This window comes from Bacillus sp. FJAT-29814 (assembly GCF_001510715.1).
Classification (GTDB): domain Bacteria; phylum Bacillota; class Bacilli; order Bacillales; family Cytobacillaceae; genus Neobacillus.
In genome coordinates, this window is record NZ_LMTJ01000003.1 from 444,543 (window position 1) to 502,213 (window position 57,671).

Here is a 57,671-nt window from a genome sequence, read left to right on the forward strand (position 1 = left end):
CTAAAATGTCTTTGATGAGGCTTCTCAAAGACAGAATGCGTTAGGAAAGGGTCGAAATTGTCTTTGATTTGTAATTATCTGGATAATCATAGACAAAATCCCACTGGAAAGGGGTTAAAATGTCTTTGATGAGGCTTCTCAAAGACAGAATGCATTAGGAAAGGGTCGAAATTGTCTTTGATTTGTAATTATCTGGATAATCAAAAACGATATCCCCGTGTAAAAGAGGCCAAAATGTGGTTGATCAAGCTTAACGAAGATAATTTCCGCCATCTTATGACCTAATCCAAAGGAAAAGCACCTCCCAAACAAGAGCTCCCCTCAAATTTTTTACCAATCACCCAATTCCATGAGTTTTTCCTTCGTTTCTGCATCAAAGATAGCAGCTCTCGGTATTCCTTCTTCGGAAACTGACAGAAAAACATACACCTGCCGATTTGGGTGCCGCCCACCACCACTGCTCTCGACTCTAAAATGCGCATACTTATCAGCCCGTATAAAAACAGCATTCATATCCTTATAAGGGATAAGTTCACGGATATTCATCTTGGCATTTTTAAATTCTGCATATTCCCATTCTTCAAGGGACTTATAAAACTCATCGGCATCCTTAAATTTCTTCGTGGAGTTGTCAGGATAACTGCCCCATGGTTCTTTTTTTGGAAACATAGACTCAACCACTTTAACTAATTCTTTTTTTGAAAGCTTGGTGCCACTCAGTTTGACGTTGTAATCCATTTTCTCATGCGAAAAGACGAAACCGTAACCATTTGCTGTTTTACCAATCAAACCATTCTTGCCATCTCTAAGCACAACCGGCTTATACCCTTTTGGAACCCTACCCTCAGGCGAAGCCACAATTTCAAGAACGCGTGAAAACTCTATATTTTTATATTCCACCGCAATCTCATCGCCAGTCACCTTTCCATCAACATGTGTTATTTTAAACGGAAAATAACTAGGTACGAGAATATCTCTACCAAACTTATCCCGATATTCCTTCGTCACGATCAATTCATTCATAAGGGGATTGGCCATATCTGAAAGTACCTTTATTTCTGATACTTTGTAATTTTTCCAGGAAATTTCCCAAAGAAACCCCATTCGCTCAGCACGGCCATTCTCGAAAAAATGCCCCATTAAAAGAACTGAATTTTCTCGCGTAGACGGTAGTGTTGCCAATCCTCCAATCGGTGTTTTCTCCCTGATTTCCGGAAGTTTGACATGAGGTTCTTTCAGTGAATTTAGCCTTTGGTCGTTGTTATGAAGCAATGCCTTTTCAAAGGCACGAGAAACTTCATGTTCAAAATTTCTTTCCTTAGCAGTCCCTGCCAAAGTCGGAACGGCCAAAAAACAAACCAGCAGCAATAACAATAATTTACCCTTCATTTTATCACCTCGATTTAAGGTCACCGCTAAAACATTCCTCTATTCACATTTGTTGACAAATTAGCTTTCTTGTAAAAATTATTGTAAAAGGCAAACTTAGGAGGCAGAGGCCATGAACATCAGTTTCCAAACACGAATCGACCAAGCAAAAAAAGCGATCGCAGAGGCAAAATATTAATGAATATGTTGAAACATAAAAGAGCAACTCCGTTACAAGAGGTGCTCCGAAACAATGACTAACGTTATATATCCAGGCTTAAATGGAATTCTTTATAATTTTTCAGCCTGCCCCCATTATCAGTAGAGGGAAAAGGGAACCGGTCGGGAGCAATTGAACGGAGTGCATGTGCCAGTAGTCTAACGTTATGTCCGATTGAGTCGTAAGGGTATGAATTGGTTTTGGCAAACCAAAATTGCAGGAGTTCGTGCAAAGGCTCGATCATCTCTTCATTGCCCTTCACTTCATTAAGCATAATCAATTTGTGTGTTATTTTACCTTCTTTCGTCCAGAAACTCAGGTGTTTGGTTTTCCCTTCTTTTATCCGTTCCTCTTTTGGCAGGGAGGCGAAGTCATGGTTAATTTCTTCACGTTTGCCGTATTTCAAAAGCAATGGCAATAATCTCGTTGATAAGTCCCTTTTATAGCTTTTTAGAACATCCTCGACATCATATTCATTCCGGCGGCATGATATTAAATAATCCACAGATTCACTTTCTTCCCCAGTTAAAAAGTCTTCATAGACCTTGATCCAATAAGCTATTTGTTGATCCCTGCTTAATGGATGAAGTTGTTCTAACAACTTGTCGTATCTGGCGATTTCTGGGAAAGCAGCATACAAAGTCTCCAAAGGAACGGTTTCTTTCATCAGCTTAATATAAAAATCATAGTCGCGATCATGCATCGCAGCCAAATATATAAAATCATCGGTTCTGTCCATTAATTTATAATGCTCGTCAAGCCGGTTGCAGACATTGATGGCAGCATTTATAACGGGATCCCATCCTTCATATAGCACTATTTTCTGTGCTTCTTCATAAATAAATTCTTCAACCTCTTTTGAAAACCGAAAATGCAAGGAAACGTCCTCAAAATGGTATTTATTATTCCGAAGTCCGTAGGGATGCTCCTCAATATCGTAATAACGGCCCCTTTCACTAGTTGTATTATAGGATTCCAATGTGCTGATAAATAAGACAATATCACCATGGCCAGTCATATAGATGCAAAATGAATACACTTCCCGGTTGTTTTCGGTTTTGGTAAATTGTTCAATGATGCGGCAGCAATCCTGATAAAGCATTTCCTCAAATGTTTTGAAATCCGGTGAATTCACAAAAGTTCCTCCTTAATTAGCGTCTATTATGTTCAATAATTCGATAGGGATTAAGAAATTTCCTTGTTACTATTTGAAGCACATTGGAGAACAAAATTTGTTGATAATATTTTTTAAATTTGAAAAAAATAGTCTTAAGAAAGGAGGGATTGAATTGAAAAAGTGGTTCATTCGATTGGTTATATTACTTGCAATGATGGTGGTTGCGACAACTCCGGGTTCACTTCATGTATTTGCAGAATCCGATGCCGTAAAGCTTGCGCCAGCGAATGCGATTGAAGTGGAGTTGAACGATAATTACTTTAATCCGAAAGTCATCACGATTCCCAACGGAAAAAGTACAACATTGGTATTGAAAAACAGAGGAAAGAAAGAGCATACCTTCACAGTGGATCAACTCGGAGTGGATGCGGAAGTCCAACCGGGATCAGAAAAAACCATTACGGTGACCCCGAAAAATCCTGGCACATATGAACTAGTTTGCCGGTACCATTTGCAGCAGGGAATGGTTGGAAAAGTAGTCGTCCAATAACATGCGGGGATAAGGTACTAAGTACAATTTTTTTAAAAGTGAATAGGATAGTTTTATAAAAGGTGAAGGGAGTTGAGGGAAATGTTCAATAATCCTTATGGATATCAGTATCAATATCCTCATCATGTGAATAGTTCAAGAAATAACTATTACAGTCAACCAAATAACTGGGCTTTTCATAATGCTAATGGATTTTATCCTGATCGGCCTTTGGCAACGTTAAGGGACTATGGACCTAACCCACTTGTGATTAATATTAATGAGGCTACAAAGCAAAATAATACGTACCGCACTGCATTATGGACTGGGAAACATCTTCAAGTTACCTTAATGAGTATAAATGTCGGCGAGGACATCGGTTTAGAAATCCATCCTCATGTTGACCAGTTTTTACGAATTGAGCAGGGGCAAGGAATTGTTCAAATGGGCAAAAGAAAAGACGCTTTAAGTTTCCAAAGGCAGGTTGCCGATGACTTTGCGATCGTCATTCCCGCTGGGACATGGCACAATGTAACCAATACGGGAAATGTTCCATTAAAACTATACTCGATTTACGCTCCGCCCAATCACCCTTTTGGAACTGTTCATCCAACAAAAGCGGCTGCGATGGCTGCGGAAGTAGGTTAAGGAATTAGCTGCTATCAAAGGCAGCTTTTTCTTTTTTCGAAAGATTCAGGTATAATAAAAAACAAAAATAGGACATTATGATTCTAGGAGAATTAAAAATGCAAACTACCCTTCAACTCATCAAAGCATCCGAAGATATGCTAGAGCAAGTGAATGAAATTTATTTAAACTGCCGGGATCACCTCCTCGAAAATGGGATTCTGCAGTGGGATGACCACTACCCAAACAAAGAATATTTCCAGGAATGTATCGAAGATCAGGTTTTATTGGTACTCTTGGAAAAAGAGGAAATGATTGGCCATGTTGTCCTTAATGACTGGCATTCCGAGGAGTGGGCACCCATCCCCTGGACAGGAAGCCGGCCGCTTGTCATCCATTCATTAATGATTAATCCGCAAGTGCAAGATAAAGGACTTGGCACAAATTTTGTTAAGCTTTGCGAGTGCTTTGCGGTTGAACAAGGGTATAAAAGTATCCGATTAGATGCCTTTTCGGGAAATGTGAAAGCGATACATTTATACGAAAAGCTTGGCTATCAGAAGCGCGGCAGTGTCTTTTTTGACTCAAAACCGGAAGGGCACCAGGAATATATTTGTTTTGAAAAAGTACTCTAAAGGAGTTTCAATCATGCATTTATCAGATTTAACCTATAAACAGTACAAAACTATAGTAGAGGACACCGCCTTTTGGGATCGAAAAATAGCGGACATTATCAGTAAAGAAAACCTGCCTGAAGGAAAGGTATCCCGATTTTCTTATGGTTCCAATATCGTTTACAGCTATAATCAGAAACTGGTAATCAAGCTATTTCCCAGTTATTTCAACGACCAATTTGACCGGGAAGTGGAGGTGCTCCGGGCAATCGCCGGCAAAATCACATCGGTGGAGACGCCGAAAATCATTTCAGTTGGAAGTCTTGAAGGCTGGAATTATCTCATCATGACGGAATTAAAAGGCACGCTGCTGATCGATTTGTGGGATGACCTCACATCGGAAGAGAAAAATGCTTGCAGCATGGCACTAGGTAAGGTAATTAGCGAGTTTCATAGAGTTCCTACATGCAATTTTTCAAAAATAAAAGTGAATTGGCAGGAGTTTATCCGTGGTCAGTTTCTGAGTATGAAAGAAAACCAAGCGGATTTGCCACCGGATTTGCTTCAATCCCTGGAAACCTATGTGGACGAATCCTACATCGATTACACCCCGGACTTGAAGCTTCTGACGGGGGAGTATACACCGTTTAATTTGCTATTCAATAAGGTAGATGGAAAGTGGACCTTAACAGGGGTCATCGATTTTGCTGATTGCTTTTTGGGTGATGGGGATTATGATTTGCTGGGGCCAATCCTGTTTATGTTCAATGGGGACAGCGACCTGACTTCATCTTTTTTGAATAGCTACAGTTATGAAGAGTTGAACGAATCACTGCGGAAAAAGCTGATGATTTACACGATTTTGCATCGGTATAGTGACATTAATTATTATATTTCAAAAAACGGACAGGCTGAACGAAGCGAAAACTTTGAGGAACTATCCACCTATTTGTTTCGGTTTTGATTGGGGACTATTACCAGGACCGATTATCGTGCGAGTCTTTTAAATCAGATAATTTCCAAAAATTAAATATTTACTAGTTCCAAAAAATCATGCACATTTTTTTGATTCCGGCATATATTAGCTTCTGTGTGGATTATACAGATGGAAGGATGACAGAGGATGAGCAAAGACCAAGTAACGATTGTAAGAAAAGACACGAATGGGGAAGGTGCCATCAAAATTATTGAATGGAATGTAACCGACCCGGCAGAAAGCACCTTTGCAGTAGTTACGCCAGTTAAAATGAAATAAACCGACTAAACCAAAACCACCTTTATGTACACAACTACATAAAAAAGGTGGTTTTTATTTTTATGGCGAGAATAAAAGCGTTTATTAGACGGGGTGGCACGAATTTTCAACAGGCGTGCGCTCTATGAAGGGTTCATAAGACACATTGCTCGGTGATTTCAGTCCTGTCACGCTCTATGAAGCTTTCGTAAGACACGTTGCCCGGTGATTTCGGTCCTGTTGCGTTCTATGGCACCTTCATAAGACACGTTCCTGGATTTTCATCCCCACCGAGCTCCATAAATCAAGCAAAGTCATATTTTTGTAAAAAACAGGATTTTCCACAAGGGATGTCGAAATTTATCCTAGAAAAATATGGAAGAGGTAGTGGGAGAGATGGGTAAAAGCATAAATAAAAAAATTGTAGTACCGGTTATTATTTTTCTAGTGCTGTCTGCAGCATTTTTTGTATACAAGTCTGTTGGGAAAAAGACCCCAGAAGAGTCCGTAGCCGCGTTTGTCGATGAACTGATCGAAGTTGGAGAAAAAAATTCAACAGAAGAGATTCAAAACTATTTGGACAGTGTCGGTAAAAAGTCCCCGGAGGAGATTTATCGGGCGGCCGAGTTGGCAAAAGAGGCATGCCTGAAAACATCGGAGAAAATCAATACTGTGAAAGTTCCCAATAATGGTTCAAAAGCATTGTATCAATTCTTGGTTGAGTCAAAGAGCAAGTACGCTCGTTCTTTTGTGCAGTTTGCCGACGCTTTTGACGCTGCTATGGCATTCTTTAGCGGGAGTTCGAATTTGCCTATACATGAAACATTTATTGTAAAATACAATACAGCAGATAAACTTCTGGATGAAGCGATAGACGATTTCTATTTTGCAACCGTTATGGCCGAGGCGGAAACGAAAAACAAAAAACTGGCAGCTGCTGTTGATCAACAAAAAGAAAATAAGATAACAGAGACAGAAAAATTGCCAAACACTCAGGAAGAATCAGCTGAACAGCCAAGCCAGGCAAGGAACAGCAATGGGCTGGCATATGAAAATCAAAAGTATGGATTTTCATTGGAATTACCACAGGAATGGGAAAATCATTATGTCGTGGATGAAAGGGATGAAGGTTCCGATTACATCATCTCGTTTACCTATAAATACGACAACAGGATTTTCGAGGATTCCATTGTGACGATCATTGTTATGAATAAAACGAAGGAAGAAGTCGATTTGGAGAATCAAGAATCGCCTTTTCCAATGGAATACATCGCCACATTTAACGGAAAAAGCTTTGTGTACGAGTACAATGTCGGCGATCCATCTACCGATTTGGCAAATGAGCCGGAAGCACTTGAAGAATTAATGAGGTTAAAAGAAACAGTGCCTAAGACGATAAATACTTTTTCCTTAAAATAGGCTTTGGATACATAAAATACAAAATCATCAATGGAAGAACCAAGTGACATTAAAAGTGGGTATTCGTGCGGCTTTTTTATGTAAAAATTAGAAAGAAAGAGAAGTATTAATAGAGGATTTTTAGTTGTAATTCTTATATGACATAGGAAAAGCGAGTGAATTGACACTCGCTTTTTTCTTTATTTCATGGCTTATTAAATTGTAAAGTTGGAGAATGCATCAATTGTAAATGACAGATTGGTATTTTTGCATGTTTTGTCGGCAAGGCAATTATTTATTGCAAAATGCAAAGGATAATTTACATTTTGTAATAAATGATTTACAATTTTAGTAAATAGTGCGAGAAGGGAAATTACATGCTAGAAAATAAAGTTAGAGAATTGCGTGCGCGTTTTAGGTGGACGCAGCAAGATTTGGCTGATGCAATTGGAGTAACCAGGCAAACCATTGGTTTAATTGAAAAAGGGGACTATTCCCCCTCGGTTACGATGGCCTTGAAAATCGCAAAGGCATTTAATGCTACCGTAGAGGAAGTATTTTATTTAAAAGGGGAGGACTGATTTTTTTTGCTGAGAGCCATGTTACGTTCACCACTTTTTCCAATTATTTTGCTAATTTTTATTACATCCACTTTGATAGTATCGCTTACGATTACACAGACTTTATTGGTTAAATTATTTTCTTGGGTACCTTTTATTTTGGCGTTAGTTTGGACTATTCTAATTAAATTGCATAACAATAAATATCCCAAAGACAAAATCAAATTAGCGGGTTTAATTCCATATGAGTTTCGTGAAATGGATGAAGGGCAACAATGGGTAACATATAAGGCTTGCCGGAATGTCTATATTTATTACAGTCTCGCCATCCCGGTCGCTGCATTCATTTGCTTTATTTTTTCAAAAAATATATTCGTTCCGTTATTGAGCATAGGAGCGTTAGGTGTGGGACAATACATTGTTTATTGGATGACAACTTTTCGTCTCTTAAATCGGACCTAACAGAAATGATAGGTAATATTCATTTCAAAGTAAAAAACCTCGTCGGTCCTGACGAGGTTTTATTTATATAGGTCTATTATCCTTCAATAATCGCCCCATTTTCAGTAATAAAAAAGGCTTTTGTATTTTCATTAATGTTGTGTATATTGTCTTCGATATACCAAACTTCAATTAATACAGGAAAATGGATCGTCTTTAAATATTGACCAAGCTCTTTTATTTTGTCGATTTCCATCTGTTGGTCCATCCGTTCCCAATTACCAATGATCTTAATTGAAATGGAAGTGTCTAAATGGGAAGCGGGAACCTGCTGATAAGTTGGAATACCCTTTCCAAAATACTCTCCACGCTCGACGATTTGCAGCGCTTGAAAGTTCGACTCATCTAAATTAGGAAAAAGGTCTTTGATTTTCTCTTTCAATTCACGGGATAACTCACTTTCCCAAAACGCTTTTGGATACGTATCTGAGTAGCCTGCTTTACTATCCATGTCTTCCTGAACCATAAACTCAACATCTGAATGGCCTTTCGGGTAAGCATAGGCTTGATATGTTTCACTTAAATAGTTATAGGACATTTTTTTAAATACAAATTCCATTTGATATTTATTTTCTAGAAACTGTTGCATTTCTTTTTCTTGATTGTTTTTCTCCCAAGGCGTTCCGTTAAAAAGAAAATAAATTGTCAAACCCAGAATAAACAGGAGCAAACCAACAGACCAAAGTATTACTTTTCTACGACTCATACTCCCATCTCCTAGAAACTTATCAATCCATCTCGTTAACAGAACTTAGCCTCGCAAGCGTAAAGGAAAGTCCAATGATATGGAAATAAGCCACAAACAGGTTTGTGTTCTCGTTGGATTTTAATTGAACAAAATTTAGTTCAGTAGTTTAATTTATTATAGAACATTTAAAATAGAGGGGGACTTAAAATGGATATATGGATTAATAAGGGATTTTCAATTTCCACAAATAAAGAGTATTTAGATTTACCATTCATACATAACTTCTTGAGTCAACATGCATATTGGTCAGAGGGGATCCCCAAGCAGATAGTAAAAAAGGCGATTGATCATTCTCCACTATGTTTTGGACTTTATAAAGGTGAAGTAGGAAAAGATGGGTTTGAACAAGTTGGTTTTGCAAGGGTCATTACTGATCTAGCAACGTTCGCTTACCTTTGTGATGTGTTTGTAGTGCCAGAGTATCGGAAGTTAGGGTTATCAAAATGGTTAATGGATATTATCACAAATTATTCCGAAATACAGGGTGTTCGTAGATTTATGTTAGCCACTAATGATGCCCATTCATTATATAGTCAATATGGGTTTGAACAGAATGTTAATCCAGAACTATTTATGCAAAAGATCCTTAAAAATCCATACCAACAGTAAAATTTAACAGAGCCAAAGGTAAAACCCCGAGCAGATATCTACTGGCGTTATTACTGGAGTTTTAATAGGTTTTATTTAGTATAATTTTACACCTTAAGTTGATTTGAATCAATATTATTTTCCGAATGATGAAAAGACCGCCAACAATTATATCGGCGGTCAAATGTTACCTTAGTCACTACTCTCATCGGAGCTCTCGTCATTGTGTGAATCATTCCAGCCATCACGCCGGCAGTCAAAACACTGCGCGAAGGAGTCATCCGGGCATTGCCCTGGGATGACCTGAGTTGGGTCAAAGTTTGGATTATCGAGAACTTCATAGGGTCTCATCATTTCATGATCTTCATGCTCAAGGATATGACAATGCCATGGGTAAATGCCCGTAAATGGGCCAAAACGTGCAATAATCCGAGTGACCTCTGCGGGATTTGCCCTAACCGTATCTTTCCAACCTCTTTCATTAGGGTCGGGATCCACTGGCGTTCCCACATCGATGACATTTCCATTCTCATCGACGGTAATCGGTGCCCGATTGAGAATTTGGAATTGCACGAGGTGCAAGTGAATCGGATGGGTGTCGGCGGTCAGATTGTAAAGTTCCCAAACCTCAACAGTGCCATTGTATGGGGTTTCCGTTATCGGTAATTCGTTCCAATCCATATCATTAAGGAGTAGTTTTAAACGGTGAAATTCATCCGTTCTTTCTACCAGGAAGTTCTTTCTGACCGGGACGTTATCCGGATCCAGCCTCTCTAAGCAGCTAAGTGTCGTTGGAATTTCACTTTTGTCAGGCCGGGAAACTTTTTCGCGAACCCGAAATTGCATAATTTCCGGAAGGGCAGGGGCGTCCGGGCTGCCTGTAGGGAAGGGGGCAGGTGCGTCATTTGTCAGAATGATCTGCTGACCGGCATGGTTTGAAAAATCGACAATCACATCTGCGCGTTCTCCCGGAGCAAGCAGGAGTCCATCCCGGTTTAATACGACAACGGGCGACTCAAGAAATCCTCCGTCTGTGCCGATTTGCACAAAACCTTGCTCGGAGCTTAACCGTAACCGGTAAAAACGCGAATTGGAGCCATTCAGGAGGCGGAAACGATATTTTCGCGGTTCGACTTCCAGATAAGGCCACACTTTTCCATTCACTAGAGCAGTATCCCCGAAAAACTCCGGAACAACCGATGGATTTGGGGGCGGCGGCGGTGGGGGCTGGTCAGGAAGGGACGGATAGAATAATTCACCACGCCGTTCCCCGCTAAGATGGAACGACCGATCTTGGATAACCAGCGGAATTTCATATTTCCCCTTAGGAAAATTCAGCCTCTCTTCTGCTTCATCCCTAATCAGATAAAAGCCTGCAAGCCCGGCATACACATTTAATCGTGTGATGCCAATGGCATGGTCATGGTACCAGAGCGTAGTTGGGCGCTGGCAATTGGGATAATAATAAACTTCATGCAAAAATTTAGGTCCTTTCTTTTTGAAGTTTTTCGTAAACCATGCTTCTGGATACCCATCATTTTCGGGGCGTACCCGTCCCCCGTGCAAATGGACAACGGTTCTGACCGAAGGCTGGTCAGGCTCTGCGCCATGAACCGTACGGTCAACGGGCAGGAGGTGTTCAAAGGGCAAATGGTTTTCCCATTTGACCAGGATTGGTTGATTCCTCCGAGCCTCAAATGTCGGCCCAGGATACAACCCGTTATACCCCCAAACGGTTGTAGGCGGTAAATCACGGTGCAATTTTTGTTGAACTTGCTTCATCATCACCTCGTAGTAGGGAATTCCATTTTGGTTGCCTTTTGCTTTTATAACACTTGGTATCGGTAACGCATCAACAAATTTGTCTAAAGACAATCTATTACCACTCCTTATATAAAATTTCTCATCTCTTTATCATATGAAGGGTTTGAAATGAAGCATGGTCAGTAGTCATAGAATATAGTGGAGGTTCAATATTAGCTTAATGATCCTGCTGCAGACTCTTTCTTATGGTAATAAAGCGTAACCCGATTGTTTTTTTACCGGTGTATAACTAGATGAAAAGTATAGTCACATAGAATATAATGGATTTATATGGAAAATGGAGGAGAATGGGATTATGGTTTATATCGCGCTTCTACGGGGGATTAATGTCGGTGGAAAAAATAAAATTGACATGAAGCTGCTGAAACAAACATTTGAACAAGCCGGGATGAATGATGTGGTGACCTACATTAATACAGGCAATATTATTTTTTCAAACAGTGGCCTATCCAAAACTGAACTATCACGGATTTTGGAAGAAACGATACATAAGGATTTTGGATTGCAAATTAAAGTAGTCGTTCGGAGCATCGATGATGTTAGTGAAATCATAAACGCTATTCCCGACTCATGGAAAAATGACGAAGACATGAAGAGTGATGTGTTATTTTTATGGGATGAAATTGATGATGAATCTGTCCTTGAAAATTTGGTCATCAAACCTGATATTGAGACGGTGAAATATGTTCCGGGTGCGATCCTTTGGTCGGTTGACAGGAAAAATGTAACCAAAAGCGGCATGTCAAAGATCATTGGATCAAAGATATACAAACAAGTTACGGTCAGAAATGTCAACACCGCCCGTAAGATCTATGAGCTGATGCAAGCTCAAAACCGTATATGAAACCATCAGGGGGGAGAAATCTATGTCATTAAAAGTGGGAGAGATCATTTCATTCCAACGGACTTTTACCAGAAGGGATGTTGAATTATTTACGGAGATTTCAGGTGATGAAGGGATTCATCATTTAACCCCAGATGAACAGGGGAGACTTGTCGTACAAGGGTTGTTGACGGCGACTCTGCCAACAAAAGTAGGCGGAGATTATAACGTGCTGGCTCGTAATATGAATTTTGAGTTTCTAAGACCTGTATTTACCGGTGATACAATAGTTTGTGAAGTTAAAATTGAAAAATATGAGAGGCAGGACAATAATAGAACGGCTATTATTGCGACCTTTATCGGTAAAAACCAGCATGAGAAGGAAGTATTAAAAGGGGATTTTTCAGGTGTGATTCTCTAAATACAAAACAACTCGAGCGGTGTCTCACACGAACAGGGAGAGAAGCAATTTAATGAGCATATGAATTAGCAGAGCCATTTCACATAGAAATCGGGTCTGTTTTTTTTGTTAGAAATACGCCTGAGGGCTTAGAAAATAATTAGCCTCTAGCAGGTTAATCTAATTAAGACTAATTCGTATGATTATGTTTGTACTTCAAGGATTTAAAAAAACACAAAAAGTTGGAGGGCAAATTTTGAAAATAATTGTAAATAAGAAGAAATTGAGCTTTATTCTTCTGTTAATCATCCTTTTAACGCCTAATCTTCGCTTTTCTGCAAATGTCCAAGCTGCTCAACCGTTTAAAACGGAAGATGTCGATCAATTTGTCACTACCTATATAGAACGCAATGGCCTGCCTGGTGCATCCATTGTCATTGTAAAAGACGGAAAATTAGTTTATGAGAAAGGATATGGTCAAGATTCTGAAGGGAAGCCTATAACAGAAAAGTCGTTAATGAAAATTGGTTCCGCAACCAAATCATTTACTGCATTTGCTGTTTTGCAGCTTGCAGATGAAAGGAAAATCCAACTGGATGACCCAATCATCAACTATTTGCCAGAGGTCAAACTTGACGATTCAAGATGGCAAGAAGTTACAATACGTCAATTATTGAGCCACACATCAGGAATTCCAAATCCGACTATTGTTCCCCCAGCGAGTACCTTAAAAGCAGGTGTGGAACGAATGAACAATTGGAAGCTGCAATCAAATCCAGGAGAGAAACACTTTTATAGCAATGGGAACTACTGGATTTTAGCGCTTTTGGTAGAGAAGGTAAGCGGAATGGAATTCTCTCAATATCTTAAACAAAAGGTATTCTCTCCACTAGGAATGAATGACTCCCTCACTACTGTTAATTCTGGAGATGTTGTAAAAGGACTACCTAAAGGATATGTAGCAGCATATGGAACTGCAATTCCCTGGACAGAGCTTGAAGCGATGAATATGGGGGCCGGCAGTATCATATCAACGGCATCCGATATGGGAAAATGGCTTTCAATGCAAACGAACGAGGGAAAGACTGGAACAGGAGAGCAATTATTATCAAAAAAATTATTGGAAGAATCGTATTCGCCGCAACCTGGAAGCAAAAAATACGGACTTGGTTGGGGGTTGAGCTCACCGAATGTGAAGCCAGCACGCATCTCACATAGCGGAGTAGTATCTACGTATCAAACTCAACAAGACATCATACCCAGCAGCGGTTATGCCGTTGCAGTTATACTAAATAGCTTTACCCCTACATTTGAACACGCTTATGAGATTAGTTCGGGTATTATCCAATTGACAGAGGGGCAAGACCCCGAATTGAAAGCCCCAGTTTCGAAAATAATTGATTTATCACTTGGCGTTATCACATTGATTTATTTGCTTTTAGGAATCAGGGGAATTCTGAAGAGTAAAAAATGGTCTGATACACGTAAACAATATCCTACTTGGAGATTTATCCTTCGATTAATTCCTCAATTAATTCCAACATTATTAATCGGATGGTTGTTCTTTATTGTTCCAGCGTTACAAAATAACAGCTCGACCACAATGGATGCATTCGGTCTTTATCCAGCTGGGATGTTCTTATTAGCGATTATTTTCCTAATTGGATTGGTTCTTACAATTTTGAGAATCTATTATCGAATAACATTAAAAAAAGGGTAGAAATGAACAAAGAGGGCAAAAATTTTTACAAGGAATAGGGCATAATAGGATTAAATAAACCATTGGGGTTCGAATTATGCACATATTATTTAATGCATTATTCCTAGCAGCAGGAGTTAAATGGGGTGCTTGGAGACGCTGGAGGGAGTTTTATCCGACCATCCTGTATTTCATTTCTGTTGATTTATTAAAAAATTACCTGCTCTATAATCATCTGATGTGGACATACCAGGAAACATTTTTTGCGAAAAGCTTGTTGCAAAATCATACGTTTATTAACCTTATGATTATGGCTATTGTATACCCTTCGACCGTCTTGATTTATCTCGGCCGTTTCCCCGATGAGAGATGGAAGCAAATATTATGGCTGGCTCTTTGGATATTTGTTTATTGGATCGTAGAATTCATTAATCTTAAGTTTCTGAACTTGATTAATCATCATCATGGCTGGAATATGGGCTGGTCATTATTATTCCTTATGGTAATGTTCCCGATGCTCAGGATCCACCATAAAAATCCACTGTTGGCTTGGTTTTTGTCGGTGATCTTTATTCTATTTTTGTGGAATGTGTTTGACGTACCGATTGAAATAATGAAATAAAAGAGGGTGGCACCTAACCTACAGGACCACCCCCAATTCCTACCCCTGTATAAACGGCCGATTCTTCAAATGGCCGGTGTGATCCTTCAACTGATGGTAAAACAATTCGTATTGTACCCACCGGAGCGGGATTTTGAAGGCCAGTTCGTTTTTCTTGTTATACACCAGGACATGCTTCCGGTTGTATTCGACCTTCTTAATCTCATCCATGCCGATGGTAAACTGTTTGCCCCCGTCCTGCTTGACTAGCTGACGTCCGATGATCAGGACTTTGCGTTGCTTGTTTCTAGTAAACTCGTAAAAACAAGCGGCCCCGCCAATCGCAGTGAACAACAACGACGGCCATAGCGGCGCTTCAAATCCGGAGAGCAAGACCCTGACCCAATGGGTAATCAACAGGGCGATAAAGAACCAGGACCCTCTGCTAAGCCTTGGCGAGCTCTCGTAATACACACTGTTTTCCATCTCCTGCATCGCTTCCGAACGATAGTTAAAAAATTGCTGCTTATGCTCCTCAATCGAAGCCGAATCTAGGTCAACAAACTCTGTATACGTGCCATCCCACATCACAGCAGTATCATCGCCATCCTCCAACGCATAGCCGCCGGCCCAGCCGACATACACTCGATCTTGCTCACGGAAGCTCATCAAGTAATAGCGCACTGGCTGACCGTAGGTGTTTTCTGTCTCGACCTGATCAACGACCTGGATGTCCTCAGGATAGTGAGCCATTCCGTCCTCATCCTCAGGCAAGTGAATAATCGTCGAGAACAGCCGGGTCCCTGCCAAATGCTGCTGCTTTCCTTCCGTAATCGGGTAGAGGTGCTCCAAATTTTTATCCTTCAGTTCCCAATACACCATTTCCGCCGTTTCAATATTTTTAGCACATTCCAACAGCGTACTGTTATCATAATGCAGATTCTTGCCAATCGAAATCAGCAATGCTTCCGCTTTCAGGAACGGATCGCGAAACTCCTGAGCTTCCAGAAGCTCGCTCTGTGTTTCCTTTGAAAAATAAAAATCCATTAAACTAATAAACAACCGCATCCGATTGCGGACAATCATATAACTGTCCTTCCACGCTGTGTACACATACTTCGTTGTATAATCTTGATCAAACTTGAGGTATTCCTGCTTCTCAGCCTGATAATCCTGTAACAAGACGGGGAGCACCTGCTCCTTCTTGAACCCTTGTACATGTCCGGAAGAGTTTAACGACAACAGCAGGTCATAAATCATAAATTTATAATGTTTGGACTCCAATTTATCAATCGTGGATTCAAGGATTCCCTTGATCAATACAGGATAGGATGACAGCATACGGTAGGGAATTAGAAAATCCTCGGCATCCATTAACCCAACGATTTTTTCCTCTAAAAAGTAAAAGATTTCTTCGTCCTCTGTTTGCAGGAGAAAGTCTATCGCCCGCTCCTTGGCCTGAATGTCAAAGCCGTCAAAATGCTTGATCAGGCCTTCAATGACCTCTGGTCTGGAAAAATCACAGACAAAATCGATGAGATAGACGGAAGGATTGTCCCAATGATCGACAGGCTGAGGAAATTTGCCGGCAGCCGCTTTAATCATATCTATAAGAACCTCAATTTGAACCTCGTAGCTGTCCTGCTGCTTGATCTCAAATAGCTGACCAAGGGCCTCGTACCGTTTTTCCGGATTATCGTTTTTCACTTGCCTTAGTATCTTGCGCAGCTTTAATTCGTACAAACTCTTCACCTGTCTCCCCTAAAACTAAGAATATATTACTATCATTGTATTTCACGGTAAAATGCCCGTCAAACACAAAAAAGAATATATGCAAGCACGTAGACTAATTGGGAAAGAGCCCTAACTTTTATAGTAAGTAGGGCTCTTCGGAATCAACGGAAATCAATAATAAAACCTCTTATTTAGTTTTTCATATAAATACTGGATTCCATATAATAGGTAAGCTTTATAGTGCAGGTAGAGAAAAAACTGAGGATGATTCAGTCGGCGAAGACGAATGATTTTCATTTTCTTCAGGACATCAATGATAAAGAAGGCAAAGGCTCCATCGGCAATCGCATTTAGCAGCGCATACCTTTTAAAGTTGCCGTACGAAAATCTGAGCAGCCACATCGAAAGCGGCGCATATGGACCAATACTAAATGGTAACTCATCGCGCATGAAATTCTTTTTCTTATCGTAAAATTTCCACCAATTCCGTTTATGCCCATACAAATGGTTAATGATTTCAAAAACAACAATGAACATTCCCGCAAACGAATATCGTTTAAAATTTCGCCTTCCAATAAACACCAAGGACAACCATGGAATGATAATCATCGCAAGGTTAAACCAAAAGTGGCGTTTTGTGATCATGAATGAGTTCACCTCTACCCGATTTTTCTTTACCTTTTATAGAGTAACCAATTTATAGAAAAAACTACGAAAGGAGGGAAGGTTGCTCAAAAACAAACTATAATCACATGAAAAACGTTGGCATGTATTAATAAACGGTGAACATGTTGAATTAGTCAAACTAAAATGAAATGAGAAATGGGGAAATGTTACAAAGCGGTTTTTGAATTCAATGGGCTAGTAGATTAGCGGGATATTTGATTGCATAGAAATATGAAAAACAAAAAATAATCAAATTAAAGAAAAGCATAGTCCTATTTGGTAAAATATAATTAGTAATGTAATTTTTACTAATTTGTTTTTCGGAGGAAAATAATCGTGAAAACGACATTATCTGCACAAGAAATGCCATTACATAAAGTATTCTCAGATGATTATTTATTTACAATTCCATCGGTTCAACGTCCGTATTCTTGGACTGCGGATGAAGCAGGAGAATTATTAGACGATTTGTTAGATTTTATTGATCATTACGATATTACAGAAAATAATTTAAAAGATATAGAGGAGCCCTATTTTTTAGGGAGTGTTGTATTAGTAAAAAAGGAAACTCCAATCTTTGAAGTGTTGGACGGTCAACAAAGGTTAACAACTTTAACAATATTATTGGCAGTATTAAGAGATATTTTAGGGGGTGAATATGCTGGAGATATTCATAGTATGATTGTACAAAAGGGAAATAAAATTAGAAATATTGCCGATACTTATCGATTGCATTTAAGATATAGAGATAATGATTTCTTTAAAAAATACATTCAAGAAATTGGTTCTACCTCAGGGTTATCTTCAGATACGTTGGTTAAAACAGATAGTCAAAAGGCTATTAGAGATAATGTTCTCTATTTTATTGAAAGGTTAAATGAATTAAACGTTCAAACTATTAAAACCCTTCCAGGTGTAATTGCCACATTGTGTTATGTGGTAGTAGTTTCCACTCCTAGCTTTGATTCTGCCTTTAGAATTTTTACCGTTTTAAATGATAGAGGATTAGACTTGATGCCTAGTGATATCTATAAAGCTCGGGTTATCGGTGATATACCAGAAAACGAACAAGATATATATACCAATAAGTGGGAAGAAGTTGAGGTATCACTTGGAAGAGACCGTTTTAATAAGCTTTTTGACCATATCAGGATGATAATCCAGAAAAGAAAAGGAAGCGCAAATTATAAGGATGAGTATGACCAAATATTTAAAACAATTACAGGCAAAAATTTTATTGAACATGTTCTTATTCCTTATAGTGAAATTTTCTTGAAAATTTCTGATTATCATGCTTATTACAGTACTTCCCCAAATTTAATGAAAATGCTTAATTTATTGAATCGGATTGATAATACTGACTGGGTTCCACCTGCAATGTATTACTTGATAAACAATAAAAATAATATAGAAGGTTTTCTTCAAAGATTAGAAACATTTGCAGGAATAAGCATGGTTTTAAGAAAGAATTTTAATTGGCGGCAATCTCGATATTCACAAATACTTAGAGAGATGGAGAAAAATGTTGATCCTTTTTCGTCTACATCTTCCCTAGAAATTTCAAATCAGGATAAGTTGGAAGTATTAAATAAAATAAATGGGGATGTATACACTGATTTAAAGGATTCTGTTAGAAGATATTTACTTCTTCGTTTAGACTCTATGCTGTCAAAAGGTCAACCATATTATGACCATTCTGTCATTACGGTAGAGCATGTCTTGCCACAAACGCCAAAACCAGATAGTGAATGGTTAGAAAATTTTATGGATCCGTCATTATACGTTCATAAACTTGGTAATTTAGTATTACTTACAAGAGCAAAAAATTCCCAAGCGAAAAATTATGATTTTCGAAAAAAGAAAACAACATATTTTCAATCTAAGAATGGTGTAAGTTCATTTGCATTAACTTCACAAGTAATACAAGAAGAAGAGTGGACGCCATTAGTTTTAGAGAAAAGACAAAAGAAGTTAATTCAATTATTAAAAAGCGCATGGAATTTGGAGGTGGGTGACAACTTCCAGGCAAATATAGAAAATGATCAAAATACTGAAAATCAGTCTAAACAAGTTTTTTACATTAAAAGTGTAAGAGGTGCAAATGGAAAAGGATTTCCATCTGGAACTGGTTTTACTGTCGTTAAAGATTCATATTTCGCTGATTCAGTAAGTGAGTCATTTCAATTGTCCTATATTTCAATTAGGGATGAGTTAATTAATTCAGGGCTATTAGTTTTTGATAGTGAAGGCTTAATGCTAAAGACTGATTATACATTTAGTAGTCCATCCACTGCAGCTTCATTGGTAATGGGTAGAAATGCAAATGGTTTAACAGAATGGAAGTCATTTAGTGGGGAACTATTAAAAAACTTTATTTGATATAGACAAAATTAATTAGTTGTTAATTTTCAATCAACTTTCCTAATTGGAAATGTAAAGCCCCCTGATCTATACCTGAAAGGAGAAGGTTAAATGCCAATTCATAACAAACTCGTCCGTGACAGAATTCCAGAAATAATCAAAAAGACAGGGAAGAAGTATTCAACAAGGAGTTTAGAAAATGAAGAATACATAAAAGAACTAAAAAAGAAAAGTTTTGAAGAACTTAATGAATATGTAAATACTCAAAACGACAAAGATGCTATCGAAGAACTAGCAGATTTATTGGAAATTATTCATGCCCTAGCTGAATGCCATGGTGCATCTATTGAAACCGTTGAGGAAGTCCGGAAACAAAAAGCGGAAAAGCGAGGAGGCTTTAAAGAAAAAATCTTCCTGATTGAGGTTGAAGATGAGTAAGGTCCAATTGATAACTAGGGAACTAGGAGACCACCTTATAAAGAAGCTGGAACAGGCTTCTACCATTTGTATTTTGACCTCCTTTGTCATGAAATCGGGGGTCAATTTTTTAAGAGAATCGCTAATAAAGGCTGCTAAAAATGGTGCCGATATTAAAATTTGTACCGGGGACTATTTATTTCTTACCCAGCCCGAAGCCCTAGAAGAGTTGCTAACGATTGAAGGATTGGACATTCGTATTTGGCAAAGTAACGGTGTTTCATTTCATCCAAAAGCCTATCTCTTTAAGTCCAACGAGCATGATTATTTGTTTGTTGGATCGTCCAATCTTTCAACTTCGGCACTGAAATATGGTGTGGAATGGAATTTGTTGGTCAGCGATGAAAAGGACGTTTTTGATCATGCTCAGTCTGAATTTCTTTCTATTTTTTTCGCGGATCAAACAGTGCCTTTAAACCGGGAAACACTCGAAGAATATAGGCGGAATTTCAATGAGTATCATCGTAAAAATCCCAATCTGCCTCAAACCTGGTCTGAGCTTGAGGAAATGGATTTGATGCTGCCATCCAAAAGGGAAGTTCAAAAACAACCCGAAATCATTATTGAGACAACAGGACAATACGGTGATATTCAACCCAGGTTTGCTCAATTAGAAGCACTAGAGGAACTTAATAAAACCCGTGAAGAGGAATATAATAAGGCCCTTGTGGTGATGGCTACTGGTCTGGGTAAAACTTATTTGGCCGGATTTTTTGCAAAAAGCTTCAAGAAAATCTTATTTATCGCTCACCGGGAAGAAATCCTATTTCAGGCAAAAGAGTCTTTTGCCAATATTATGCCAGACAGACGATTCGGGATTTATAACGGAAAAGCAAAAGAAGGTGATGCAAACGCGATATTTGCCTCAATCTTTACTTTAAGCATGAAAACGCACTTGGAGCGGTTTGCATCGGATGAATTTGACCTGATCATTGTGGATGAGTTCCATCATGCTGCTGCCGAAACTTATAACCGGGTACTTGACTATTTTCAACCACTGTTCTTACTAGGAATAACAGCCACACCCGACCGGAATGACAATAAGGATGTTTATGCCATTTGTGATGGAAACGTGGCATACCGGCTGGATTTCTTAGAGGCTATTCAACGCAAATGGTTATCGCCATTTAAATATTTTGGTGTATATGATGATACCGACTATACACAGATTACTTGGCTAGGTAACCGATATGATGAGGAAGAATTGCTCCAAGCCCAGTTAAGATATGAATTGGCGGAGAAGATTCTGCGCGCTTGGGAAGCGAAGAAGCAGAGCAAAACATTGGCATTTTGTTCATCTATTAAACAGGCAAACTTTCTTTCCCGTTACTTTAATCAGTATGGCTATCGTACAGTCAGTTTGCATTCCCAGCAGGTTGAGATTGGGAGAAAACAGGCGATTCAGCAGCTGTCTGATGGTGTACTTGATATTATTTTTACCGTAGATCTTTTTAATGAGGGTGTTGATATCCCTTCTGTAGATACTTTATTATTTGTTCGACCGACAGAATCTCTAACCGTGTTTACGCAGCAAATTGGCCGTGGGCTACGCTTGCATCAAGGTAAAGAAACATGCGTCATTTTGGATTTAATAGGAAACTATCGAAATGCGGATCTAAAATTAAGTCTATTTGATACCCAGCCGACAGAGGGAAAAGCACGGAATATCCAACCTAATTTGCCTGAGTTTTGTGAGATGGACTTGGATATTCAGGTTATCAATCTACTTAACGAAATGAAGCGGAAAAGGCAGCCGAGAAGAGAAAACCTATATAGTGATTATTTCGCGTTAAAAAGAAATATTGGTAGAAGACCAACCTATTTAGAGCTTCATTTGCAGGGTTCCTCCGACTCCCATCAATATAAACAAGAATTTAACTCTTATGTCGGATTCCTAAATTGGGCTCAGGAATTATCTGAGAGGGAAGTCGAGGTTTTTCACCGATATGATAACTGGCTAGTTGAGGCAGAAAAAACAACCATGTCAAAAAGCTATAAAATGGTCGTCTTATTAGCAATGCTGCAACGAGGACCGTCAAATTGGTATCAGCCGATTTCATCCGTTGAAGTTGCTCCATTTTTTCATCAATATTTAATGGAAAAAGAACACAGGAAACGGATTGATTTCTCCGATAAAGGTGCAATGAAACTTTGGGATTATGATGAAAAAGGCGTCAGCAGATTGATTGCGAGCATGCCAATGACCAAATGGAGCGGCAGTTCAAAGGGATTGATATCCTATGAAAATGATCTTTTTACACTTAATTTTAATGTTATGAAAGAGGATGAGGATATTCTCTTCCAATGGACAAGAGAAATATGTGAATACCGTCTTCATTATCATTTTGAGCGGAAAGCAAAGAATCCCCAGATTCAATAGATCCGGGGATATTTTATTTGAACATCTAATTTCCAATAGTTATTTCTTCTTTAACACACCTTTTTTAACTAGATTTATAAGCGTCCCTTTATTCTTATATCTCTGATATGCAATAAGCCGATTTAAATCCTTAACCGTTAATTCGCTGGGTTCAATCGCAAGTTCAAATTCATTGTTGACCTTTTCTATTAAAGAGAGGGCATATTCAGTTTGCTTTGCAGTTAATTTGTAATTTTCTTCATTTTCGGTTTGTTTTTCAACATCCATATTTGTTACGTTATTATCTAATGCTGCAGCGTGTTCTTTTAATTTCGCATCTATTAGAGCCTCTACGTCAGCCTGACTAAATGGTGGAACCTGTTCTTGTTTGGTATTTTGAATTGGCTTGAAAAATTTATCAATAATTCCCTTAAGCAATATCACCACTCCACTTTCCAAGAGTTCGAACTACACTTTTACTATGTATCAATAAAATAGATATCCCAATTATAATATTAAAATATTAGAATAAAAAAACAACACTTTTTGGCAGAATTTTGTTAGTCTAAGCAAAGTTTGTAAAATATAAGAGGATTTTGTAAACATTTAGGTAAAATGCACTAATTGTTGTATAATGGAGAAAAATGCAATTTTTGGGGCGATTGTTATGGCGATTACGATTCCTGAAACAATTAGAACATCTGCTACTAAAGGGGAAAGGCTGTTTTTTCGAACACTAAAAATCTTTCTTCCCGATGATTATATAGTCTATTTTGAACCGGAAATCCAGGGGAAACGGCCAGATTTTGTTATCATAGGCCCTGATCTGGGAATTGTCGTATTGGAAGTTAAGGATTATACCAAAAAAACACTCTTTCAATTGAATCATGATGAATGGCATATTGTCGCTACCTCTGGAGATCAAGCAGTGATTAAAAGCCCGATGAAACAAGCAAGAGATAACATGTTTCATCTTGTGGACGTATTGAAGAAAGATAAAAACTTAATCCAACTGGAAGGTAAGTATAAATTTCAATTAAAATTTCCTTATGGACATGGGGTAGTTTTTACTCGAATGTATACCAAAGATTTTATACAGGAAGGGTTATATTCGGTAATTGAACCCGACCTTTGTTTAACAAGGGATGAAATCGACCCTGACAAAGATGGATTTTCTGAAGAAGTTTTGATGGAAAAGATTTTGAATATGTTTGTAGTTCCTTTCCGGTTAAGAGATCCTCTGTCAATTGAGGAAATCAATGCCATTCGCTATCACTTATTCCCTGAGGTACGGATCAGTGCAGAATTTAAAGCGCCAGTTCCATATCAAGATCAGCTTCTTTTATCTCTTCATGATATTAAAACTATGGATCTTCATCAGGAAAATCTGGCCAAGCAAATTGGTGATAAAAACAGATTAATTCGCGGTGTGGCGGGTAGTGGTAAAACCATAATACTAGCTAGCCGAGCCAAGATGTTGTCAAAACAAAATCCCGATTGGAAAATACTTATCCTATGTTTTAACATTTCACTAGCGAATGCGATCCAACAAATGATTAACCATATGTTAAATGAACCTGAGGATCTATTTGATTTCGACCCGGAGGCTAGGGAAGTTCAAAATCAAAATATAATTGTACGCAATTTTCACTCATGGTTAAAAAATGATTTAAAAATAAATGAATATCAATTGCCAGGTATGATTGAAAAAATTGAGCGGAATGAAACAATTCTCCCAACTTATGATGCTATATTAATTGATGAAGGACAGGATTTTGAGGCAGATTGGTTGAGAATGGTTAGCCTGCTTATAAATTCTAATACTCAATCTCTCTTATTAGTTGAAGATAGGGCACAAACAATTTATAAGCGTAAACGCTCATATCTGCAGGATACTGGTTTAAGTTTTCAGGGAAGGTCAAAAGTTTTAACGATTAATTATCGGAATACTTCCCAAATCGTCAAGTTTGCTTGGGATTTTTTCCGAGAGCACTCCATGTTTAAAAATAAAGTAGTGAATCGTGATCTTGAAGGGGAGATTATTGCTCCACAAAGTACAAAAAGAAAAGGCCCTGATGTCGGTATTCTTAAGGCATCAAATTTTTCCAATGAGATAAAAGTGGTTGCAAGACAAATTAAAAAGCTACATGAAGAAAAGAAAGTTCCGTATGATGATATGTTAATTCTTTATCGGGTTAAAAAGACTCACAAATTTCCGATTATTGATACAATTAAACGTACATTGAATGAATCCAGTTTACCTTACTATTGGATAACTGAAAATGAAGTTTCAAAACGCTCTTTTAGGAAAGAGGATGGAAGAATCAAAATAAGTACGATTGATAGCAGTAAGGGTTTAGATTTCCAAGCTGTCTTTATTGTAAATGTTGATTCCATGCCTTTTCCTTTGGAAGATGATAAGGAGCGGGAAGTATCATTATTATACATAGGAATGACCAGAGCAAAACAATACCTCTGCTTGTCTTATTCAGGAGAGTCTGAATTTACGCGGTATTTTGATCGAATATTGGTAGAAAGAACCCAGAAGAAGAGTGGGTTTGAAAAGATAAATTAAGTTTTGCAAAGAGTCGGACTTGAGAATTTTTCCGACTCTTTGTTATTGAGAAGAAAATTTCTTAATTGTGGTTACTTAGTATAAAAATTACCAAAAAATACAAAATGCTTATCAGTAATATATTTTTCGAATACTTTAGCCACTTCCCCATCAATACCAACCCGAATTTCCACCAACACATCTGAATAAGCATCGAAGTAGTAGGAGTTATCGTCCCGATAGTCATAGCTGATATTGGCAAAGCCAATTTCGTTCAGGATTCCAGTGATTTTTTCAACCATTTCTCTTTCAGAATCATACTCGTTCTATCTTCCAATAGTTCTAGATTCTTTGAGCTAATAACAATCAGAGTGTATCTTCATGTCCCGAATTACACAAGGCATTCAAATTTGTCTAACGAACTAAAACAAAAAATCTTAAATATTATCAAAAATATATTTATTTAGGGCTCCCACAGTGGAGGCTTTTTTCTGCGAAAATTATCGAGGCATAGACTTTTTAATTACATAAACCTGAATTTTAACTTGCAGTTATATAATTGCTAAATCATAAGATTCTAATAGAAAATAAACGGTTTAAGAGTATGAAAACAAATTGTCACTTTTGACATAGTTCCACTGGTGTTGTGAATAAAAGGAAGTAATGAAGTGGAAAAGAGGCATTTTATCTAAGTGATTAATTAGATGGTAAAATTCTTTGCATTTTAAGATAGAAAATCCTATTGTGGCGGGATATAAGAGCAATTTTATTAATCGTTTGTTTTGGTTTACTTTTTGGTGTTTTTTCAGGAATATATTGGACCCCGTATCTGTAAGCTCATACTCTACACAAAACACCAAAGCACAACCAGCCTTTCAGCCAGTTGTGCTTTTCTGCATGTCCCTATAAAGCGCCGTCCCAAGACTTACCCCTTAACAGACCCCTGTGTCATCCCTTCAACGATATACTTCTGTGCGAAGGCAAATAACAACAGGGTTGGGATGACGGAGAGGACGGTAGCGGCTGACATGGCGCCCCAGTCAATATCGAATTTGGAAATGAACGAATTCATCGCTACTGGAATCGTCTTCGAGCCTTCCTCATCGATGAACATCACGGCCAGGAACAATTCATTCCAGCATTGAACAAATGCAAAGATGAACGTGGCTGTAATCCCCGGGAGCATAACCGGGATAATCACTTTGAAAAGGGCCGTCAATCTTGAACACCCATCAATCATGGCTGCTTCTTCCAATGTGGAAGGAATCCGCTCGAAAAAGCCTTTCATGATGATGGTGCAGAATGGAATCATCATCACCGTATAAATCAACATCAGTGAGGGCAGCCGGTTCAACAACTGCAATTTGGACATCAGTAAGTAGAGTGGAGCCAGCGCAATAAAGATTGGAATCATTTGTGTAATCAAAAAGGCGAAGATGACCTGGTTTTTCCCCTTAAAGTGGAAGCGGGCCAAGACATATCCGCTTAAAATGGCAATCAATAAGGAAAATAGTCCGGCAACCGCCGAAACAATTAAACTATTGACAATATAAGTGCCAAAGCTCGAAATGCCAAAGATATTGACATAATTGTCGAAGGTCAGCTCTTTCGGCCAATACTGCAGCGGAAGGGTAAACATGTCCTTCCTTGGTTTCAATGACGTAACAAAAATCCAATACAACGGAAAGACGGTAAACAAGAGAAAACAGCCGAGGACAACTATTTTTGTCAGGAACCAAAGATTAAACTGTTTTTTCATTAGAAGTCACCCGCCTTATTCATCTTTGTTGCCAGCAAATAGAAGATGGTGAAGAATAACAGCAGAATCATGATGACAATGCCGATTGCAGAAGCTTGTCCGTAATTTTGATCATAGATGACTTTTTCCAGCATATACGTCGATAAAATGTGGGTCGACCCCGCAGGTCCGCCGTTTGTCATCGAATAAATCAGGTCCGGGAAGTTGAGAATCCAGATGACCCTTAATAGAATCGTGACCGTAAGCGTTGGAATGATATAGGGAATCGTTATTCTCGTCAATTGCTGGAAGCTACTCGCCCCATCCATTTTGGCCGCTTCATACAGATCTTCGGGAATCGATTGCAGGGCAGCAAGGATCATGATCCCGAAAAAGGTGATGCCGTACCAAACATTCGCGATAATCACAGATGCCATGGCCCATTTGGGGTCGGCAAGAAATGGAATCGGGTTGTCAATCAGGTTCATCTTCAGGAGCAAATCATTGACGACGCCACTTTGGCCATTAAACATCCACCGCCAAATCAGCCCGATCAAAAACCCTGACATCGCCCATGGGAAAAACACAAACGCCTGGTACACGCCCCGCCCGCGGAATTGCCTGCGCAGCATCAAGGCAAGGACGAAGCCAATCGATACTTGGAAAAATAACGAAATAAAGACCCAGTAAACACTATTCGTCAATGATTGTTTAAAGTTGGGGTCGGCAAGGATATCCTTGAAATTCTGCAGGCCAATAAAGTCAATATTGGTAAGGTCAAATAATGTATAGTTTTGAAAAGACATTACCAACCCTTTAAGCAAAGGGTAATAGATAAAGATGGAGACGAGCAATAGGGCAGGCAATAGACACAGAAGTATAAAGAGTCCATGCCTGGACATTTTAAAAGCCGGCTTCAGCCGCGGCGTTTCTGTATTGGGTTGCAGTTTCAAAACGGTTCACCTCGCATGTTCATCCAGTTGAATTGGTCATTTTAAAAGGAGGGGAGAACGGCCCGGCTGTCCCCCCATCCTAAAGGATACTGTGGTTATTATTTGCCCTTCTGGTCTTTTTCCTTTTGCCAGTAATCCGCCCACTTCTTCAATACATCGTCAGTAGAGGACTTCTTCAGGAGCAAGGATTGAATATCCTTTTCAGCATCTGCCCGGAACTGTCCCCAGCCCTTATAATCTACAGGCCGATCGGCGATTAAATACTCATCCGGTTTGGAGTTCATATCAATATAGGCTGCGAAATATCCTTCTTTGAAGAATGGATCTTCGCCAGCACTCTTATGAATCGGTATGAGTGAATTTTTCTTGGCAAAATTCAGGTTTTGTTCCGGACTGGACAAGAAGGCAATCAACTTCCAGGCGGCATCTTTCTTTTTCGAGTAGGAGGAAATTCCCCATCCCGCTGTTCCCAAGGTCTGTTGGGCTACTTTCGATTCTGGTCCCTTAGGAAGCGGGGCCGTTGCCCATGTGCCTTCTTTCATATTCTCCGTGCATGTCGTAATAACCTCAGGATCTTGAATCAGCATCGCGGTCTGTCCGGAAGTGAAACCTTGCACCATCTCAGGGTAGCTCCAGTTGATGGAGTCCGGCGGTGATGCATCCTTATAAAGCTTTACGAACATTTCCAATGCCTGCTTGGCTTCCGGTGCGTTGAACATTGGCTTGCCATCTTGGGTAAAATAGCCATCAGATGGATTGATTTTGCTTCCTAAGTATGCCCAGGTCGTAAATTCAACATAGTCGGAAGAACCGGCACCGCCCCTGAAGCTATAGCCGAAGCGATTTTTGGCAGGGTCCGTTAATTTCTTGGCCGCAGCATATAAATCTTCCCATGTTTCCGGTGCCTTCAGGCCGGCTTCATCAAACCAATCCTTGCGGTAGAATAATGTTTTTTCATAAATTCCATATGGGATGAAATAAGGTGTTTTATCGACGAATGTTGCGCCGTGTTTAGCGGCATCGTTCAACGAATCCCAATTCTCCCAGCTGCCTGTATACTTAGAGAGGTCTTCGATAAATTTGTTATTGGAAAATTGTTTAACGGTTTGGTCGCGAACTTCAAGAACATCAATGTCCTCTTTCGCCATCAGCATTTGCGTAATTTTTTCATCGGCGCTTTGCAGAGGCGGCGAAATCAGCTGCACTTTGATTTTTGGATTCTCAGTTTCAAACTGCTTGATCATGTCCTTCAATAAAGCCGTTCTCGCCGGACTTGTTAAACTCTCAATCATTTTCAGTGTCACTGTGCCATCTTTCTTTTCACTATCCTTTTTGCTGGACGTTTCGCTGCTGCAGCCCGAGATAATGCCCAGCAGCAGGATGACTAAACCAATCCATGCTCCAATTTTTCTATAAGCCTTCAAAATTAACCCTCCCTAAATTTTTATATATAAAGAGTTAAACTCTCTATACCAATGCCAGTGCTTGGTCAAGGTCTTGAATTAAATCGCTGCATTCTTCAAGACCCACTGAAATGCGGATGTGTCCCGGGCTGATATGGGATTGCAACAAGGATTCCGTGTTGTAACCATAATTAGGTGATAAAACCAGGCTTTCAAAGCCGCCCCAGGAAACGCCAATCTTAAATAACTTTAGTCCGTTAATAAAAGTTTTCACGTTTTCAAATGAATCCGCTTTCAATTCGAAGCTGAATAAACCGGAATATCCCTTTAATAATTTCTGCCCAAGTTGATAATCTGGGTGGTCATGCAGTCCAGGATAGAATACTTGTTTGACTGCCGGATGCACCTGCAAAAATTCGGCAACCTGCCTGGCGCTTTCTTGATGGGCCTTCATGCGGAGCGGCAGTGTGCGCAGGCCTCTGGTCAACAGCCAGGCCTCATATGGAGGCATCGCTCCCCCAAATAATTGGTACTCATCGTAGAAAAGGCGGTTCATGATCTCGGTGCTGGTAATCAAGGCGCCACCGACAATGTCGCTATGGCCACCTAAATACTTGGAGGCGGAATGAACCACAATGTCGATGCCAAATTCCAGTGGATTTTGAAAAATGGGCGTCGCCCACGTATTATCAATAATGGTGCGAATATGGTTTGTTTTTGCCAAGCTTGCAACTGCGGGTAAATCAACTAATTGAAATGTCATGGTGGTAGGGCTTTCTAGATAGATTAATCGGGTGGATGGTGTAATGGCCTTTTCAATGTCTTCTAAAGAAGTAGATTGGATGTTTGTGTGGGAAATGCCAAATTTCTCGATGTATTTGAAAAACTTTATGGCCGGGCCATAGATATTGCTGACGCTTAAAATATGGCCGCCCGACTTGACAAATGTCAGGATGGCCGATGTGATGGATGCCATTCCGGAACTGAATAACTTGCATTTCTCGCCTTTTTCAAGGGCGGCTATCTTTTTCTCGGCGATCTCAACGGTAGGGTTTTTCCCGCGCCAATATAGGTAGTTATTCTGCTCGTCCTGCATGGCTTCTACAAAACTATCAAAATTAGGGTAGACAAATAGCGAGTTTTGATAGACCGGCGGGACAACTGCCCCGTGGAAGCGCTCGTACTCATCGCCTAAATGGGTGCAAATATGCTGATCATTCATCTGTATTCCCCGTTTCTAGATTTTTTTGATGGTCTCCTCGGTCATGTCAATCATCTTATGAAACTCCTGAAGGGCTTTCTTCGGATTTCTACGTTTGATTTCCTCAAATAACATTTGATGCAACGGGTATGTATCTTCAAAAATCTTATCAATCCCGAAAGGCCTGCTCCACAGCTTATTGAAGATTGTTGACACTGATTCTGCTACACTTTCCAGGACAGGATTATGGGAAGCTTGGTAAATCATTTTATGGAAACTCCAATCTTCCTTCGACGACTCCATTCCCAAATCACTTAAACGGATGGCTTCGGATAGATATTTCTCCATCTGTTCGAGTTCTTCCTCTGTAGCGCGGATCGCCGCAAGTTCAATAGCTTTCCCCTCAAGGAGGCGGCGCACCTCTATGACATTCAGCAGAAGAGCCTTTTCATTTTCTACCTCGATTTTCGCTTCGAACCGGAGCGAGGTATCCTTTACAAAAATTCCTTTTCCATTAATCACCTCAATCATATCGTTTGCTTCTAGGACCCTTAAACCTTCCCTTAAAGAAGAATGGCTCACATTCAGCTTTTCGGTCATCTCTTTGACGGAAGGCAGTTTATCCCCTTTCATCATATTCATTTCCTTGATATACAGCTGAATCGCTTCTACAACTCTTTCGTGTAAAGTGACCTTTTTCAAACTTTTCATTATGGTTCCCTCTTTCGCTTTACTTGAAAGGCTACCTAAAGCTATCGGCCTATTGACCTATCCGATAGGTTCATTATATTGCAACTATTCCGAATTGTAAATAATCCATTTGCAGGCCATTTAAAGGGTTCTGGTGCTACCTTGGATTGGCCTCGTCGAAGAAAAGCTTTATATAATTAATAGAATTCCCCCGCCATTGATTGAATAGGTAGGGGAATTTTTTATAGAAAATTTCTAGTGGTAAAGAGCCAGGCAATTGCCGGTAAATTCTCTGCTATTGAGTGGTAAAAAAGATGGCAGGGGTGGTAAAATCCTTTGACCGTAATCATATAAACACGAAAATGGATAAAACCAAAGGCTATACGACTTATTATCAATGTGTGAAAGTCCCATAAGAAGCAAACTGCCACCATGGGCTAGGCAAAATGCGTGCATGGACCGAGCAATATGCTATAAACACCTGTTCAGAATGAACACGTCACTTTGACCAGAGATTACACAGAGATTACTACAGAGATTACTTAGAGATATATTGTCGACAGAGTCGACATTGTAGCTTCCTTCTGCAAAAAAATTTCCACAGTATACTAAGTGCTGTTTTTGCTAACTTACAATCATAAACTTTTGATAAAATATATTGTATGAGATTTATCCTTAAGGGGGTCAGACTTTTGATAGTAGTGAGTTCTTGCTTAGCGGGGTTGCTGGTAAGATATGACGGTGGGCACTGTTTAAGAAATGAAATAACGAAACTTGTAGAGGAAGGGAAAGCCATTACGGTATGCCCTGAAGTGCTTGGCGGATTATCAACACCTAGAGAACCTGCTGAAATTATCGGTGGCAACGGAGAAGATGTACTCGATGGAAAGGCTAAAGTCGTTAATCAATTAGGGAAAGATGTTACGGATTTTTTCATAAAAGGCGCTTATGCTGCACTCGAAAAAGCTTTAGAAATAAATGCCACGATAGTCGTTCTTAAGGAAAATAGCCCATCTTGCGGCAGTTTAAGAATCTATAATGGCAAATTCGATGGTGAAAAAATTGAGGGTATGGGTGTTACTGCTGCTTTATTACGAAGAAATGGTATAAAGGTAATTTCAGATGTACAATTTGCTGAAACTCTCCTTAGTTAAAGAGAATGTTTCTCTGCAAATCCTTTTTGACAACTAATTTTAAGAGAATGTACTTGAAGTAGATGGGCGTTAATACAATAAGGTATAAATGAAGAGCCAAAAAATATGAAATAAGTGCGTATTGTTTATAAAAATTTTTAATCAGTCTACATCCCCCAGACTGATCTGTTATTCAAAGGAGTATGTGGCAATGCACAGTCCAATTTAAGATCTCCCCTCGATTCACATTTTATAAAAATTGGGGGATAACATGAAATACAATCGGAACTTTTCGTTATTGCTTTGCGGTCAGTCTCTCGCCGATATTGGCGATATCTTATATATCGTGAGTGTAATCAGTACGATTTTTGCATTAACTGCTTCGGCAACGTCTGCTTCCTTTGTTCCCTTTACGATCACTACATCGATGTTTATTTCTAGCCTGTTGACACCGCTTTTAATTGGAAGGGTCAATTTGACGTGGTTATTGGCTGGGTCCCAAATGGGAAAAACGGTTTTGCTTTTCATTCTGGGATTTATGTTAATGGGAATAACGGCATCGAACTACTATTTTATTTTTCTCATGATCGGCTTGATTGCCTTTCTTGACGGATGTGCCAATCCCATTCGACAGACATTGATTCCGCATTATGTGGAACCTGAACGTTTACTAAAAGCAAATGGCATTGCTGAAATGGTTGCTCAAATCATCCAGGCCGTGATGTGGTTTGTAGGCAGCTTGTTTTTAGTTATTGTAAGTGCACAGCAGCTTGTTTGGATTGTTGGCGGTTTATTTATTATTTCGAGTGTGTTGTTATGTCTGTTAGAAAACGTCACTCACCAACCATCTGCGTCAAAAGGAAAGGTAGAACAGATAAAGGAAGGCTGGAAAACCTTATCTGAAACCCCGGTTTTAAGAAAGATTGCTTGGATCGACGTTTTCGAAACGATTGCCGGAACGGTATGGATCGCAGCGATTCTCTATGTGTTTGTCAATGTTGCCTTGCATGTGGATGAAAAATGGTGGGGATATATTAACGGTGCATTCTTCATAGGATTGATTTTTGGAAGCATTTATTGCGTTAAATACTCTGCTGTGATTGAAGAAAAGTTGGGTGTGTTTATTTTCGTTGGTTCGTCGGCAAGCTGTATGATCACAATTCTGTTCGGACTCAATAATATTCCAATCGTTGCTCTGTTTTTATCACTGTGTGTAGGCTTGTTTGGGCAGTTGAAAAATATTCCGCAGCAAACCGTCATCCAAACCAGTGTCCCAAAAGAACAACTGTCAACTGTCTATACCTCGTTAGGCGCGATTGGATCAGGGATCTTTGGCGTTGGTTCGCTTGTGATGGGGATATTGGCAGATTTGATGGGAATACGAATGGTTTTTGTTATTTCCGGGTTATTACTGGCCATTGTAAGCGCAGTTATTTATCGCAACAGGGCATTGTTTGTCAGGAATGTGATGGAACAACAAAAGGGAATGTAGGGTTTTGTTGCTGCAAAATCGTTTATTATTTCTAGTAATATTCTTATTGACTTCTGTAAAATTATTTACTAGACTATTGATAATTATCAAAAAAAGGCAATGAAGAGAAAAAGTAAGATGATGTTGTTTTTCACCAGAGAGCTTCGGTAGCTGAGAAGAAGCAAAAACATGCATTTGAACAATGGTCTCTGAGCTTCGTACTGAACGTACTTTTGTATAAGTAGGATACGACGGGATTTGGCACTCGTTATCAATGTCACAGTATAAGAGTAGTTTGTCTACTCCGTACTTGTTGAGGCAAATGGTGTGAGCTATTTGCAAATTAAGGTGGTACCGCGCGGAATTCAAACCTCGTCCTTAACTATTACAGTTAAGGCGAGGTTTTTTTGTTTTTTCATTTAAATTTTTGGAGGTAATCATTTATGAGTATTTTTATTGGTGGGGCATGGGCCTATGCGAACGGCTCCTTGCATTTAGGTCATATTTCAAGTTTGTTGCCTGGGGATATTCTGGCGAGATATTACCGGTTAAAGGGAGAAAAGGTGTTGTATGTTTCAGGAAGCGATTGTAATGGAACACCGATTACAGTGAGGGCAAAACAAGAAGGGGTTTCCCCAAAAGTGATTGCAGACTGTTACCACAAAGAATTCGTGGATTGTTTTTCAAGATTAGGATTTTCATACGATACTTATACAAGGACCGACACGGACCATCATCATAAAATTGTTCAAGAGATCTTTTTAGAATTACTGGAAAAAGGGCTGATTTACAAAAAGGAAATTGAACAAACCTATTGTGAACATTGCCAGCAGTTTTTGCCTGACCGTTATGTGGAAGGAATTTGCCCAGTTTGCAAGGAAGGTTCTCGTGGCGACCAATGCGACCATTGTTCTACCATATTGGAGCCGCTTGATCTACTCGAAAGAAAATGCAAACTTTGCGGTCATGAACCTACTGCGAGATTTACGGAGCACTTTTATTTTTCACTAAGCTCGTTTCAACAAGTTTTGGAGAATTATACTCGGGAAGCAGCGGACAAGAATTTATGGAGAGAAAATGCGATTTCCCTCACGAAACGCTACTTAAAAGAAGGGCTCCAGGATCGAGCGGTTTCAAGGGATTTGCCGATAGGGGTCAGTGTTCCCGTTGCTGGATATGAGGATAAAAAAATTTACGTTTGGATTGAGGCTGTTTCAGGCTACTATACAGCAAGCAAACTATGGGCGAAGGAAACAAATAGCGATGATTCACACTTTTGGAGCTCTTCTACTGAATCGTATTATGTTCACGGTAAAGATAATATCCCATTCCATTCGATTATTTGGCCTGGAATTCTTGCAGGTCTTGGAAAGGCGCCCTTGCCGACTCATATCGTTTCAAATGAGTATTTGACGTTGGAAAAGAAGAAATTATCGACAAGCAAGAATTGGGCCGTTTGGGTTCCAGATATTTTGGAAAGGTACGACCCGGACTCGATTCGCTATTTCTTAACCATCAACGCTCCAGAGAACCGAGATGCTGATTTTTCATGGAAGGAATTCATCTACAGCCATAATAGTGAGTTATTAGGGGCTTACGGAAACTTCGTCAATCGGACTTTAAAATTTATTGAAAAGTCATTTGGTGGTGTTATTCCTGAAAAAGACATCACGCCAACTATTCAAGATAAAGTAAATCGCCTGTATGATGAGGTTGGCCATTGCATAGAATCCACTGCCTTCAAGCAAGGACTGGAAAAAGTATTCGAATTGGTTAGATTTTGCAACAAATTCTTTGACGAACAACAACCTTGGAAACAAATTAAGGATGATCACGAGTCTTGCGAACAGACTCTGGCAGATTGTGTTTACCTTATTGCGAATATAGCACAAGTCCTGACTCCATTCCTTCCTTTTTCAAGCAGTAAAGTGAAGGAAATGATCAATATAACAGAAACAGAATGGAGGGCGTTTGTTGTTCCATCGCAGCGTTTGGCAAAGGTAGAACCATTGTTTGAACGGATCGACCCAGTAAGGATAGAAGAAGAGCTTGAAAGATTAAAAAACCAATCGTGTTGTCCATAAGCGGAAAATGTAAGTTTTTTAAATTATATACATATTTCCCCTTGACTTAGAGTTAACTCTAAGTTGTAGCATGGTAACAGAGGTGATGTTATGTACAGTATTTCAGAAGTATCAAAGGAAACGGGATTTTCTCCTCATACCTTACGTTACTACGAAAAAATCGGTTTATTGTCTAATCTGGCCAGACATAATGGCAAACGAACATACACGGAAGGAGATGTTCGTTTGCTTCGGTTTATGAAAGTCCTGAAAAATACGGGAATGTCTTTAGAGGATATTCAAGAATTTTTGCTGGACGGATGTATTTTGGAAAGTGAGGATTCGCAGCAAGTAAGAAGCACAAAGGTACAAAAAAGAATTCACATTTTGCAAAAGCATTTACTAACTTTACAGCAACAAAGGGAAGAAATTGAAAATGTTATTAAACTGACAGAAGAAAAATTATTCATTTATCAAGAAATGATCGAGGGGGACAAAGATGAAGGATAAAGTGTATGCCATGTTACTTGGGTTTGCCGTCTTTACTGGTGCTACTTTCAATCTTACAAAATTCTCCCTCCATTATTTCTCTGCAGCAAGTGCAGCAGGGTGGAGGTTTGGTATCGCTGCCGTTTTGATGGTTCTCATTATTGGCATACAAAAGAAAGTAAGATGGGACATCGTTAAAAAATATGCTGGAATGTATACCGTATTAGGGATCATAGGTGTTTTTGGCTTTAATTCATTATTCTTTCTAGGGATGAAATATACCTCTCCTTTAAATGGAGCATTAATTATGGCTACGAATCCTTTACTCACTACCATTTTAGCTTATTTTATCGTAAAAACACGGATTGCTATTAGGCAGATAATAGGAATTATTTTTGCATTCGTAGGTGTAATATTGGTATTAACTCAAGGTTCATTTGAAGTTCTTACTTCTCTTTCCATATCCTTTGGAGACTGTCTTATCTTATTAGGAAATGTATGTTGGGCATTATACGGGGTATTAGGCAGAAAGTATTTAAGTCAAAGTTCTTCTATGGAAACAACCACCTATACCATGATTGTCGGAGCCATTTGTCTTGTTGTATTGTCCCTATTTTTACCGAGTCCACAGCCTCTGTCAGAAGTTACGATCCCAGCTTGGGGAGCCATATTATTCATGGCGGTCTTCACCAGTGTCCTAGGTTATTTGTGGTGGAATAAAGGGTTAGAAACGATTGGAGCAGCTAATACCTCGCTTTTCTTTAACTTAGTTCCTGTTGTAACAATGATAATCTCCATCATTACCGGAACGGCTGTAACCATTTCTCAAATAGTAGGAACAATTCTGGTGATCTTAGGGGTGCTAACTTCGACGGGTTTTTTGAAGTTAAAAAAAGGTCAAATGGCTCCGTCACAGGATGTAAGGGGAAAGAATCTAATCTCACAAAATCAAATGAAGAATACGTTGTGAGTGACCATTATTCTTTAATCCTTTCAAAAAATAGTAAATTTGTCGCAGAAATCTTGTTCGATTTTTAGGTAATGTTTCATACAATTAATTAAAAATATCGAGCAGGAGGCTACGAATGATTACGGCAAATTTAAACTCATTGCAATTTTTAGAAGGATGGTTTGAAAACGATCCAGCGACAAGACAAAGGACCGCATTTCCGCTCTATAAAAGCACTGGCACAACGAGTCTTTCCGTTGTTTATTTCGAGATCGAATCTGGAAACAATCTCGGCACACATTCAGATAGTGCTGAAGAAATCATACTGGTGTTGGAGGGAAAAGCGGAAGCAACTGTCAATGATGAAATAGGGCAATTAACCAAGGGTGAAATGGCTGTTATTCCTAAAATGGTTCCACACAATATCCGAAACATTGGGTCCGAAACCTTAAAAGTGGTCGGCTTTTTTTCAAGTCCATACGTGGCATCTACATTTGTCGAGCCACTAATGCCCATTAATCAAAATGTTGTTGGCACTCCGCCTATTGAAAGTGAGAAGCCAATGAGTTGGAATGAAATCTTCGGTAAAATTACGGGTCAATTAGAATAGTTATCACGGATATTTTTAAAACTACAGTGCAGTTTCAAGAAGAATAAATAAAAAAGAGCTGAATGGCTCTTTTTTTTACTTTCCTTGCGACCGTTGATTTTCCCCGTAAAGCCTGTTTAAGTGCTCTAAATGTGTTAGCCCCCATTTATGCATTGACTCGAGGAGAGGCATTAATCCTTTTCTGTATTCAGTGATGGTATATTTCACTTTTAGGTATGAATATGTGCATTGAATAATTTGTGTATTAGGAAATGAGCGCTCTTTTATGAAAAATGCGAAACTAACACCCGTTACTTCAGTGACGTGATACAGTTTCGCTTTTTTTGTAAAAAAATAGGTATCATTAGACGTAAGAACGTATGTTTGGTACAATATAATTAATGGGGTGACAAAAATTGGAGAATGAGTACAGGACCTATCAAATAATCATCAAAAAAGGGCACAAGCTCTACCCTTATTTTGCTAATCTATGTTCAAATGGAAAAAATCTATACAATACTACTAATTTCTATATCCGCCAAGTATACACGGCTTTAAAACAAGAAAAAGAATGGCAACCACTTCAACAAGAAGTAATGGCAACCATTTCTAATAACATTGATAAAATGAACGAAAACCAAAGGAAATGTTGGGAAAAGAAAATGAAAAAGGAGATGGCAAAACCTGAGGAGGAAAGGAAAGAAATCAAATTAAATTTGTTTGACCTCCCAACAAAAGAACATTCGTTTCTTGGTTATAACTTTCTTGATTGCCTTTTTAAAACCATGAAACAACAAGATTACTGTTCATTACCAGGTCAAATTAACCAGCAAGTGATTAGGAATGTCATACAAAACTGGCAGAGTTTTTTCGAAAGCTTACAGGATTATAAATTGAATCCTGAAAAGTATAAAGGGAGACCCAAAATACCGCGATATTTAGCAAAAGATGGACAAAAGGAAATTACCCTTTCTAATCAAATATGCAAAATGGTCGATGGGAAATACCTCAGGTTCCCTAAAACAAAATCCCGCATGAATACTGGGAAGCTAGCTAGTAATAATGGTAAATTACAACAAGTGAGAGTTGTACCTAAGTATGGACAATATGTGGTTGAAATCATCTACTTATTAGGAGAAAAGAAAGAAATAAATGCCAAGCTGGAGAGTTGCATGGGCATTGATTTGGGCTTAAATAACATCGCAACCATTGTCACGAACACAGGCATAACGCCTGTTCTGTTTAATGGTGGAAGAATCAAATCTATTAATCAATGGTACAACAAGCTGCGTGCCTACTATTACGCAGTTCTTCGGAATGGAAAGAATACAAATATAGGGGCTTATTACTCAAAAAGATTACTAAAATTAGATAGTAAAAGAAATAACCAAATCAAAGACTTATTCCATAAAATCAGTTGTAACATCATTAAAATGGCAAAGGAGAACGAAATAGATACCATCATTATAGGCAAAAATGCTGGATGGAAGCAGGAAGTAAACTTAGGAAAGAGAAATAATCAAAATTTTGTTCAAGTCCCACATTCAATATTAATTAAACTTCTTATGTATAAGGCTCACGCTGAGGGCATTTCCGTGATGATCACCGAAGAAAGCTACACATCAAAGGCCAGTTTTCTAGATGAAGACTTCATTCCGACCTATAAAGTGGGGGATGAACAACATGTCTTCAGTGGGAAACGAATCTACCGCGGGTTATATCGTTCTCAAAATCATATTTTGATTCATGCAGATGTAAATGCTGCATGTAATATTGTAAGAAAAGTAGTGCCGAAGGCTTTTGCCAACGGTATAGCGGCTGTGTGTTCCCAGCCACATGTGGTCAATGTGCATTAGCACCAACCCAGAAACCCGTGATTTCAATCGCGGGAGGTTCATTGATAGGTTCATAGTCTACTAAAACTACCGAGAAATTTGTCTAACGATAAATATTGTATATTTAGAAAATTTTGTATATATTAAAACTTGGTTACATACCAACTAGTTAGTACGAAAGGAGTGTTTCTACTTCTCTTTTGTAAAAACTACCAAGAAAATGATAGCGTTTTCAAAATAATTTTGTTTGGATTCTCTTTGATCTATACTGTCATGAATGCAATAAAAATCTTAAAGAGGAGAGGATTTAGTGAAGCTTAAGGACCTGCTTGAAAATAATATCGCTGAATTTGGCGAGTATCCGTTTTTATTTTTCAAAGAGCGGACCCTCACAAATGTCGAAACAAAAAACTTCGCCGACCAATTTGCCAACGGCCTAAGAAGACTGGGAATTAAAAAGGGCGACCGCGTCATGGTTTGTCTGCCCAACTGTCCGGAAGTCCTGATTGCTTACCAGGCGATCACTCGGGCAGGGGCTATCATTGTTCCAGTCATGTTCATGCTCCATCCAAAGGAACTTCATTATATTGCCCTTAATTCCGGGGCAAAAGTAGTTATTACCTCCTCCTATGTTCTTCAAAATGTTGAAAAATCGCTGGAAGGATTGCCGACGCGACCCGTAGCGATTGTAGTTGACCGTCCAAGCGATGATCGGACGAGGAACTTCTATGATGTTATGGGCAAGGAAGACGATACCGTACCCGATGATGTCACACCGGAAGACACTGCCGTGATTCTCTACACCTCAGGAACTACCGGGAATCCAAAAGGGGTTTTGTTAACCCATAAAAATTTATATTCCAATGCGGATAATTCGGCAAAGCATAACGAGACCGAACGTGGCACCACTCTCGGTGTGCTACCGCTTGCTCATGTATATGGGTTAACAGTCTCCAATGTATCATTTTTGACAGGCGGTTCCATTGTCGTATTTTCCTCGTTTGATGTAAAAGAGGTGCTGGCCGCCATTGAAAAATACAAGGTTAAATCATTTTCTGCCGTTCCGGCCATGATATACGCACTCGTATCGTACCCGCAAGCGGACCAATATAACACAACTAGCCTTGAATCGGTGGGTTCCGGCTCTGCTCCGCTTCCTGTCGCCTTGCTCCATGCCTTCGAGAAAAAGTTTGGCGCCAAGGTGTATGAAGGCTACGGTTTGTCTGAAGCTGCACCGGTTGTGACCGCACACAGAAAGGGCCTTGAAATTAAACCGGGGTCAGTCGGGATTCCAATTCCCGGGGTTGAAGTTAAAATCGTCGATGATAACGGTGTCGAGGTTCCCCGCGGGGAGGTGGGCGAGTTAATTGTCCGTGGCGATAACGTCACACCGGGCTATTTTCAGAACTTGGAGGAATCACAGCGAGTGTTAAGGGATGGATGGTTATTCACCGGCGATATGGCCCGCCAGGATGATGAGGATTATGTTTACATTGTCGACCGTAAGAAGGATTTAATTATCCGTGGCGGCTTTAACCTTTATCCTAGAGATGTCGAGGAAATTTTGAATGCTCATGCCGGGGTGGCCGAGGCAGCCGTGATTGGGATCCCCGATGAGCGAATGGGTGAGGAAATGGTGGCCTGTGTCGTGAAGAAGCAAGATGGCCAAGTAACCGAGGAAGAGCTGATCCGTTATTGTCAGGAACATCTCTCAAAACGTAAAACCCCTCGGCATATTGTGTTTATGGAGGCGCTGCCACGAAACGGTGTCGGGAAAATTCTGAAGACACATCTTAGGAAAACAGCGGCGGATATTGGGATTCGTTAGCACGCTTGTATTGGTGTTGATTACTCTCGGATAAGATTGTTTATCTCTCGGATAAGTTTCCTTTACTCTCGGATAATGGGTAAGTACTCTCGGAAGTGTCATGTTAGCATTTTTTTCATAAAAGATGTATTTGAGGGGAGATTTTGTCATGGAAAAAAGAACGATTTTGACAACCAGCACAAGGGGATTATTGGAGGATTCCTTCCCGTATCGCTTGTACCAAAAAGCCAAGCGGGTGGGGACGTGGAACCCGGCGGATATTGATTTTTCGAAGGATGCCGAGGATTGGAAGATGATGACCGCGGAACAGCGAGAGGATATCCTAAGACTTCTGTCTCTGTTCCAGGCTGGTGAAGAAGCGGTTACTTTAGACTTGCTGCCATTGATGATGGCGATTGCCAAAGAGGGCCGGCTTGAGGAGGAAATGTTCTTAACGACCTTCTTGTTCGAGGAAGCGAAGCATACCGAATTTTTCCGTAGGGTGTTAAATGCGCTTGGCGAAACAGGGGACCTGTCCCATTTCCATTCCAATACTTATAAAAAAATATTTTATGAGATTCTTCCGACAGCAATGGAACGTCTGGTGACTGACCAGTCCCCTGAAGCCATTGCCGAGGCATCGGTGGTGTACAACATGTTTGTCGAAGGAGTATTGGCTGAAACGGGATATTTCTCCTTCTATAATTCGTTGGAGGCAGCTGGTATTATGCCGGGGCTTATGGAGGGGATTGGTCATTTAAAGCGGGATGAGTCAAGGCATATCGGCTATGGCACATTCCTACTGCAGCGACTGATTTGTGAACATCCCCATCTCTATGAATTTATTGCGGCAAAGATGGGAGAACTGGCTCCATTGTCGATTCAGCTCAACCAAGATGGGATCCAAGGTAAGGAAGTTAGTTCCTTTGGCGGAAATCCAGATGATGTGATGAATTTTACGATGAAGCAGCTGGCCGTAAGAATGGACGTATTGGCACGAGCCCGCGGCAAGAAAATCGAAGAGATTTATAAAGTGACAGAAAGCGAGATTGGGGTTCTTTAATTTTACTATATTAAAAGGAGGATTCAATCATGACTGTAAATGTTGAGGTGCAAACATTTCCCCACTTTATTAATGGCCAGTGGGTCCCATCAGCCAGCAATGAAACATTCGATGTATTCAACCCGGCGACTGGGGAGTTGGTGGCAAAGGTAGCCAAAGGTACCGTTGAAGACGTTAATCGAGCCGTTCAAGCCGCCCGCGACGCGTTTGATCAGGGTGACTGGAAAAACATGAACCCGAAAGAGCGAGCCAAAGTCCTGAATGCGATTGCCTATAAAATCGCCGAAAATGGTCAGGAATTGGCCTATCTCGAAGCTATCAGCTCCGGTGGCACTGTCCGCCGCATCGGTGGCAGCGATATCCTGCAAATGGTTGACCTGTTCCAAACGATGGCGAAATTCCTGGTCGAATATCCGTTTTCAGAACCGCTTCCAGTACCGCCATTCCCGGGCCCGGCACAAAACTTTATCTGGCGGGAGCCAATTGGGGTTTGTGCCGCTATTACACCATGGAACTATCCGATGGTAATCGGCTGCTGGAAAATTGCCCCGGCATTAGCAATGGGGAATACGATTGTCATCAAGCCGGCAACCAATACACCGCTGTCAACATTAAAGCTAGCCGAGATTATTTCCGAAGTGGTGCCGCCAGGGGTCATCAACGTCGTTGCCGGTCCGGGGTCGGAGGTAGGCGAAGCGCTCGTCAGCCATCCGAACGTCGACAAGGTCGCTTTTACGGGTTCCACTGAAGTTGGCAGGAGAATTATGGGCCTTGCTGCCGGCACGATTAAAAACACAACGCTCGAGCTGGGTGGGAAATCACCTAACATCATCCTCGAGGATGCCGACCTAAACCTCGCGCTGCCGGGAAGTTTATTCGGAGTATTCCTCCACTCCGGACAGTTCTGCGAATCCGGCACTCGGCTGTTTGTTCCGGACAAATTATATGATCAGGTCGTTGAAGGTCTTGTCGCATTAGCAAGCAAATTGAAACTAGGCAATCCGCTTGACCCGACAACTGATATGGGACCAGTCATCTCAAAAAAGCAAAAAGAAACCATCCTTTCCTATATTGAAACCGGGCTTAAAGAAGGAGCCACGCTTGCCTGCGGCGGCAAGGAAGTGAAGGTTCCTGGCTGCGAAGAAGGTCATTTCATTGAGCCAACTATCTTCACAAATGTCACCAATGATATGAAAATTGCCCAAGAAGAAATTTTCGGTCCAGTTTTGGCTGTTATTCGTTACTCTGATGTGGACGAAGCGATTAAAATGGCGAATGATACGATTTATGGACTGGCTGCCGGTGTTTGGACCCGTGATGTCAATAAGGCATACGAAGTCGCGCGGAAGCTGCAGGCTGGCGTCGTTTGGATTAATGACTGGCATATGCTACGTAATGATGCCCCGTTTGGTGGATATAAGCAAAGCGGCATCGGACGGGAGATGGGCAAGCATTCACTTGATGCCTATACCCAGGTGAAGCATGTTCATACATCGATGACTTCGGAAATAGAAAGACGCCCTTGGTACGGACTCTTATTTGGCCAAAATTAAGGAAGAGGTGAAGATGGAAATGAAAACAACATTATCCCAGTTCGGTTTACGCACGGCAATTAATAGCGGGTCCAACGCGCGGGCCATGGTTCCGAGCCTGTTTGCCGGTTTTGGTGCTAAGCGTGTTCTGCTTTTAAGTGATAGAGGCTTGGAGAAAGCAGGGGTTGTTGAAAAAGTCGCCTCGATTTTTAACCTGACCGGTCATGGCAGCGGTCCTGAATTAGTTGGGATGTATCTTGATATTAAGCAGGATGCAGAAAGCAGCTGCGTCAATGAAGCGGTTCAGTATGCTAAGGAAGTTGGGGCCGACAGCCTTCTGGCCGTAGGCGGTGGTAGTGTGCTGGATACCGTCAAGGGAGTCAAATATGCGCTCCACAAGGGATTGACCGATATTAAAGAAGCAATTCCCGGCGGCTTTGTGTATGAATCGTTCCCGCAAGCTAGCCATATCCCGATTCCGCATATTGCGATCCCGACTACTGCGGGTACAGGATCGGAGGTCTCGCCAATTGCCGTTATATATAATGAAGAAATTCAAATGAAAACAAATATCATCAATCCCTTCCTTGCCGCGGATATCGCGATTTTGGATCCGGACTTAACAGTTGGCCTGCCGCCAAGAATCACAGCGTTTACCGGTTTTGACGCCCTGACACATGCAATTGAGGCGCTCGCTTCACCGACAGCCACTGGCTTGACGGACGCCTATGCGTTGCATGCGATACGCTTGATTGAGAAGAATTTGCCGGTGGCCGTAGCCGATGGCGGAAACCTTGCAGCACGGATGGATCTGCTACAGGCAAGCTTAATGGGTATTACAGCATTCAGCTTCGCGTTAAACGCGATTCCGGTTCATAACATGGCCCATGCCTACGGTGCGATGTTCCGCATCCCACATGGTTTGGCGAACGCCGTTTTCCTGCCGGTTGTGATGGAGCTTGTCCCGCAGCTATATCTGCCGCGAGTATTTGAATTAGCACAAGCCCTTGACGTGGATGTGAAAGACGATACGGCAGAAACTGCTTTGGCAAAAGTGGTCGATACAGTCCGTCTCCTCCAGCATAAGGTCGGCCTCCCGGCTGATTTCCAGGAATTCAATATCAGCGAGGAAGCATTATTGGCAACCATTCCGGCAGTCATGAAAGACCCGGCCGCATTGAATTTCCCAATGCCGCCTGAATTGATTGCGGCAATTGGCCAAAGAGTAGTGCCGGTTAGAGTAAAATAGCATTTTTCAAAAACCCATTATGGTAAAAATCATAATGGGTTTTATAATTGAAAAGCGTGGAAATTTTTGGTTTAATTAAATAGACTGATAAGTCTATTTAGAGGGGTGAATCGAACGATGAGCGAACTGAGAAAATTAACCGAGTCAGAATTACCGGATTTTATTGAAATTGTCTTAAATGCGTTTCCAGGTACAAGCTCACCTTCACAAGAAGTGCGGGACAGGATGCTTCACCAGTTTAACGAAATCCAAACCGATGATGAGTCCCGAGAGTTATTTGGGCTGTTTCGCGATAACAAACTGATTGCCGGGATGCGAATCTACTATTATCATATGAATCTTTTTTCCAAGATGATCTCTGTCGGCGGCGTCGGGCTGGTGGCTGTTGACCTGCTTCATAAAAAAGAAAAGGCGGCCAAGGAATTAATCGAAGGGTTCCTCGACATGTTTTTGGAAAAAGGCGTCAATATGGTGCTGCTCTATCCGTTCCGACCTGATTTTTATAAAAAAATGGGCTTTGGATATGGTCCCAAAATGCATCAATATCAGATCAGCCCTGACAGCTTTCCGAAGGGACCAAGTAAGGCCAACCTAAGATATTTGACGGCTGAGGACAAGGAAAAAGTCAGGGAATGCTATAACCGTTATGCCGAAGCCACCCATGGAATGTTTTTAAAAACACAACCGGAATTGGAGGCGATGTTCAAAAATCCATCCAATCGATTCATCGGCTTTGAGGCCAATCATGAGTTAAAAGGGTATCTATTATTTTCTTTTGAAAAAAGGAGTACAACCAACTTTGCTCACTATGATTTGCTAATTAAAGAACTGATCGCCGAGACGCCGGAAGCGTTAATGGAGATCAGCACCTTCCTCCATAGCCAGGCGGACCAGGTTCATCAAGTAGTCTGGAATACACAGGAGGAGAATGCCCATTTCTTGATAAATGACCCGCGCAATGGCAGCCATAATCTGATTCCGAGTGTTTACCATGAATCTAGCCTTTCCGGTGTCGGGTTGATGTATCGGGTGATTAACACAAAAGGCATTTTTGAAGATTTACAGGATCATTCGTTTAACGCAGTGAGTCTAACGATGAAATTGTCGATTGAAGATACGTTCCTGGCGCAAAACAATCAGGAGCTTGTGTTGCACTTTATTGAGGGTATGGTGGAACTCAACGATTCAGAGGAATATGAAGTGGAAGTTTCCCTTGATGTGTCTGACTTTTCTTCCTTGCTGATGGGCGTTGTCAGTTTTAAAGAATTGTATCAGTTTGGCAGGGCGAAGCTTTCAGACCTTGCTTATTTGAATACAGTTAACCGGCTTTTTTTAACGTTTGATAAACCGAGATGTATTTCTGCTTTTTAGGGGGTAGCCGAGATGGATATTATTTTTAAGACATTAACAGATTGTAAAATTGAAGACATTATTACCGCCTGGAACCGCGGCTTTGAAGGGTATTTCGTCAAGATTGAAATGACGCCGGATTCATTTTTTCAGCGGATTGTCAATGAAGGGTTGTCAATGGGTTTATCTATAGTGGGCTTTGTTGGAGAAAAACCAGTAGCGATTGTTGTCAATGGCATAAGAATGATAGACGGAAAAAAGACCGCGTGGAACGGCGGCACTGGAGTGGTGACGGAATACCGCGGCAAAGGAGTTTCAAGGCGGTTAATGGAGGAGACCCTCAAGGTTTACCAGCAAGAAGGAGTCGAAGTAGCCACTCTCGAAGCGATAAAAGAGAACGAACGAGCCATCAGGCTTTATGAGAAATACGGCTACGAAATTGTTGACAGTGTCGTTTTCGCGAACGGGAAGTGGGAGGCAGACAAATCAGAAACATCTTCCATGAAAGTTAAATCGATCCGACCGGAACAACTGTCATTGCACTCCTTCTATAAAGAGAATGTCCCATGGCAGTGCCAGTGGCAAAGTGTGAAAGCAGGGGAGGCACAAGTTTTTTACGACAGTAACGACCAGCCTCTAGGATATTGCTTGTTCAGGAGAGTATGGAACGGCCAGGGTGAACTTGAGAGAGTCATCATCTATCAGCTTGAGTTTCTTCGGGAGGTTACTAGCCCTTTGATGAATGGAGTTTTGGCAAGCATATCCGATAGCGCAACAAAGCAGGTAGGAATTATGACAGTCAACAACTCGGCGACGGATCAGGCCATTCAATTTTTATTGGAGAATGGGTATCAAATTGCAACAGAACAGGTACTAATGGTAAAAAAATTTTGAAACCCATGCCGTATTAATATATAATTTCCGATAGGGGAATTCTATATTGGATTGCCTTACATCATTTAATACTGTTAGGAGAAGTAACATGGAAAAAGTACTGATATTCGGCCATAAGAATCCGGACACAGATTCGATTTGTTCGGCTCTTGCTTATGCAGATTTGAAAAAACAGCTAGGGATGGATGTTGAACCGGTCCGCCTCGGCCAAATTAATAGTGAAACCCAATACGCACTGACAACTTTTAATGCTGAAGCACCTCGTTTAGTTGAAAAGGTGGCATCAGAAGTAAATTCAGTGATCCTTGTTGACCACAATGAGCGCCAGCAAAGTGCAGAGGATATTACCGATGTTCGTGTGTTAGAGGTTATTGACCATCACCGCATCGCTAATTTTGAAACAAGCGATCCATTGTACTATCGCTGTGAGCCTGTCGGCTGTACGGCGACAATTTTAAATAAAATGTACAAAGAAAATGGCAAGGTGATCAAAAAGGAAATTGCCGGCCTTATGTTATCGGCGATTATTTCTGATTCCTTGCTGTTCAAATCGCCAACTTGCACCGCAGAAGACGTGGCTGCTGCCCGCGAGCTTGCTGAAATTGCCGGCGTTGTTGCGGAAACTTATGGCCTTGAAATGTTAAAAGCCGGAGCGGATGTAAGAGACAAATCGGTCGAAGACCTGCTTACTCTTGATGCCAAAGGCTTTGAAATGGGTTCAAGCAAGGTTGAAATTGCCCAGGTGAATGTTGTTGACACTGCTGATGTTTTGGCACGTCAAGCAGAACTGGAAGAAGCCATTTCCAAAAAAATCGAAGACAAGAACTTGGATTTATTCTTGTTCGTTGTCACTGATATTTTAACGAATGACTCTGTCGGATTGGCGTTAGGCAGCAAAACTGCCGCAGTTGAGAAAGCTTATAATGTGACACTTTCCAACAATACCGCAACACTTAAGGGCGTTGTTTCCCGTAAGAAGCAAATCGTCCCTGTTTTAACAGACGTTTTCAATAAAGGTGTTTAATAAAAAACCGTTCATGCCTGCAAGTGGCCTGAACGGTTTTTAACTTTAATCCATCTTTTGTTGATTTTCTTCCTTCTTTTGGTTCATTAGAAAAAATGTCAACGGCTTGTCGGTACCTGTCATCAGCTTATAGACGTAGGAAGAGGTGACCCGGTAGCCTTCCTCAATTTTTCCGGCTAAATAGTTAGTCCGCTCAAAGAGAATCGAACGGATATGATTTAATTGGTGGGTTATTTTATCCACCAATGCTTCCTGTGTATCCAAACGAGTCAAAACTTCTGTTTGCCTCTCTTCTTGTTCCTCAAGTTTCTCAGCTACCTTCAGTTGCAACTCTTCCTGTTCGCTGATTTTGACCGCGGTTTCCTTCTGCAGTTCCAATTGCTCATTCACTTGCTGTAAAACCAGTTGGTTGGTCATTTCATTTTTCTCCAACCGATTTGCCATCTCCTCAATCGATTGGCTTAATTGCTTTACCTTCTCCATTAATTCCTGCTTGTTAAGGGATTCGTCCTTCATAAATTCAGTCAAAAAATCTCGTCTCGAATACGCCTGGTTCGGTTCATTAAGCACTTGATTATTTTTAAATACGTCCGGATGTTTGCTGTTATTGATAAATAGCCCCATACCTCACTCCTCCTGAGTTTTTTACTATTTTATGCGAGCTTCCCGACAGTGGGGACACGTTTGGGCTTGGCATCAAAGGAGTTTTGCCAGAGAGTGTTTAAATGGGATAAAAACCCTCTAATTTCCAACAATAAAATGAGTAAGCTTCAGATTGGGGTTGTTCTTGTAAATGAGGAAAATATGGAGCATTTATACAAACGATTGGAAAAATATCTTTAGTGTCCCTACAGTTGCACTGTTGGTGGCCGGTCTGATGCTGCTTCCGTCGGCCTATGCGTGGTTTAACATTAAATCCATGTGGGATCCTTATGGAAATACCTCGGGTATAAAAGTGGCCGTAGCATCTGATGATCAGGGTGCTATTGTTCATTTAACCAACAACAAAATGAATGTTGGAAAGGAAACAATAAAAAGTTTAAAAAAGAACCGTAAGTTAGGCTGGGTATTTGTCAGCAGTGATGAAGCAATTCGTGGTGTCAAACACGGAGATTATTATGCGTATCTCATCATCCCAAAGGATTTTTCCAAAAGAATTATTAGTATTTTAGAAGAGAATCCAACAAAAGCGGAAATTGAGTATGGCGTAAATGAAAAAATCAATGCGGTTGCTCCTAAAATTGCTGCCTCTGGCGCTTCAGGGGTAACCGCCCAAATTAGTGAAGCTTTTACCAGAACGGTCGGTGAGGCGATTTTTTCAGCCTTTTATAAGGCAGGGGTTGAACTGGAAAAAGATATGCCTTCGATTCTCTCAGTGGAAAACCAAATTTTTGAATTGGAAAAAGCCCTGCCGCAAATCGAAGAAATGGGGAGAAAAGCGATTGAATTAGAAGGGAAACTTCCTGAAATTCATGAGAAAGGGCAGCAAATCATCGCATTGGAAGACAGAATCCCCGAAATTGATCAGGCCGGAGCCAGTATCCTTAAGATTGAATCAAGCCTGCCAACGATCAAAACTGCTGGTGATAAAATACTTGCCCTCCAGGAAAAGGCGACAGAAATCCAAAGTACCACAGCTATCACCAATGAGGTAGTGTTGAATTTGACAGCAATAGAAACACAAGTAAAACAAGCAATCGATAGTGTGAATACAGCGAACCAACAGGACCCATCAGCTAATCAGGAGCAATTAAATGGATTATATAATGAACTAGTCAAAATTCACGGAACCATTCAAGATACGCGGGCACGCTTGCAGCAAAACGTAGATATGGTAATAGGGGGGATTAACACAGCAGCTGATTTTGTAAACAATGGCCTTCCGGAGATAGAGCAAAGAATACATAAAGCAGCCGAGTTTGTCCGGAATGACTTGCCCGGACTGGAGGCCAACATTCGAAAAGCTGCTGATCTGATTCGGACTAAGCTTCCACAAGTGGAGCAAGCCATCCACAGAGCAGCGGACTTTGCCAGAAATGATTTGCCTGGTTTTGAAACTAAAGTTAGGACAGCTGCAGACCGGCTTAGAAAGCTAAAAAATAGTGTAAATATTTTCGAATTAATTCAGTATTTAAAACATGACCCAGAAAAGGAAAGCAGTTTCCTGGCCAGTCCAGTCAGTTTAAAAACAAAACGGATTTTTCCGATTCCAAATTACGGTTCGGCGATGTCGCCTTTTTATACAATGCTGGCCTTATGGGTAGGCGGAACGATGCTGGTTGCCTCGCTAAGGGTAGATGTGGAGGACCCGGAAAATCAATATCGGGAATATCAAATTTATTTTGGAAGGTTATTAACCTTCCTGACCATCGGCATCATTCAAGCAGCAATCGTTTCTTTGGGGGATTTGTATTTACTCCATACCTATGTGGTGGATAAACTTTGGTTCGTTTTGTTAAGCCTATTTATTAGCATCGTTTTTATGATTATCATTTATACGCTTTGTTCGGTTTTTGGTAGCATCGGAAAAGGCATGGCAATTATACTTTTGGTCTTGCAGATTTCCAGTTCAGGAGCAACTTTCCCGGTGAGCTTGACTTCGCCTTTTTTTCAAAAATTATACCCGTTCATGCCGTTCAGCTATGCCGTCAGCATGCTTCGGGAAACAGTAGGAGGGATGATAAAGGAGAACATCATAAGGGATGCTTTATTTCTTCTGGCTTTTATCGGAGTTAGCTTCCTTATCGCGCTTGTTTTTAAAAAGCCTTTAAGCGAGCGGGTTAAACGGACTGCAGAGAGTGCCAAATCCACTAAAATGGTTCCATGATTTCACATGAGGGGACGAATTTATAATTTTTCGATTGCAAAAACCAGGTTCGAGCTTCCTGGTTTTTTGTAATCCTTCAAAGAATGTGAGAATCGTTCATAAAACCTGAGAAACTTTCACTATTCTTGAGAAAGAGTGTCTTACAAACCTTGATAAATTAACCTCACTATTCACAAAATGTGAAAAAGGCTTTTTTCAGTAAAAATGACGTTAAACGGCAAACATAAAAAATCCTATATCATTAATTGTGCAAGTTTTTTATTCACACTACTTGCGAAAACAAGAAACTTATTCAAAGAATTTGCGAAAATAATAGAAGTCAGGTTTAGGAAAATCCAACTTAGACAAACTGCAAAACATTATTCACCAAAAATAAAATCATCTATTTATACCATATCATCTGATTCATTTGGTTGAAAGATTCCCGTCAAAAATTTATCAAAGCAATCATAACGAATGGTATCTGATTCTTTTTTTGATTGAACTTGGTTAGGAGTTGGACCAATGATAACGGAAAATACACTAAAAACAATGCAATCTGTTTATGGATTAATTTATGAAATTGAAAATTTACTTCGGCAATATGTTAAACGAAGAATGACCGAATCTTACGGAGTAAATTGGTTTCACGCTGCCCCAAGAATCGTGCTTAAACGTCCCCCATCTAAAACATTTGACTGTCTACATTTCTATAAATACGAAAGCCATTATTTGCGTACCTATTCAAAAGCTTTTGAAGCGCTACCAGATGAGTTTTATAGGCAATTGCGATTATTTTATCCCTTAAGAAATAAAATCGCACATTGCCAGGATTTGAATGAATTAGAACTAAAAGAAATATACTCTGCTCATTCGTTTATTGTTAATTCTTTAAAAAACGCAATTTGAAATTTATCATTTTCTTTCCTGTTCTAATAATTTATTTCTGCTTTAACCACCTAAATTCGACAAAGTTTTCCACTCATTTGTGCTATGTATAAACAATAAGGCGAAAAATTGGAGGGATTTTTATGTCTGCAGAACAGGATTTCCATAAGGCAATGGTTGATATTTATAATCTTGCTTTAAAACATTGCCATTATAGGGCAACAAGGTTCTTGCAAATGGTAGCGAACGAGGGAGGACTGAAAACGGCAAAGAAATTATTAAAAGAGAATAAGATAAGTGATGGATTTATGAATTTGCTACAAAACAATAGGCTGGATTTAACTGTTGAGGCACTTGTAATAAAGGTTGAGTTTAAACACCTTTTTACAGATACAGAAATTGAAGAGGCAACGCAAAGATTAAAAAATTACGGTTATGAACCTGATAAAATCATTGGATAAGGTGATGAACTTGGACAAAATATTATACTTTCCAACCATAACAATACCCAAGACCCCGTGGCTATTTAAATCATTATTGTATTGGGATACAGTCGAAACAATAACTCCTAAACCTTTTTTTAGAAATCCCGATTTATTTGAAGGGGATTATATGCGCGAACTTCTTCAAACGGGGTTAGTGGAACAGATTTCGCCAATGCTTTATACATATGATATACCTGACTTCAAAGAAAATTTCTTAAATTATGTTGATAATGCATATGCAGACAAAAAAGAAAATTATAAAAGAAAAGATGGTAATTTGGTACATGTATCGAAGATACACCTGGAGAAAATGCATGAAATCGGAAATTCGTTAGTGGAAAGAGAATTGGCTTTTTATCGGGATGGCTGGTATTACATACATCAATCAATTGCAAATGATTTTATGTTTTATTTGGCAACGGTAATTGGCAAAGTGAAGGGTAGCCAGCCCATGACTGACAGAATGGCAAGTATTAAGACAAGAATAACAGTGGATACGGAATCCCAGGGAAGATTTATTAATCGGAATGGATTGAGAAAAATAATACTTAATAATGTTTTTCCTACTCCAATGGAAATTACCAAATTTGGTGACCTCTATGATTTTAAATCAAAACATGAAAAACAGCTTAAAGATTTTCGTAAATACATTGAACGGGAATTATTAAATATTGATTCTGCTCCAAAAGATATGCATGATGAAAGGCTGCAATTCCTTATTAATGAGATTGAAGAAGAAAAGTGTTCTATTGCAGAAAAAATGAGGGATAAATGGAAAGTCTTTGATTATATTACTTTTGGTTCGCTTTCAGCGAGTGCTTTCGGTTTTGCAAATGCAATACAGAATTCTGGTGAAATCGGTATTACTAGTGGAACACTTTCGCTTGCAGTGGCGGTCTTGAATACAATAAAAAACACGAATAAATACCAAAAGGATATATTAAGCGCTCCTTTGGCTTATGCCTATTTAACGGAGCGAAAATGGGCGCAAAAAAGCGAAAGAGATGAACAATTCATGGAAGCGATTCAATAATTTAAAAATGTTAAATGGATAAAAAAGCTTGGTCATTATTGACCAAGCTTTTATTCATCTTCCTTTTTCTCTTCCCATTGTTGTCTTAAATATTCCCAATACTCGGGGTCGTCGCCTTCTTCGAAATCATCATCTTCGTAAATAAAGTAAGGATTAAAAACCCATTCTTTTTTTAATATGCCTTTTCGAATACTGGAATTGACTAATGCTGCTCCTTCCGTCGACAAATGTCTAGTATCATAATCATTATCTTTTCCATCCATCTTGCTGGCAGTAGAAGCGTACACTTCTCCAAATTCTTCAACCGCTAAACGAATCATTTCAGTGCCAATCCCTCTTTTTTGATATTCCTTTTTAACAGCAATATTATTTATCCATTTTCGCCCATTCGAATCTTCATAAAATTCGAATTCAGCAACTTTTATGTCATCGAGAAAAGCAAAACCTTCCTCATCCGTAATTTTGAATTTGACCTTTTTAATATCCATCGTTTTCTCCTTTTATTCAGAAAAAGCTATTCAACCTTAATACTATGCCTGATAAATAGCCTTTCAAAAAAATCTTTTATCATTTGTATGTTCGTTTCCGCATTCACTAACTCAAAACCGCCAAAGCGGTATACTTCATATCCATTAAGTCTTAATTCTCTATCAGCACTTACCATTTCCGAATATTTCTTCGGGCTTGATATATCCCCATCTGAGTAATGTTGTTTGCCGTCAACTTCTAAAACAACTCGCTGTTTATTAGGGAGTAATAAAAGAAAATCCATTCTTTGCCTAGGTAAAACAATTGAATTTTTTCTTTGTTTTATCGTGTAAGGGTCATAATGTAAATAAACTTGCGGAATCAGTGCAGGGAAATTTTCTTTTAATTCGTTCTTGAAAAACTTGTAATAATTAAAGAAAAGGGTTTTTTCAGGCTCAGAATCTAATGAACTAGCTAATCGCTTATAAAGGGTTTGTTCAATCTCTATATCTGTTATTAACACATTTTTTTTACCCGCCCACCATTTTACTAGGTCATTCCATAATAAACCTGTACTTGGAATAGGTAGGTCATATACAAGGCAGTTTTTTTCGTTTTTTACTATTTTAATATCGTTATTAATGGAATCGATAATAACAATCTCTGGTTTGGCTCCAACTGCAGCAAAAATAATGTTTTTAGCTATCCCCTGAACCCCACCCTGAACATTGTTTATTTTAAAAACTGGGTAACCTGAAATGCTATCCGTTTGTACAATTTGAAACCCATCCCTAACTAAATGGTAATTAATTAGTTTGATATAATCTGTTTGTTCATCATGTTGACGGACGGATGGGTGTACCACTTGTTCCAGAAAATGAATAAAGGTTTCATCCGGAACAGCAAAGATTTTTAGGCAATTTTCGAATAAATCATTATCATCCCAATCTGGATTATTAATTACATGTTGAGAAATATCTCCCAATGCATTTCTAAATCTAGCATCAGTTGATGGCATATTTTCTAAATCCCAAATACGTTTTAGGAATTCTATTAATTCAGATTTCCCATGAATGTTGCCTCTCAAATATAGGTCATCCATAATATTTTTCCTGGTTATTTCACTTATCGCATAAAGACCAGTTGGGTCTATTCTTTGCACAATTTTTACTAAGTCAATTGCTGAGGAACCGTAATCCTTAATTATCTTCTTAGCTAGTTCTATTAAAAATCCTTTGTCTTTGCTTTTAAGTCTTCTTTGTACATAAACTCTTTTACTAGAATTTGCTTCCGCTTCATCTCCACTTTCCAAGCCGTATCTTACACAAACATGAGGTAAATCATATGATTTTTCTTCTTCTTTAAGGATTGATGATATTCCATCAATTAATTCATTTATACTCTTCATCCTTATCGCCCCAATACAAGTAATCCAATGCTTTGTACAGTTTATGAATTTTAGCTGTGTAATTTACCAATGTATCATGTTCATAGAATTTATTTTACTCATAATTTGTTGTTTACTATTTTTCTCATCTCATCTATAGAAAGTACATAATCAGGTTTTCTGTGTATCATTCTGTGACAATTAGAGCAAACGGGTAATAGGTCCGTTCTGGGGTCAAATGGCTGCTCATCTCCTTTTAAAGTTTGTAATGGTTTTACATGATGGACCTCGATAAATTCTTTTCCTCGTTCACCGTAAACCTCTTCAAAATTTGTATATATTTATTAGAATTTTGTCCCTACTTCTAGTTATTTATATTATAATGGAATGAAGGGTTAAAATAACTAAATGATTTACTGAAAACTATCAGAAAATACACAAGGTACAAAGGGATGTAACCATACTGTACTATCAACAGAAACAAAGGAGTAATAAAAAAGGATGGTTAAGTTAACCATCCTTTTCTGACATACCTGAAATTAATATAAGATTATGGTACCGTCAGCAAAAACCTCCATTTTATCATTAGAAATGGGATTATATACTGCCTTTTTATTTGCCAAAAACAGTATGACTTCGTTTTATAATAGAATCATGTTCGTAGAGGCTCCTTGTCAAAGGATATTGGTTTTAATCTAATTTCCATTTAAATGTGTCACTTATATAAGCAAAAACTGTTCATTTAACTAGACGGTCACACAAGGTCTTCCTCGAACTGTAATTGGCTTTTTAAATTGTCTTTCCACACTTTATCTGCATGGTGCAATCGAAACAGCGTTAGGCTGTCAACAACTGGATATAATTTCCGTTTGTTTCTAGGAATTTTCCGGTTATTAATTGGTTTTTTATTCAAACCCTTGGTTGCCATTTTGTATCAACCTTTAGACGATTATTTTCCAGAAATAAAAAACTTCTAGAAACATCGATGTATTTCCTGTAATTTCTAGGTAAAAAAATATGTTTTTCTTTATATATTAAACTTTTAAGTTAAAAAAAGAGGTGGAGTAAAAATTTCTCCACCCAAGACCAAAATTTATTTTTTTTTATAAACCATCATTTTTAATTGTATCTGCTAAATGGACGATTCGATTTTTTATTCGTTTTCCTTCCAAGGGGTCATTATTATATCTAATCGCCAATTCTTTTAAAGCCTGAAGTAAGTTTGTCCTATTTGGTTTGTCAAGTGATTCATAGCTAATAATAGTTCTTTGTTATCAATTTCTACTGCTTTCAATCCAATATCTCCTCATCATACCAAAAATAAATTTCTTTTAAGTTAATAAAATTCTTTATTTATGCTTTTCCTTTCGAGATGGTATTTGACTGATGCTGCTTTCTTCGTGGAATTCCTCTCTATTGGTATTAATGGATTTATCCAGCAACGATAATTGAATTAGAAAAGAAATGTCATTTAGGTGAGAACTCGCTCCAAATTCCCTCATTTGTTTTAAAACCCCACCAACCATGAAGGTTAAACCAATAAAGAGTAAATAGATGGCTAATAAAGGTGTAGCTTTTTCCATATTCCCATCTCTGATTTCAAAAAACGCATATGACAATAATCCCGTAACCAGAACAGCAACAACTAATTGTCTGATTATATCAGAAAGTGGATATTTCCGATTATATTCGACCATCGCAATTTCCCTTTTGATGATTTCATCCAATCTTAACAATTGTTCATCGGTTGTAATTGAAAAAGTCTCGCTTAGCATTTTCCTAAAAGGCTCTATATTGAAAGCAAGAGTATTTGAAGGTTTAAATTTAATCATTTTTCGTTTATGCTGCTCTCCGCCAAAATAAAGCACTAAAAAATAAATAATAATGCTTAAAACCATCCACTTTATTTCCTTGCCATAAAAAAATAAAAAAATGATTACTGGAAAACAAAGACTGGTTAAAAGGTAAAGGATAATCCAGCCATTAATTTTTACATTTCGAAGAAACGTACTATTAAAGCCGAATTGCCGCTTATATTCTTTTAACAATTGATAAATGAACATGGAACCATCCTTGCTAAGTTTAAATTTTCTCTGTCTATTATACTTTTAAATGTCTTATTGATATAAGTATTTATCCTTGTTTTTCTTAAAAACTATAAAAATATGC

At 39.4% G+C, this 57,671-nt stretch carries 54 protein-coding genes and 1 other annotated feature; of the genes, 35 read left to right on the plus strand and 19 right to left on the minus strand.

The features are described from left to right. Positions 1-330 precede the first annotated feature (330 nt). Positions 331-1,389, minus strand: coding sequence for a hypothetical protein (locus AR334_RS09895; RefSeq protein WP_066309009.1), 1,059 nt, complete (start codon positions 1,387-1,389; stop codon positions 331-333). 242 nt (positions 1,390-1,631) lie between these two features. Continuing rightward, entirely contained in the window at positions 1,632-2,723 is a 1,092-nt protein-coding gene (locus AR334_RS09900) for a hypothetical protein (protein ID WP_066309012.1), read from the minus strand. Between the two features lie 193 nt (positions 2,724-2,916). On the opposite strand from AR334_RS09900, the gene AR334_RS09905 reads away from it, so the two are divergent. The 8 genes from AR334_RS09905 to AR334_RS30755 all read left to right on the plus strand — a co-directional run bounded on the left by AR334_RS09905 (position 2,917) and on the right by AR334_RS30755 (position 8,129). Next, positions 2,917-3,255 (plus strand): cupredoxin domain-containing protein, encoded by a 339-nt coding sequence (locus AR334_RS09905; protein WP_156431247.1) that lies wholly within the window; start codon positions 2,917-2,919, stop codon positions 3,253-3,255. Positions 3,256-3,336: 81 nt separating this feature from the next. After that, a complete protein-coding gene (locus AR334_RS09910) occupies positions 3,337-3,882 on the plus strand; it encodes a cupin domain-containing protein (RefSeq protein ID WP_066309016.1) in 546 nt (181 codons plus the stop codon). 98 nt (positions 3,883-3,980) lie between these two features. Further along, positions 3,981-4,496 (plus strand): GNAT family N-acetyltransferase, encoded by a 516-nt coding sequence (locus AR334_RS09915; RefSeq protein WP_066309021.1) that lies wholly within the window; start codon positions 3,981-3,983, stop codon positions 4,494-4,496. Between the two features lie 13 nt (positions 4,497-4,509). Continuing rightward, on the plus strand, positions 4,510-5,439 hold the full coding sequence (locus AR334_RS09920) for a phosphotransferase family protein (protein ID WP_066309025.1): 930 nt from the start codon (positions 4,510-4,512) through the stop codon (positions 5,437-5,439). A 159-nt stretch (positions 5,440-5,598) separates the two neighbouring features. Continuing rightward, the gene (locus tag AR334_RS30620; RefSeq protein WP_301337159.1) at positions 5,599-5,730 is read left to right on the plus strand and encodes a hypothetical protein; all 132 of its coding nucleotides are present in this window, start codon (positions 5,599-5,601) and stop codon (positions 5,728-5,730) included. Between the two features lie 375 nt (positions 5,731-6,105). Beyond that, positions 6,106-7,128, plus strand: a complete 1,023-nt coding sequence (locus AR334_RS09925; RefSeq protein ID WP_066309031.1) for a hypothetical protein — start codon at positions 6,106-6,108, stop codon at positions 7,126-7,128. A gap of 356 nt (positions 7,129-7,484) precedes the next feature. Further along, the gene (locus AR334_RS09930) at positions 7,485-7,688 is read left to right on the plus strand and encodes a helix-turn-helix transcriptional regulator (protein WP_066309034.1); all 204 of its coding nucleotides are present in this window, start codon (positions 7,485-7,487) and stop codon (positions 7,686-7,688) included. Positions 7,689-7,694: 6 nt separating this feature from the next. Beyond that, a complete protein-coding gene (locus tag AR334_RS30755) occupies positions 7,695-8,129 on the plus strand; it encodes a hypothetical protein (RefSeq protein WP_066309037.1) in 435 nt (144 codons plus the stop codon). 76 nt (positions 8,130-8,205) lie between these two features. Here the strand turns inward: AR334_RS30755 and AR334_RS09940 are convergent, their stop codons facing one another. Then, positions 8,206-8,874 (minus strand): hypothetical protein, encoded by a 669-nt coding sequence (locus tag AR334_RS09940; protein WP_066309043.1) that lies wholly within the window; start codon positions 8,872-8,874, stop codon positions 8,206-8,208. 189 nt (positions 8,875-9,063) lie between these two features. Between AR334_RS09940 and AR334_RS09945 the strand changes: the two genes are divergently transcribed. After that, positions 9,064-9,525, plus strand: a complete 462-nt coding sequence (locus AR334_RS09945) for a GNAT family N-acetyltransferase (RefSeq protein ID WP_066309047.1) — start codon at positions 9,064-9,066, stop codon at positions 9,523-9,525. Positions 9,526-9,696: 171 nt separating this feature from the next. Here the strand turns inward: AR334_RS09945 and AR334_RS09950 are convergent, their stop codons facing one another. Beyond that, positions 9,697-11,379, minus strand: a complete 1,683-nt coding sequence (locus AR334_RS09950) for a multicopper oxidase family protein (RefSeq protein WP_066309050.1) — start codon at positions 11,377-11,379, stop codon at positions 9,697-9,699. A gap of 244 nt (positions 11,380-11,623) precedes the next feature. On the opposite strand from AR334_RS09950, the gene AR334_RS09955 reads away from it, so the two are divergent. The 4 genes from AR334_RS09955 (at position 11,624) to AR334_RS09970 (ending at position 14,872) form a co-directional block, all read left to right on the plus strand. Beyond that, positions 11,624-12,172, plus strand: a complete 549-nt coding sequence (locus AR334_RS09955; RefSeq protein WP_066309055.1) for a DUF1697 domain-containing protein — start codon at positions 11,624-11,626, stop codon at positions 12,170-12,172. A 22-nt stretch (positions 12,173-12,194) separates the two neighbouring features. Beyond that, positions 12,195-12,572 (plus strand): hotdog domain-containing protein, encoded by a 378-nt coding sequence (locus AR334_RS09960; RefSeq protein WP_066309063.1) that lies wholly within the window; start codon positions 12,195-12,197, stop codon positions 12,570-12,572. A 235-nt stretch (positions 12,573-12,807) separates the two neighbouring features. Further along, a complete protein-coding gene (locus AR334_RS28825; RefSeq protein WP_253701245.1) occupies positions 12,808-14,271 on the plus strand; it encodes a serine hydrolase in 1,464 nt (487 codons plus the stop codon). Between the two features lie 76 nt (positions 14,272-14,347). Continuing rightward, the gene (locus AR334_RS09970; protein WP_066309067.1) at positions 14,348-14,872 is read left to right on the plus strand and encodes a CBO0543 family protein; all 525 of its coding nucleotides are present in this window, start codon (positions 14,348-14,350) and stop codon (positions 14,870-14,872) included. Between the two features lie 39 nt (positions 14,873-14,911). Here AR334_RS09970 and AR334_RS09975 read toward each other — a convergent pair whose 3' ends face one another. After that, positions 14,912-16,603: a hypothetical protein gene (locus AR334_RS09975; RefSeq protein ID WP_066309072.1), complete on the minus strand. Its 1,692-nt coding sequence runs from the start codon at positions 16,601-16,603 to the stop codon at positions 14,912-14,914. A 153-nt stretch (positions 16,604-16,756) separates the two neighbouring features. Beyond that, a complete protein-coding gene (locus AR334_RS09980; RefSeq protein ID WP_066309081.1) occupies positions 16,757-17,230 on the minus strand; it encodes a hypothetical protein in 474 nt (157 codons plus the stop codon). A gap of 357 nt (positions 17,231-17,587) precedes the next feature. Between AR334_RS09980 and AR334_RS09985 the strand changes: the two genes are divergently transcribed. The 3 genes from AR334_RS09985 (at position 17,588) to AR334_RS09995 (ending at position 22,469) form a co-directional block, all read left to right on the plus strand. Further along, positions 17,588-19,630 carry a DUF4357 domain-containing protein gene (locus tag AR334_RS09985; RefSeq protein ID WP_172799196.1) on the plus strand — a complete coding sequence of 681 codons (2,043 nt, stop codon included), beginning with the start codon at positions 17,588-17,590 and terminating at the stop codon, positions 19,628-19,630. A 93-nt stretch (positions 19,631-19,723) separates the two neighbouring features. Next, on the plus strand, positions 19,724-20,050 hold the full coding sequence (locus AR334_RS09990; RefSeq protein ID WP_066309084.1) for a nucleoside triphosphate pyrophosphohydrolase: 327 nt from the start codon (positions 19,724-19,726) through the stop codon (positions 20,048-20,050). Continuing rightward, positions 20,043-22,469, plus strand: a complete 2,427-nt coding sequence (locus AR334_RS09995) for a DEAD/DEAH box helicase family protein (RefSeq protein WP_066309416.1) — start codon at positions 20,043-20,045, stop codon at positions 22,467-22,469. Before AR334_RS09990 ends, AR334_RS09995 begins: the two co-directional genes overlap by 8 nt. Positions 22,470-22,508: 39 nt before the next feature. Here the strand turns inward: AR334_RS09995 and AR334_RS10000 are convergent, their stop codons facing one another. After that, a complete protein-coding gene (locus AR334_RS10000; protein ID WP_253701263.1) occupies positions 22,509-22,892 on the minus strand; it encodes an ABC transporter ATP-binding protein in 384 nt (127 codons plus the stop codon). A gap of 223 nt (positions 22,893-23,115) precedes the next feature. On the opposite strand from AR334_RS10000, the gene AR334_RS10005 reads away from it, so the two are divergent. After that, positions 23,116-25,023 (plus strand): nuclease-related domain-containing DEAD/DEAH box helicase, encoded by a 1,908-nt coding sequence (locus AR334_RS10005; RefSeq protein ID WP_066309422.1) that lies wholly within the window; start codon positions 23,116-23,118, stop codon positions 25,021-25,023. A 71-nt stretch (positions 25,024-25,094) separates the two neighbouring features. On the opposite strand, the gene AR334_RS10010 is transcribed toward AR334_RS10005, so the two are convergent. From AR334_RS10010 to AR334_RS10035, 6 genes are all read right to left on the minus strand, one after another. Then, positions 25,095-25,304, minus strand: coding sequence for a hypothetical protein (locus AR334_RS10010; protein WP_066309094.1), 210 nt, complete (start codon positions 25,302-25,304; stop codon positions 25,095-25,097). 623 nt (positions 25,305-25,927) lie between these two features. Next, positions 25,928-26,761 carry a carbohydrate ABC transporter permease gene (locus tag AR334_RS10015; RefSeq protein WP_066309098.1) on the minus strand — a complete coding sequence of 278 codons (834 nt, stop codon included), beginning with the start codon at positions 26,759-26,761 and terminating at the stop codon, positions 25,928-25,930. Continuing rightward, entirely contained in the window at positions 26,761-27,642 is an 882-nt protein-coding gene (locus tag AR334_RS10020; protein WP_066309430.1) for a carbohydrate ABC transporter permease, read from the minus strand. Before AR334_RS10020 ends, AR334_RS10015 begins: the two co-directional genes overlap by 1 nt. Before the next feature lie 149 nt (positions 27,643-27,791). Next, positions 27,792-29,117 (minus strand): sugar ABC transporter substrate-binding protein, encoded by a 1,326-nt coding sequence (locus AR334_RS10025; RefSeq protein WP_253701251.1) that lies wholly within the window; start codon positions 29,115-29,117, stop codon positions 27,792-27,794. 43 nt (positions 29,118-29,160) lie between these two features. After that, positions 29,161-30,318, minus strand: coding sequence for a PLP-dependent aspartate aminotransferase family protein (locus AR334_RS10030; RefSeq protein ID WP_066309100.1), 1,158 nt, complete (start codon positions 30,316-30,318; stop codon positions 29,161-29,163). Positions 30,319-30,333: 15 nt separating this feature from the next. Further along, positions 30,334-31,008, minus strand: coding sequence for a FadR/GntR family transcriptional regulator (locus AR334_RS10035; RefSeq protein WP_066309104.1), 675 nt, complete (start codon positions 31,006-31,008; stop codon positions 30,334-30,336). A 671-nt stretch (positions 31,009-31,679) separates the two neighbouring features. On the opposite strand from AR334_RS10035, the gene AR334_RS10040 reads away from it, so the two are divergent. The 14 genes from AR334_RS10040 (at position 31,680) to AR334_RS10105 (ending at position 48,435) form a co-directional block, all read left to right on the plus strand. Continuing rightward, entirely contained in the window at positions 31,680-32,141 is a 462-nt protein-coding gene (locus AR334_RS10040; protein ID WP_066309106.1) for a DUF523 domain-containing protein, read from the plus strand. Between the two features lie 250 nt (positions 32,142-32,391). After that, positions 32,392-33,612, plus strand: a complete 1,221-nt coding sequence (locus AR334_RS10045) for an MFS transporter (protein WP_066309108.1) — start codon at positions 32,392-32,394, stop codon at positions 33,610-33,612. Positions 33,613-33,702: 90 nt separating this feature from the next. Next, positions 33,703-33,974: a binding site (T-box leader), on the plus strand. 60 nt (positions 33,975-34,034) lie between these two features. Beyond that, positions 34,035-35,675 carry a methionine--tRNA ligase gene (gene metG / locus AR334_RS10050; RefSeq protein WP_066309111.1) on the plus strand — a complete coding sequence of 547 codons (1,641 nt, stop codon included), beginning with the start codon at positions 34,035-34,037 and terminating at the stop codon, positions 35,673-35,675. Positions 35,676-35,765: 90 nt separating this feature from the next. Then, a complete protein-coding gene (locus tag AR334_RS10055; RefSeq protein WP_066309112.1) occupies positions 35,766-36,164 on the plus strand; it encodes a MerR family transcriptional regulator in 399 nt (132 codons plus the stop codon). Beyond that, positions 36,154-37,113: a DMT family transporter gene (locus tag AR334_RS10060; protein WP_066309121.1), complete on the plus strand. Its 960-nt coding sequence runs from the start codon at positions 36,154-36,156 to the stop codon at positions 37,111-37,113. The genes AR334_RS10055 and AR334_RS10060 overlap by 11 nt, the downstream gene beginning before the upstream one ends. Before the next feature lie 115 nt (positions 37,114-37,228). Next, a complete protein-coding gene (locus AR334_RS10065) occupies positions 37,229-37,702 on the plus strand; it encodes a cupin domain-containing protein (RefSeq protein WP_066309129.1) in 474 nt (157 codons plus the stop codon). A gap of 395 nt (positions 37,703-38,097) precedes the next feature. Then, positions 38,098-39,537, plus strand: a complete 1,440-nt coding sequence (locus AR334_RS10070) for an RNA-guided endonuclease TnpB family protein (RefSeq protein ID WP_066309137.1) — start codon at positions 38,098-38,100, stop codon at positions 39,535-39,537. Positions 39,538-39,826: 289 nt separating this feature from the next. Further along, on the plus strand, positions 39,827-41,344 hold the full coding sequence (locus AR334_RS10075) for a long-chain fatty acid--CoA ligase (protein WP_066309151.1): 1,518 nt from the start codon (positions 39,827-39,829) through the stop codon (positions 41,342-41,344). 148 nt (positions 41,345-41,492) lie between these two features. Continuing rightward, positions 41,493-42,386: a R2-like ligand-binding oxidase gene (locus AR334_RS10080; RefSeq protein WP_066309156.1), complete on the plus strand. Its 894-nt coding sequence runs from the start codon at positions 41,493-41,495 to the stop codon at positions 42,384-42,386. A gap of 29 nt (positions 42,387-42,415) precedes the next feature. Beyond that, positions 42,416-43,939 carry an aldehyde dehydrogenase gene (locus AR334_RS10085; RefSeq protein ID WP_066309162.1) on the plus strand — a complete coding sequence of 508 codons (1,524 nt, stop codon included), beginning with the start codon at positions 42,416-42,418 and terminating at the stop codon, positions 43,937-43,939. A 19-nt stretch (positions 43,940-43,958) separates the two neighbouring features. Further along, positions 43,959-45,167, plus strand: a complete 1,209-nt coding sequence (locus AR334_RS10090) for an iron-containing alcohol dehydrogenase (protein WP_066309435.1) — start codon at positions 43,959-43,961, stop codon at positions 45,165-45,167. A 117-nt stretch (positions 45,168-45,284) separates the two neighbouring features. Continuing rightward, positions 45,285-46,538, plus strand: coding sequence for an enhanced intracellular survival protein Eis (gene eis / locus AR334_RS10095; RefSeq protein WP_066309166.1), 1,254 nt, complete (start codon positions 45,285-45,287; stop codon positions 46,536-46,538). Positions 46,539-46,550: 12 nt separating this feature from the next. Continuing rightward, on the plus strand, positions 46,551-47,411 hold the full coding sequence (locus AR334_RS10100; RefSeq protein ID WP_066309168.1) for a GNAT family N-acetyltransferase: 861 nt from the start codon (positions 46,551-46,553) through the stop codon (positions 47,409-47,411). Between the two features lie 88 nt (positions 47,412-47,499). Beyond that, positions 47,500-48,435: a manganese-dependent inorganic pyrophosphatase gene (locus AR334_RS10105; protein ID WP_066309170.1), complete on the plus strand. Its 936-nt coding sequence runs from the start codon at positions 47,500-47,502 to the stop codon at positions 48,433-48,435. A 45-nt stretch (positions 48,436-48,480) separates the two neighbouring features. On the opposite strand, the gene AR334_RS10110 is transcribed toward AR334_RS10105, so the two are convergent. Continuing rightward, positions 48,481-49,059, minus strand: coding sequence for a hypothetical protein (locus tag AR334_RS10110; RefSeq protein ID WP_066309173.1), 579 nt, complete (start codon positions 49,057-49,059; stop codon positions 48,481-48,483). A 169-nt stretch (positions 49,060-49,228) separates the two neighbouring features. On the opposite strand from AR334_RS10110, the gene AR334_RS10115 reads away from it, so the two are divergent. From AR334_RS10115 to AR334_RS10130, 4 genes are all read left to right on the plus strand, one after another. Further along, complete coding sequence (locus tag AR334_RS10115; protein WP_082692877.1) at positions 49,229-51,262, plus strand: YhgE/Pip domain-containing protein; 2,034 nt, start codon at positions 49,229-49,231, stop codon at positions 51,260-51,262. A 504-nt stretch (positions 51,263-51,766) separates the two neighbouring features. Continuing rightward, the gene (locus AR334_RS10120) at positions 51,767-52,150 is read left to right on the plus strand and encodes a hypothetical protein (protein WP_066309178.1); all 384 of its coding nucleotides are present in this window, start codon (positions 51,767-51,769) and stop codon (positions 52,148-52,150) included. A 122-nt stretch (positions 52,151-52,272) separates the two neighbouring features. Then, the gene (locus AR334_RS10125) at positions 52,273-52,590 is read left to right on the plus strand and encodes a hypothetical protein (RefSeq protein ID WP_066309180.1); all 318 of its coding nucleotides are present in this window, start codon (positions 52,273-52,275) and stop codon (positions 52,588-52,590) included. Between the two features lie 10 nt (positions 52,591-52,600). Next, complete coding sequence (locus AR334_RS10130) at positions 52,601-53,647, plus strand: hypothetical protein (RefSeq protein ID WP_156431232.1); 1,047 nt, start codon at positions 52,601-52,603, stop codon at positions 53,645-53,647. Positions 53,648-53,697: 50 nt separating this feature from the next. Here AR334_RS10130 and AR334_RS10135 read toward each other — a convergent pair whose 3' ends face one another. The 5 genes from AR334_RS10135 to AR334_RS10145 form a co-directional block, all read right to left on the minus strand. After that, positions 53,698-54,135: a GNAT family N-acetyltransferase gene (locus AR334_RS10135; protein WP_066309185.1), complete on the minus strand. Its 438-nt coding sequence runs from the start codon at positions 54,133-54,135 to the stop codon at positions 53,698-53,700. A gap of 26 nt (positions 54,136-54,161) precedes the next feature. Continuing rightward, positions 54,162-55,523, minus strand: coding sequence for a hypothetical protein (locus AR334_RS10140; RefSeq protein ID WP_066309186.1), 1,362 nt, complete (start codon positions 55,521-55,523; stop codon positions 54,162-54,164). 98 nt (positions 55,524-55,621) lie between these two features. Then, positions 55,622-55,843: an HNH endonuclease gene (locus AR334_RS28830; protein WP_082692888.1), complete on the minus strand. Its 222-nt coding sequence runs from the start codon at positions 55,841-55,843 to the stop codon at positions 55,622-55,624. A 413-nt stretch (positions 55,844-56,256) separates the two neighbouring features. Then, entirely contained in the window at positions 56,257-56,430 is a 174-nt protein-coding gene (locus AR334_RS29465) for a hypothetical protein (RefSeq protein WP_156431233.1), read from the minus strand. Between the two features lie 421 nt (positions 56,431-56,851). Further along, entirely contained in the window at positions 56,852-57,400 is a 549-nt protein-coding gene (locus tag AR334_RS10145) for a hypothetical protein (RefSeq protein ID WP_156431234.1), read from the minus strand. Between the last annotated feature and the right edge of the window lie 271 nt (positions 57,401-57,671).

Bases quoted from the DNA above. Each gene is read 5' to 3' on its own strand.
- AR334_RS09895 (WP_066309009.1), bottom strand. From the start codon at position 1,389: ATGAAGGGTAAATTATTGTTATTGCTGCTGGTTTGTTTTTTGGCCGTT.
- AR334_RS09905 (WP_156431247.1), top strand. From the start codon at position 2,917: ATGATGGTGGTTGCGACAACTCCGGGTTCACTTCATGTATTTGCAGAA.
- AR334_RS09910 (WP_066309016.1), top strand. From the start codon at position 3,337: ATGTTCAATAATCCTTATGGATATCAGTATCAATATCCTCATCATGTG.
- AR334_RS09915 (WP_066309021.1), top strand. From the start codon at position 3,981: ATGCAAACTACCCTTCAACTCATCAAAGCATCCGAAGATATGCTAGAG.
- AR334_RS09920 (WP_066309025.1), top strand. From the start codon at position 4,510: ATGCATTTATCAGATTTAACCTATAAACAGTACAAAACTATAGTAGAG.
- AR334_RS30620 (WP_301337159.1), top strand. From the start codon at position 5,599: ATGAGCAAAGACCAAGTAACGATTGTAAGAAAAGACACGAATGGGGAA.
- AR334_RS09925 (WP_066309031.1), top strand. From the start codon at position 6,106: ATGGGTAAAAGCATAAATAAAAAAATTGTAGTACCGGTTATTATTTTT.
- AR334_RS09930 (WP_066309034.1), top strand. From the start codon at position 7,485: ATGCTAGAAAATAAAGTTAGAGAATTGCGTGCGCGTTTTAGGTGGACG.
- AR334_RS09940 (WP_066309043.1), bottom strand. From the start codon at position 8,874: ATGAGTCGTAGAAAAGTAATACTTTGGTCTGTTGGTTTGCTCCTGTTT.
- AR334_RS09945 (WP_066309047.1), top strand. From the start codon at position 9,064: ATGGATATATGGATTAATAAGGGATTTTCAATTTCCACAAATAAAGAG.
- AR334_RS09955 (WP_066309055.1), top strand. From the start codon at position 11,624: ATGGTTTATATCGCGCTTCTACGGGGGATTAATGTCGGTGGAAAAAAT.
- AR334_RS09960 (WP_066309063.1), top strand. From the start codon at position 12,195: ATGTCATTAAAAGTGGGAGAGATCATTTCATTCCAACGGACTTTTACC.
- AR334_RS09970 (WP_066309067.1), top strand. From the start codon at position 14,348: ATGCACATATTATTTAATGCATTATTCCTAGCAGCAGGAGTTAAATGG.
- AR334_RS09980 (WP_066309081.1), bottom strand. From the start codon at position 17,230: ATGATCACAAAACGCCACTTTTGGTTTAACCTTGCGATGATTATCATT.
- AR334_RS09990 (WP_066309084.1), top strand. From the start codon at position 19,724: ATGCCAATTCATAACAAACTCGTCCGTGACAGAATTCCAGAAATAATC.
- AR334_RS09995 (WP_066309416.1), top strand. From the start codon at position 20,043: ATGAGTAAGGTCCAATTGATAACTAGGGAACTAGGAGACCACCTTATA.
- AR334_RS10005 (WP_066309422.1), top strand. From the start codon at position 23,116: ATGGCGATTACGATTCCTGAAACAATTAGAACATCTGCTACTAAAGGG.
- AR334_RS10010 (WP_066309094.1), bottom strand. From the start codon at position 25,304: ATGGTTGAAAAAATCACTGGAATCCTGAACGAAATTGGCTTTGCCAAT.
- AR334_RS10015 (WP_066309098.1), bottom strand. From the start codon at position 26,761: ATGAAAAAACAGTTTAATCTTTGGTTCCTGACAAAAATAGTTGTCCTC.
- AR334_RS10020 (WP_066309430.1), bottom strand. From the start codon at position 27,642: ATGTCCAGGCATGGACTCTTTATACTTCTGTGTCTATTGCCTGCCCTA.
- AR334_RS10030 (WP_066309100.1), bottom strand. From the start codon at position 30,318: ATGAATGATCAGCATATTTGCACCCATTTAGGCGATGAGTACGAGCGC.
- AR334_RS10035 (WP_066309104.1), bottom strand. From the start codon at position 31,008: ATGAAAAGTTTGAAAAAGGTCACTTTACACGAAAGAGTTGTAGAAGCG.
- AR334_RS10045 (WP_066309108.1), top strand. From the start codon at position 32,392: ATGAAATACAATCGGAACTTTTCGTTATTGCTTTGCGGTCAGTCTCTC.
- metG (WP_066309111.1), top strand. From the start codon at position 34,035: ATGAGTATTTTTATTGGTGGGGCATGGGCCTATGCGAACGGCTCCTTG.
- AR334_RS10055 (WP_066309112.1), top strand. From the start codon at position 35,766: ATGTACAGTATTTCAGAAGTATCAAAGGAAACGGGATTTTCTCCTCAT.
- AR334_RS10060 (WP_066309121.1), top strand. From the start codon at position 36,154: ATGAAGGATAAAGTGTATGCCATGTTACTTGGGTTTGCCGTCTTTACT.
- AR334_RS10065 (WP_066309129.1), top strand. From the start codon at position 37,229: ATGATTACGGCAAATTTAAACTCATTGCAATTTTTAGAAGGATGGTTT.
- AR334_RS10080 (WP_066309156.1), top strand. From the start codon at position 41,493: ATGGAAAAAAGAACGATTTTGACAACCAGCACAAGGGGATTATTGGAG.
- AR334_RS10085 (WP_066309162.1), top strand. From the start codon at position 42,416: ATGACTGTAAATGTTGAGGTGCAAACATTTCCCCACTTTATTAATGGC.
- AR334_RS10090 (WP_066309435.1), top strand. From the start codon at position 43,959: ATGAAAACAACATTATCCCAGTTCGGTTTACGCACGGCAATTAATAGC.
- eis (WP_066309166.1), top strand. From the start codon at position 45,285: ATGAGCGAACTGAGAAAATTAACCGAGTCAGAATTACCGGATTTTATT.
- AR334_RS10100 (WP_066309168.1), top strand. From the start codon at position 46,551: ATGGATATTATTTTTAAGACATTAACAGATTGTAAAATTGAAGACATT.
- AR334_RS10105 (WP_066309170.1), top strand. From the start codon at position 47,500: ATGGAAAAAGTACTGATATTCGGCCATAAGAATCCGGACACAGATTCG.
- AR334_RS10110 (WP_066309173.1), bottom strand. From the start codon at position 49,059: ATGGGGCTATTTATCAATAACAGCAAACATCCGGACGTATTTAAAAAT.
- AR334_RS10115 (WP_082692877.1), top strand. From the start codon at position 49,229: ATGAGGAAAATATGGAGCATTTATACAAACGATTGGAAAAATATCTTT.
- AR334_RS10120 (WP_066309178.1), top strand. From the start codon at position 51,767: ATGATAACGGAAAATACACTAAAAACAATGCAATCTGTTTATGGATTA.
- AR334_RS10125 (WP_066309180.1), top strand. From the start codon at position 52,273: ATGTCTGCAGAACAGGATTTCCATAAGGCAATGGTTGATATTTATAAT.
- AR334_RS10135 (WP_066309185.1), bottom strand. From the start codon at position 54,135: ATGGATATTAAAAAGGTCAAATTCAAAATTACGGATGAGGAAGGTTTT.
- AR334_RS10140 (WP_066309186.1), bottom strand. From the start codon at position 55,523: ATGAAGAGTATAAATGAATTAATTGATGGAATATCATCAATCCTTAAA.
- AR334_RS29465 (WP_156431233.1), bottom strand. From the start codon at position 56,430: ATGGCAACCAAGGGTTTGAATAAAAAACCAATTAATAACCGGAAAATT.
- AR334_RS10145 (WP_156431234.1), bottom strand. From the start codon at position 57,400: ATGGTTTTAAGCATTATTATTTATTTTTTAGTGCTTTATTTTGGCGGA.